General features: G+C 72.8%; 56 protein-coding genes and 1 pseudogene (2 of these 57 only partly in view). 31 read left to right on the top strand and 26 right to left on the bottom strand.

What is annotated here, in order from left to right; all coding sequences use genetic code 11:
* From ACF1GV_RS19480 to ACF1GV_RS19500, 5 genes and pseudogenes are all read left to right on the top strand, one after another.
* Positions 1-172, top strand: a pseudogene (locus ACF1GV_RS19480) (LacI family DNA-binding transcriptional regulator); it begins 873 nt to the left of the window's first position.
* 98 nt (positions 173-270) lie between these two features.
* Entirely contained in the window at positions 271-777 is a 507-nt protein-coding gene (locus ACF1GV_RS19485; protein ID WP_391682256.1) for a DUF4232 domain-containing protein, read from the top strand.
* Between the two features lie 60 nt (positions 778-837).
* Positions 838-1,701, top strand: coding sequence for a helix-turn-helix domain-containing protein (locus ACF1GV_RS19490; protein WP_391682259.1), 864 nt, complete (start codon positions 838-840; stop codon positions 1,699-1,701).
* A gap of 43 nt (positions 1,702-1,744) precedes the next feature.
* The gene (locus ACF1GV_RS19495) at positions 1,745-2,200 is read left to right on the top strand and encodes a VOC family protein (protein ID WP_391682262.1); all 456 of its coding nucleotides are present in this window, start codon (positions 1,745-1,747) and stop codon (positions 2,198-2,200) included.
* A 104-nt stretch (positions 2,201-2,304) separates the two neighbouring features.
* Positions 2,305-3,045, top strand: a complete 741-nt coding sequence (locus tag ACF1GV_RS19500; protein WP_391682264.1) for a maleylpyruvate isomerase family mycothiol-dependent enzyme — start codon at positions 2,305-2,307, stop codon at positions 3,043-3,045.
* A gap of 30 nt (positions 3,046-3,075) precedes the next feature.
* Here the strand turns inward: ACF1GV_RS19500 and ACF1GV_RS19505 are convergent, their stop codons facing one another.
* Complete coding sequence (locus ACF1GV_RS19505) at positions 3,076-3,471, bottom strand: MarR family winged helix-turn-helix transcriptional regulator (protein WP_391682952.1); 396 nt, start codon at positions 3,469-3,471, stop codon at positions 3,076-3,078.
* Positions 3,472-3,557: 86 nt separating this feature from the next.
* Here ACF1GV_RS19505 and ACF1GV_RS19510 point away from each other — a divergent pair, with 86 nt between their 5' ends.
* Together ACF1GV_RS19510 and ACF1GV_RS19515 are read left to right on the top strand one after the other, a co-directional pair.
* Positions 3,558-5,048 carry an MFS transporter gene (locus ACF1GV_RS19510; RefSeq protein WP_391682266.1) on the top strand — a complete coding sequence of 497 codons (1,491 nt, stop codon included), beginning with the start codon at positions 3,558-3,560 and terminating at the stop codon, positions 5,046-5,048.
* Between the two features lie 70 nt (positions 5,049-5,118).
* Entirely contained in the window at positions 5,119-5,412 is a 294-nt protein-coding gene (locus ACF1GV_RS19515) for a DUF6332 family protein (RefSeq protein ID WP_363265433.1), read from the top strand.
* Here ACF1GV_RS19515 and ACF1GV_RS19520 read toward each other — a convergent pair.
* Both ACF1GV_RS19520 and ACF1GV_RS19525 read right to left on the bottom strand, forming a co-directional pair.
* Positions 5,373-6,038: a response regulator gene (locus ACF1GV_RS19520; RefSeq protein ID WP_391682269.1), complete on the bottom strand. Its 666-nt coding sequence runs from the start codon at positions 6,036-6,038 to the stop codon at positions 5,373-5,375. The genes ACF1GV_RS19515 and ACF1GV_RS19520 overlap by 40 nt on opposite strands.
* A complete protein-coding gene (locus ACF1GV_RS19525; RefSeq protein WP_391682271.1) occupies positions 6,035-7,258 on the bottom strand; it encodes a sensor histidine kinase in 1,224 nt (407 codons plus the stop codon). The genes ACF1GV_RS19520 and ACF1GV_RS19525 overlap by 4 nt, the downstream gene beginning before the upstream one ends.
* A gap of 150 nt (positions 7,259-7,408) precedes the next feature.
* On the opposite strand from ACF1GV_RS19525, the gene ACF1GV_RS19530 reads away from it, so the two are divergent.
* Entirely contained in the window at positions 7,409-7,867 is a 459-nt protein-coding gene (locus ACF1GV_RS19530) for an SRPBCC family protein (protein ID WP_391682274.1), read from the top strand.
* Positions 7,867-8,196, top strand: coding sequence for a TfoX/Sxy family protein (locus ACF1GV_RS19535; RefSeq protein ID WP_391682276.1), 330 nt, complete (start codon positions 7,867-7,869; stop codon positions 8,194-8,196). Before ACF1GV_RS19530 ends, ACF1GV_RS19535 begins: the two co-directional genes overlap by 1 nt.
* A 40-nt stretch (positions 8,197-8,236) precedes the next feature.
* Here the strand turns inward: ACF1GV_RS19535 and ACF1GV_RS19540 are convergent, their stop codons facing one another.
* Both ACF1GV_RS19540 and ACF1GV_RS19545 read right to left on the bottom strand, forming a co-directional pair.
* On the bottom strand, positions 8,237-8,584 hold the full coding sequence (locus tag ACF1GV_RS19540) for a DUF1330 domain-containing protein (RefSeq protein WP_391682278.1): 348 nt from the start codon (positions 8,582-8,584) through the stop codon (positions 8,237-8,239).
* Positions 8,585-8,657: 73 nt separating this feature from the next.
* Entirely contained in the window at positions 8,658-9,356 is a 699-nt protein-coding gene (locus ACF1GV_RS19545) for a TetR/AcrR family transcriptional regulator (RefSeq protein ID WP_391682281.1), read from the bottom strand.
* A gap of 131 nt (positions 9,357-9,487) precedes the next feature.
* Between ACF1GV_RS19545 and ACF1GV_RS19550 the strand changes: the two genes are divergently transcribed.
* Positions 9,488-9,937 (top strand): nitroreductase family deazaflavin-dependent oxidoreductase, encoded by a 450-nt coding sequence (locus ACF1GV_RS19550; protein ID WP_391682284.1) that lies wholly within the window; start codon positions 9,488-9,490, stop codon positions 9,935-9,937.
* A gap of 56 nt (positions 9,938-9,993) precedes the next feature.
* Here the strand turns inward: ACF1GV_RS19550 and ACF1GV_RS19555 are convergent, their stop codons facing one another.
* On the bottom strand, positions 9,994-11,229 hold the full coding sequence (locus ACF1GV_RS19555; protein ID WP_391682286.1) for a geranylgeranyl reductase family protein: 1,236 nt from the start codon (positions 11,227-11,229) through the stop codon (positions 9,994-9,996).
* Between the two features lie 133 nt (positions 11,230-11,362).
* Here ACF1GV_RS19555 and ACF1GV_RS19560 point away from each other — a divergent pair, with 133 nt between their 5' ends.
* Both ACF1GV_RS19560 and ACF1GV_RS19565 read left to right on the top strand, forming a co-directional pair.
* A complete protein-coding gene (locus ACF1GV_RS19560) occupies positions 11,363-12,718 on the top strand; it encodes a dipeptidase (protein WP_391682288.1) in 1,356 nt (451 codons plus the stop codon).
* A 102-nt stretch (positions 12,719-12,820) separates the two neighbouring features.
* Positions 12,821-13,234 carry a hypothetical protein gene (locus ACF1GV_RS19565; RefSeq protein ID WP_391682291.1) on the top strand — a complete coding sequence of 138 codons (414 nt, stop codon included), beginning with the start codon at positions 12,821-12,823 and terminating at the stop codon, positions 13,232-13,234.
* Here the strand turns inward: ACF1GV_RS19565 and ACF1GV_RS19570 are convergent.
* Together ACF1GV_RS19570 and ACF1GV_RS19575 are read right to left on the bottom strand one after the other, a co-directional pair.
* Entirely contained in the window at positions 13,153-14,196 is a 1,044-nt protein-coding gene (locus tag ACF1GV_RS19570) for an NUDIX domain-containing protein (protein WP_363265443.1), read from the bottom strand. The two genes, ACF1GV_RS19565 and ACF1GV_RS19570, sit on opposite strands and share 82 nt — an antisense overlap.
* Before the next feature lie 154 nt (positions 14,197-14,350).
* Positions 14,351-14,545, bottom strand: a complete 195-nt coding sequence (locus ACF1GV_RS19575; RefSeq protein ID WP_391682294.1) for a hypothetical protein — start codon at positions 14,543-14,545, stop codon at positions 14,351-14,353.
* 145 nt (positions 14,546-14,690) lie between these two features.
* Between ACF1GV_RS19575 and ACF1GV_RS19580 the strand changes: the two genes are divergently transcribed.
* Together ACF1GV_RS19580 and ACF1GV_RS19585 are read left to right on the top strand one after the other, a co-directional pair.
* A complete protein-coding gene (locus ACF1GV_RS19580) occupies positions 14,691-15,341 on the top strand; it encodes a hypothetical protein (protein ID WP_391682296.1) in 651 nt (216 codons plus the stop codon).
* Between the two features lie 130 nt (positions 15,342-15,471).
* Positions 15,472-17,490 carry an NPCBM/NEW2 domain-containing protein gene (locus tag ACF1GV_RS19585; protein WP_391682298.1) on the top strand — a complete coding sequence of 673 codons (2,019 nt, stop codon included), beginning with the start codon at positions 15,472-15,474 and terminating at the stop codon, positions 17,488-17,490.
* Between the two features lie 87 nt (positions 17,491-17,577).
* On the opposite strand, the gene ACF1GV_RS19590 is transcribed toward ACF1GV_RS19585, so the two are convergent.
* Positions 17,578-18,531: an ROK family protein gene (locus ACF1GV_RS19590; RefSeq protein ID WP_391682301.1), complete on the bottom strand. Its 954-nt coding sequence runs from the start codon at positions 18,529-18,531 to the stop codon at positions 17,578-17,580.
* A 203-nt stretch (positions 18,532-18,734) separates the two neighbouring features.
* Here ACF1GV_RS19590 and ACF1GV_RS19595 point away from each other — a divergent pair, with 203 nt between their 5' ends.
* Together ACF1GV_RS19595 and ACF1GV_RS19600 are read left to right on the top strand one after the other, a co-directional pair.
* Positions 18,735-19,850 (top strand): LacI family DNA-binding transcriptional regulator, encoded by a 1,116-nt coding sequence (locus ACF1GV_RS19595; protein ID WP_391682304.1) that lies wholly within the window; start codon positions 18,735-18,737, stop codon positions 19,848-19,850.
* A 32-nt stretch (positions 19,851-19,882) separates the two neighbouring features.
* On the top strand, positions 19,883-20,662 hold the full coding sequence (locus ACF1GV_RS19600) for a hypothetical protein (protein ID WP_391682306.1): 780 nt from the start codon (positions 19,883-19,885) through the stop codon (positions 20,660-20,662).
* Between the two features lie 346 nt (positions 20,663-21,008).
* Here the strand turns inward: ACF1GV_RS19600 and ACF1GV_RS19605 are convergent, their stop codons facing one another.
* The 5 genes from ACF1GV_RS19605 to ACF1GV_RS19625 all read right to left on the bottom strand — a co-directional run bounded on the left by ACF1GV_RS19605 (position 21,009) and on the right by ACF1GV_RS19625 (position 25,657).
* Complete coding sequence (locus tag ACF1GV_RS19605; RefSeq protein ID WP_391682309.1) at positions 21,009-22,304, bottom strand: DUF6986 family protein; 1,296 nt, start codon at positions 22,302-22,304, stop codon at positions 21,009-21,011.
* Positions 22,305-22,474: 170 nt separating this feature from the next.
* Positions 22,475-23,437 carry an electron transfer flavoprotein subunit alpha/FixB family protein gene (locus ACF1GV_RS19610; protein ID WP_391682311.1) on the bottom strand — a complete coding sequence of 321 codons (963 nt, stop codon included), beginning with the start codon at positions 23,435-23,437 and terminating at the stop codon, positions 22,475-22,477.
* An 82-nt stretch (positions 23,438-23,519) separates the two neighbouring features.
* Complete coding sequence (locus ACF1GV_RS19615; RefSeq protein ID WP_391682314.1) at positions 23,520-24,308, bottom strand: electron transfer flavoprotein subunit beta/FixA family protein; 789 nt, start codon at positions 24,306-24,308, stop codon at positions 23,520-23,522.
* 220 nt (positions 24,309-24,528) lie between these two features.
* Positions 24,529-25,038, bottom strand: a complete 510-nt coding sequence (locus tag ACF1GV_RS19620) for a flavin reductase family protein (protein ID WP_391682317.1) — start codon at positions 25,036-25,038, stop codon at positions 24,529-24,531.
* 205 nt (positions 25,039-25,243) lie between these two features.
* Positions 25,244-25,657 (bottom strand): TlpA family protein disulfide reductase, encoded by a 414-nt coding sequence (locus ACF1GV_RS19625; RefSeq protein ID WP_391682319.1) that lies wholly within the window; start codon positions 25,655-25,657, stop codon positions 25,244-25,246.
* A 76-nt stretch (positions 25,658-25,733) separates the two neighbouring features.
* Between ACF1GV_RS19625 and ACF1GV_RS19630 the strand changes: the two genes are divergently transcribed.
* Both ACF1GV_RS19630 and ACF1GV_RS19635 read left to right on the top strand, forming a co-directional pair.
* On the top strand, positions 25,734-26,147 hold the full coding sequence (locus tag ACF1GV_RS19630; RefSeq protein ID WP_391682321.1) for a DUF4395 domain-containing protein: 414 nt from the start codon (positions 25,734-25,736) through the stop codon (positions 26,145-26,147).
* A gap of 210 nt (positions 26,148-26,357) precedes the next feature.
* Positions 26,358-27,086 (top strand): lysophospholipid acyltransferase family protein, encoded by a 729-nt coding sequence (locus tag ACF1GV_RS19635; RefSeq protein ID WP_391682324.1) that lies wholly within the window; start codon positions 26,358-26,360, stop codon positions 27,084-27,086.
* A 22-nt stretch (positions 27,087-27,108) separates the two neighbouring features.
* Here the strand turns inward: ACF1GV_RS19635 and ACF1GV_RS19640 are convergent, their stop codons facing one another.
* From ACF1GV_RS19640 to ACF1GV_RS19655, 4 genes are all read right to left on the bottom strand, one after another.
* Positions 27,109-27,681, bottom strand: a complete 573-nt coding sequence (locus ACF1GV_RS19640) for a transglutaminase domain-containing protein (protein WP_391682326.1) — start codon at positions 27,679-27,681, stop codon at positions 27,109-27,111.
* Positions 27,682-27,759: 78 nt separating this feature from the next.
* Complete coding sequence (locus ACF1GV_RS19645) at positions 27,760-28,830, bottom strand: threonine aldolase family protein (RefSeq protein ID WP_391682329.1); 1,071 nt, start codon at positions 28,828-28,830, stop codon at positions 27,760-27,762.
* Positions 28,827-29,582 carry an SDR family NAD(P)-dependent oxidoreductase gene (locus ACF1GV_RS19650; RefSeq protein WP_391682954.1) on the bottom strand — a complete coding sequence of 252 codons (756 nt, stop codon included), beginning with the start codon at positions 29,580-29,582 and terminating at the stop codon, positions 28,827-28,829. Before ACF1GV_RS19650 ends, ACF1GV_RS19645 begins: the two co-directional genes overlap by 4 nt.
* A gap of 38 nt (positions 29,583-29,620) precedes the next feature.
* The gene (locus ACF1GV_RS19655; RefSeq protein WP_391682332.1) at positions 29,621-31,018 is read right to left on the bottom strand and encodes a DUF6421 family protein; all 1,398 of its coding nucleotides are present in this window, start codon (positions 31,016-31,018) and stop codon (positions 29,621-29,623) included.
* Positions 31,019-31,215: 197 nt separating this feature from the next.
* Here ACF1GV_RS19655 and ACF1GV_RS19660 point away from each other — a divergent pair, with 197 nt between their 5' ends.
* Complete coding sequence (locus ACF1GV_RS19660; protein ID WP_391682335.1) at positions 31,216-31,899, top strand: glycerophosphodiester phosphodiesterase; 684 nt, start codon at positions 31,216-31,218, stop codon at positions 31,897-31,899.
* Between the two features lie 510 nt (positions 31,900-32,409).
* On the opposite strand, the gene ACF1GV_RS19665 is transcribed toward ACF1GV_RS19660, so the two are convergent.
* Positions 32,410-32,949, bottom strand: coding sequence for a GNAT family N-acetyltransferase (locus tag ACF1GV_RS19665; RefSeq protein WP_391682337.1), 540 nt, complete (start codon positions 32,947-32,949; stop codon positions 32,410-32,412).
* Positions 32,950-33,060: 111 nt separating this feature from the next.
* Between ACF1GV_RS19665 and ACF1GV_RS19670 the strand changes: the two genes are divergently transcribed.
* The 3 genes from ACF1GV_RS19670 to ACF1GV_RS19680 all read left to right on the top strand — a co-directional run bounded on the left by ACF1GV_RS19670 (position 33,061) and on the right by ACF1GV_RS19680 (position 37,597).
* Positions 33,061-33,453 carry a VOC family protein gene (locus ACF1GV_RS19670; RefSeq protein ID WP_391682339.1) on the top strand — a complete coding sequence of 131 codons (393 nt, stop codon included), beginning with the start codon at positions 33,061-33,063 and terminating at the stop codon, positions 33,451-33,453.
* 112 nt (positions 33,454-33,565) lie between these two features.
* Entirely contained in the window at positions 33,566-34,330 is a 765-nt protein-coding gene (locus ACF1GV_RS19675; RefSeq protein WP_391682342.1) for a VOC family protein, read from the top strand.
* 174 nt (positions 34,331-34,504) lie between these two features.
* Positions 34,505-37,597, top strand: coding sequence for an NPCBM/NEW2 domain-containing protein (locus ACF1GV_RS19680; RefSeq protein WP_391682344.1), 3,093 nt, complete (start codon positions 34,505-34,507; stop codon positions 37,595-37,597).
* 296 nt (positions 37,598-37,893) lie between these two features.
* On the opposite strand, the gene ACF1GV_RS19685 is transcribed toward ACF1GV_RS19680, so the two are convergent.
* Together ACF1GV_RS19685 and ACF1GV_RS19690 are read right to left on the bottom strand one after the other, a co-directional pair.
* Positions 37,894-38,433 (bottom strand): MarR family winged helix-turn-helix transcriptional regulator, encoded by a 540-nt coding sequence (locus tag ACF1GV_RS19685; RefSeq protein ID WP_391682346.1) that lies wholly within the window; start codon positions 38,431-38,433, stop codon positions 37,894-37,896.
* Positions 38,430-40,052 carry an FUSC family protein gene (locus ACF1GV_RS19690; RefSeq protein ID WP_391682348.1) on the bottom strand — a complete coding sequence of 541 codons (1,623 nt, stop codon included), beginning with the start codon at positions 40,050-40,052 and terminating at the stop codon, positions 38,430-38,432. The genes ACF1GV_RS19685 and ACF1GV_RS19690 overlap by 4 nt, the downstream gene beginning before the upstream one ends.
* Positions 40,053-40,200: 148 nt before the next feature.
* Here ACF1GV_RS19690 and ACF1GV_RS19695 point away from each other — a divergent pair, with 148 nt between their 5' ends.
* The 4 genes from ACF1GV_RS19695 to ACF1GV_RS19710 all read left to right on the top strand — a co-directional run bounded on the left by ACF1GV_RS19695 (position 40,201) and on the right by ACF1GV_RS19710 (position 43,194).
* Positions 40,201-40,743 carry a DUF5134 domain-containing protein gene (locus ACF1GV_RS19695; RefSeq protein WP_391682350.1) on the top strand — a complete coding sequence of 181 codons (543 nt, stop codon included), beginning with the start codon at positions 40,201-40,203 and terminating at the stop codon, positions 40,741-40,743.
* A 71-nt stretch (positions 40,744-40,814) separates the two neighbouring features.
* On the top strand, positions 40,815-41,750 hold the full coding sequence (locus tag ACF1GV_RS19700) for a M56 family metallopeptidase (RefSeq protein ID WP_391682353.1): 936 nt from the start codon (positions 40,815-40,817) through the stop codon (positions 41,748-41,750).
* Between the two features lie 49 nt (positions 41,751-41,799).
* Positions 41,800-42,471 (top strand): phosphatase PAP2 family protein, encoded by a 672-nt coding sequence (locus ACF1GV_RS19705; protein WP_391682356.1) that lies wholly within the window; start codon positions 41,800-41,802, stop codon positions 42,469-42,471.
* A gap of 33 nt (positions 42,472-42,504) precedes the next feature.
* Entirely contained in the window at positions 42,505-43,194 is a 690-nt protein-coding gene (locus ACF1GV_RS19710; protein WP_391682358.1) for an HAD family hydrolase, read from the top strand.
* Between the two features lie 24 nt (positions 43,195-43,218).
* Here ACF1GV_RS19710 and ACF1GV_RS19715 read toward each other — a convergent pair whose 3' ends face one another.
* Positions 43,219-43,467 carry a DUF2630 family protein gene (locus ACF1GV_RS19715; protein ID WP_391682361.1) on the bottom strand — a complete coding sequence of 83 codons (249 nt, stop codon included), beginning with the start codon at positions 43,465-43,467 and terminating at the stop codon, positions 43,219-43,221.
* Between the two features lie 249 nt (positions 43,468-43,716).
* On the opposite strand from ACF1GV_RS19715, the gene ACF1GV_RS19720 reads away from it, so the two are divergent.
* Entirely contained in the window at positions 43,717-44,391 is a 675-nt protein-coding gene (locus ACF1GV_RS19720; RefSeq protein WP_391682364.1) for a TetR/AcrR family transcriptional regulator, read from the top strand.
* Here the strand turns inward: ACF1GV_RS19720 and ACF1GV_RS19725 are convergent.
* Positions 44,379-45,878: an LVIVD repeat-containing protein gene (locus tag ACF1GV_RS19725; RefSeq protein WP_391682367.1), complete on the bottom strand. Its 1,500-nt coding sequence runs from the start codon at positions 45,876-45,878 to the stop codon at positions 44,379-44,381. The two genes, ACF1GV_RS19720 and ACF1GV_RS19725, sit on opposite strands and share 13 nt — an antisense overlap.
* A 120-nt stretch (positions 45,879-45,998) precedes the next feature.
* Here ACF1GV_RS19725 and ACF1GV_RS19730 point away from each other — a divergent pair, with 120 nt between their 5' ends.
* Both ACF1GV_RS19730 and ACF1GV_RS19735 read left to right on the top strand, forming a co-directional pair.
* Entirely contained in the window at positions 45,999-46,652 is a 654-nt protein-coding gene (locus ACF1GV_RS19730; protein WP_391682369.1) for a DUF305 domain-containing protein, read from the top strand.
* 166 nt (positions 46,653-46,818) lie between these two features.
* The gene (locus tag ACF1GV_RS19735) at positions 46,819-47,259 is read left to right on the top strand and encodes a VOC family protein (protein WP_391682372.1); all 441 of its coding nucleotides are present in this window, start codon (positions 46,819-46,821) and stop codon (positions 47,257-47,259) included.
* 194 nt (positions 47,260-47,453) lie between these two features.
* On the opposite strand, the gene ACF1GV_RS19740 is transcribed toward ACF1GV_RS19735, so the two are convergent.
* On the bottom strand, positions 47,454-47,948 hold the full coding sequence (locus tag ACF1GV_RS19740; RefSeq protein ID WP_391682375.1) for a DUF6214 family protein: 495 nt from the start codon (positions 47,946-47,948) through the stop codon (positions 47,454-47,456).
* A gap of 205 nt (positions 47,949-48,153) precedes the next feature.
* Between ACF1GV_RS19740 and ACF1GV_RS19745 the strand changes: the two genes are divergently transcribed.
* Entirely contained in the window at positions 48,154-49,500 is a 1,347-nt protein-coding gene (locus tag ACF1GV_RS19745; protein WP_391682378.1) for an FAD-dependent oxidoreductase, read from the top strand.
* Positions 49,501-49,565: 65 nt separating this feature from the next.
* Here ACF1GV_RS19745 and ACF1GV_RS19750 read toward each other — a convergent pair whose 3' ends face one another.
* On the bottom strand, positions 49,566-49,925 hold the full coding sequence (locus ACF1GV_RS19750) for an ArsR/SmtB family transcription factor (RefSeq protein ID WP_391682380.1): 360 nt from the start codon (positions 49,923-49,925) through the stop codon (positions 49,566-49,568).
* Between the two features lie 121 nt (positions 49,926-50,046).
* Here ACF1GV_RS19750 and ACF1GV_RS19755 point away from each other — a divergent pair, with 121 nt between their 5' ends.
* Complete coding sequence (locus ACF1GV_RS19755) at positions 50,047-51,126, top strand: NADH:flavin oxidoreductase/NADH oxidase (RefSeq protein WP_391682382.1); 1,080 nt, start codon at positions 50,047-50,049, stop codon at positions 51,124-51,126.
* 380 nt (positions 51,127-51,506) lie between these two features.
* Here ACF1GV_RS19755 and ACF1GV_RS19760 read toward each other — a convergent pair whose 3' ends face one another.
* Positions 51,507-54,264, bottom strand: the 3' portion of a protein-coding gene (locus ACF1GV_RS19760) for an HAD-IC family P-type ATPase (RefSeq protein WP_391682385.1). Its footprint extends 1,541 nt past the window's final position; 2,758 of the gene's 4,299 nt are visible here — the last part of the coding sequence; its start codon lies off the right edge, out of view — the gene reads right to left on this strand; its stop codon occupies positions 51,507-51,509.

Here is a 54,264-nt window from a genome sequence, read left to right on the forward strand (position 1 = left end):
GGTGGCCCCCGACAAACAGGGCATCGCCCGGGCCGCGGTGTCCCTGCTCGTGGAGCGCATCGACGCACCGGACACGGTGACCGCACGGGACGAGGTGGTGGGGCACCGGCTCATCGTGCGGGAGAGCACGGGCGGTCGTGACACATCGGATGCAACCTTCACCGGCTTATAGGTGTCTCAAGGAACAGAGACGCGATTTGCGGCTTTCACGGCCATCGGCCCGCATCCTTCACCGGGCCGTCGACACACATCCCACGGAGGTGTCGTGCCATGCCACTCTCCCTCTCCCTCCCCCGCAAGCTGGCCGCCGCCGGCCTCGCGGCCGCGGTCGTCGCCGGCGGAGCCGCCGCCGCTGCCGTGGCCGCGCAGCCGGCGAGCGCCGCGGTGCCCACGTGCGCCGCGAGCAACCTGTACCTCTCCATGGGGCGCCAGGACCACGGCGCCGGCCAGCTGTACTGGCCCCTACGGTTCACCAACACCGGCACCGGCTCCTGCGCGCTGCGCGGGTACCCCGGCGTGAGCGTGCTGGACGTCGCCCACCGGCAGACCGGTCCGGCGGCCACACGCACCGGGCAGTCGGTCGCCACGGTGACGCTGCGCCCGGCGCAGACGGTCAGCGCCGTGATCCACACGACCAACGGCCCGATCGGCGGCCCGTGCCGGCCCACCGGCACGTATCTGCGGGTCTATCCGCCCGGCTCGCGCCAGGCCCTCCTGGTTCCCGCGTCGCTCCGCGTCTGCTCGAACGTCTTCACCGTCACACCGATATCGCGCTGACCGCGGTCCACGGTCCGCGAGCCACAGTGCGCAGTGCGCAGTGCGCGGGACAATGTCCCCATGGCGCCCGAGACGAGCGGCCCCGTGGACGAGGCCCTGCACACGGCCCCCGCAGCCCCGCTGCGCGGCCTGGTGGGCTGGTACTCGGGCTACCGTCAGCGCGGCGTCCCGCACGGCCGGCACCTCGGGCTGCCGTCGCCGTGGCTGACCCTGATCCTCACCCTCGACGAGCCGCTCAGCATCGCCGCGCACCCCGACCCGCGGGCGCCCGGCGGTGACTACCCGACGCTGCTGGGCGGACTGCACCTGGCGCCCGCGCACATCGCCGTGCCCGGCCGCCAGTCCGGCGTCCAGGTGGCGCTCAGCCCTCTCGGGGCCCGGCTGCTGCTGGGGCTGCCGGCGGGCGAGCTGGCCGGTACGGACGTGCCCGCCGGCGACGTGCTGGGCGCCGAGGTGGCCGAGGTGCACGAACGGCTGCGCTCGGCCGCCGACTGGCCGGCCCGCTTCGCCGCCGTCGACGGCTGGCTGCTGCGCCGTCTGGCCCGGCACACGGCCCCGGCGGCCGAGGTCGCGCCCGAGGTCGTCCAGGCGTGGCGGCGGCTGCTCGCGGACGGCGGCCGGGTACGGATCGACGCGCTCGCCGCCGAGGTCGGCTGGAGCGACCGGCATCTGCGCACCCGTTTCCGCCAGGAGATCGGCCTGACGCCGAAGGCGGCGGCCCGCGTCGTCCGCTTCGACCGGGCCAGGCGCCGGCTCGCCGCCCGAGGGCACCGGCCCGGCCTCGCCGGCCTGGCCGCCGACCTGGGCTATGCGGACCAGTCGCACCTGGACCGCGAGTTCACCGCGCTGGCGTCCTGCGCCCCGAGCGTGTGGCTCGCCAGGGAGTTCCGAAACATCCAAGCCGGGCACAGCCCGCCCGCCTGATCCTGACGGTGTCACCCGATCCTCACCGAAGGGAACCACCGCCATGAGCACGAACCCGCAGACCACGACCGCCCCGGCCGGTACCTCACCGCGCCCGCCCGCGCCGCAGGTCTGGCCGACCCTGCGCGCCCGGGACGCGCGCGCCCTCATCCGCTTCCTGGTGGACGCCTTCGGCTTCCGGGAGACCGTCGTGTACGACAGCGACGGGGACGACGACCTGGTGCAGCACGCGGAGCTGGCCTGGCCGGAGGGCGGCGGCGTCATGCTGGGCTCGCTGCGTCCGGACGCGAAGCAGGACGCGTGGCGTTTCCAGCCGGGCTCGTTCGGCGCGTACGTCGTCACGGCCGACCCGGACGCGGTGTACGCGCGCGCCACGGCGGCCGGCGCCGAAATCGTCTCCGAGCCGCACGTCACCGACTACGGCTCCCGCGACTTCGCCGCCCGCGACCCCGAGGGCAACCTGTGGAACTTCGGCACGTATCCCGGCGAACCGCACTGACCCGCCCCACCACGGCCGGCAGGGCGCCGGCAGCACACCGGTGAAGCGTCCGCCGTTCGGCCGGCCCTGCCCTCGAGCCCGCTCCATCCGGCACACTCACTCCCATGCAGACAGCCGAGTTCGTTGACATCCTGCGCCGTGAGGGCGCCCTGCTGGCCGCGTCCGCCGAGGAGGCGGGGCCGGAGGCGAAGGTGCCGACCTGCCCCGACTGGCAGGTGCGGGACCTGCTGCGGCACACCGGCGCCGTACACCGCTGGGCGGCCCGCTTCGTCGCCGAGGGCATCACCGAGCCGCGGCCCATCGACACCGAGCCGGAGCTGGACGGCGGGGAGCTGCTGCGCTGGTACCGGGACAGCCACCGCAACCTGGTCGACACCCTGGCGGCCGCCCCGGCGGACGCGCCGGCCTGGACGTTCCTTCCCGTGCCCGTCGCCTCCGCGCTGACCTTCTGGGCCCGCCGGCAGGCGCACGAGACGGCGATCCACCGCTATGACGCCGAGTCCGCGCGCGGCGGCACGCCCACCCCGATCGGCACCCGCTTCGCGGCGGACGGCATCGACGAGCTGCTGCGCGGCTTCCACGCCCGGCCGAAGAGCCGCGTGCGGACCGAGGAGCCGCGGGTCCTGCGCGTGCGCGCGACGGACACGGACGACGCGGTGTGGACCGTACGGCTGTCGGCGGAGCCGCCCGTGGCCGTGCGCGGTGACTCCGGCGAGGCGGAGACCGAACTGGCCGGTGGGGCCGAGCAGTTGTACCTGGCGCTGTGGAACCGCGTCCCGGTGCCGTCCGTGACGGGTGACCCCGCACTGGCGAACCTGTGGCGGGAGAAGTCGGCGATCATCTGATCCCGGGGCCGGCGGTCGGCCGGGGTCTTCTCAGCCGTCCGCCAGCATCCTCGTCAGCACCGCGCGCTGCACCGGCCGCACCTCGCCGTGCAGCGCGCGGCCCTGGTCGGTGAGGGCGACGCGCACGCCCCGCCGGTCCTCCGCGCACAGTGCGCGGTCCACCAGGCCATCCTTCTCCAGCCGGGCGATGAGCCGGGACAGTGCGCTCTGGCTGAGGTGGACCCGGTCGGCGATCTCCTGGACGCGCCAGGCCGGGGAACCGTCCGCGGGCGTGCCCTCCGCGAGGACGTCGAGCACCTCGAAGTCGCTTGCGCACAGGCCGTGCCCGCCGAGTGCCCGGTCCAGTTCGCACTGGGTGCGGGCGTGCAGCGCGAGGATGTCCCGCCACTGGTCCACGAGCGCCTGTTCGGCCTTCTTCGCCGCCATGTCGGCACCGTAGCAGAGAAGCGATTTCATTGCACCATCATTAAATGCGCTTGCATTGAATGCACACGCATGGAAGAGTCCGGGCCATGACCTCTCCGCTCATCCCCTCGGCGTCCGCGTCCGCGACGGTGCGCTGGACCCCCCGGCTGTGGGGCACCCTGCTGGTGCTCTGCGCCGCGATGTTCCTCGACGCGCTCGACGTGTCGATGGTCGGTGTGGCCCTGCCGTCCATCGGCGCCGACCTGCACCTGTCCACTTCGACCCTGCAGTGGATCGTCAGCGGCTACATCCTCGGCTACGGCGGTCTGCTCCTGCTCGGCGGACGCACCGCCGACCTGCTGGGCCGGCGTCAGGTGTTCCTGGTCGCGCTCGGCGTGTTCGCGCTCGCCTCACTGCTGGGCGGCCTCGTCGACTCCGGTCCGCTGCTGATCGCCAGCCGCTTCATCAAGGGCCTGAGCGCCGCCTTCACCGCACCCGCCGGCCTGTCGATCATCACGACCACGTTCCCCGAGGGTCCGCTGCGCAACCGCGCCCTGTCCATCTACACCACGTGCGCGGCCACCGGCTTCTCCATGGGCCTGGTGCTGTCCGGGCTGCTCACCGAGGCCAGCTGGCGCCTGACCATGCTGCTGCCCGCACCCATCGCCCTGATCGCCCTGCTGGCCGGCCTGAAGCTGCTGCCGCGCAGCGCCCGCGAGGAGAACCACAACGGCTACGACATCCCCGGCGCCGTCCTCGGCACCGCCTCGATGCTGCTGCTGGTCTTCACCGTCGTCCAGGCCCCCCAGGCCGGCTGGGCGTCGGCGCGCACCCTGCTGTCGTTCCTCGCCGTGGCGGTCCTGCTGACCGCGTTCGTCCTGGTCGAGCGGCGCTCGGCGGGTCCGCTGGTGCGGCTCGGGGTGCTGCGCTCCGGCAACCAGGTGCGCGCCCAGCTCGGCGCGGTGGCCTTCTTCGGCTCCTACGTCGGCTTCCAGTTCCTGACCACGCTCTACATGCAGTCCCTGCTCGGCTGGTCCGCGCTGCACACCGCGCTGGCCTTCCTGCCGGCCGGCGCGCTGGTGGCGGTGTCCTCGACCAAGGTCGGCTCGATCGTCGACCGGTTCGGCACGCGGCGGCTCATCCCGGCGGGCTTCGCGCTGATGGCCGCCGGCTACGCCCTGTTCCTGAACGTCGACCTGGACCCGGTGTACGCGGCGGCGATCCTGCCGTCGATGCTGCTGATCGGCGCCGCGTGCGCGCTGGTCTTCCCCTCGCTCAACATCCAGGCCACCAACGGCGTCGAGGACCACGAGCAGGGCATGGTCTCCGGGCTGCTGAACACCTCGGTGCAGGTGGGCGGGGCGATCTTCCTGGCCGTGGTGACGGCCGTGGTCACCGCGAACGCCCCGGCCCACGCCACCCCGCAGGCCGTCCTGGACAGCTACCGGCCCGGGTTCGTGGTGGCGACGGGCATCGCCCTCGCCGGACTCCTGATCAGCCTGACCGGCGTGGGTAAGCGGCGCCCGCAGCACTCGGTCGTGGTCGCACGGTCCACCGTGACGGAGGCGAAGACGGACCGCGTCCCGGTCCGTGACTGAGGGGACTTCGCCTCCAAGGGTGCCCGGCGGGTTGCTTGCCCGCCGGGCACCCGGCTGTTTGACTCGCCGTGTGGAGTACTACGGGGGACGGCGTACCAGGGCCGAGCAGGACGCGGCGACGGTGGAGATCGGGTACGCGCTGTGCAGCGCGGCGTTCGCGGCGGCCGTCGTTTTCGGGGCGATCGCCGGTCCGGCGCTGCTGTTCGACCTGCCGAGGACGGCCGAGCTGCTGCTGGTCAAGGCCGGGGAGATCGTCGCGCCGGTGCTGTTCTTCGCGCGCGTCGTCAGCGTGCTGCTGCGGTTCCGGCATCCCGGCGGCCGGTCTCAGCCCAGCCAGCCCGGCCGGACCAACCCCGACTCATAGGCCTGCACGACGAGTTGGGCCCGGTCGCGGGCGCCCAGCTTCACCATCGTGCGGCTGACATGGGTCTTCGCGGTGAGCGGGCTGACCACCAGGCGCCGGGCGATCTCCTCGTTGGACAGGCCGAGCCCGACCAGGGCGAGCACCTCCCGCTCCCGCTCGGTGAGCCGGGACAGTGTCTTCACGGCCGCCGGTGCCTTGGACCGGGCGGCGAACTCGGCGATCAGCCGCCGCGTCACCCCCGGTGACAACAGCGCGTCACCGGCCACCACCGCCCGTACCGCGCGCAGGAGTTCCTCCGGCTCGGTGTCCTTGACCAGGAAGCCGGAGGCGCCCGCGCGCAACGCCTCGAAGACGTACTCGTCGAGTTCGAAGGTGGTCAGCATGACCACCTTCACCTCCGCAAGCCGCTCGTCGTCCGTGATGCGGCGGGTGGCGGCCAGGCCGTCCAGCAGGGGCATGCGGATGTCCATCAGTACGACATCCGGCCGCAGTTCGGCGACCGCGCGCACCGCCTGCTCGCCGTCGGCGGCCTCCCCGGCCACCTCGATGTCCGGCTGGGCGTCGAGCAACGCCCGGAACCCCGCGCGGACCAGCGACTGGTCGTCGGCGAGCAGTACCCGGATCACCGGTCCTCCTTGCTGTTCAAGGGCAGTTCGGCCAGCACCCGCCAGCCGCCGTCGGGGCGCGGACCCGCCTCGATCGTGCCACCCAGCGCGGCCGCCCGCTCCCGCATTCCGGCCAGCCCGTTGCCGCTGCCGCCCGCGTCCGCGCCGGACGCCGGTCCGTCGTCGTCGATCCGCAGCCGCAGCGCACGTCCGCTGTGGTCCAGCCGCACGCGCGCGTGCCGCGACTGCGAGTGCCGTACGACGTTGGTGAGGGCCTCCTGGACGATGCGGAACGCGGCGAGATCGGCGCCCGGGGCGAGCGGCGGGGCCGTGCCCTCGACGTCGACGGCGAGGCCGGCGCTCGCCGCCTGCTCCACCAGTTCCGGCAGCCGGTCCAGGCCCGGCGAGGGAGATCGCGGCGCGGCGCCGGGTGCGCGCAGGGTGTCGAGGACCTGGCGCACCTCGCCGAGCGCCTCCTTGCTCTTGGCCTTGATGGTGGTGAGGGCCTGGCGGGCCTGCTCCGGGTCGGAGTCCAGCAGGGCCAGGCCGACACCGGCCTGCACATTGATCACGGAGACGCTGTGCGCGAGGACGTCGTGCAGTTCGCGGGCTATGCGCAGCCGCTCCTCGTCGGCGCGCCGCTTCGCGGCCTGCGCCCGCTCGGCGCGCTCGCGCGCCCACTGCTCGCGTCGGGCCCGGGCCAGCTCGGCGACGGCGGCGATCGCCACCACCCAGGTGGCGACGACGAGTTCCTGCCCCCAGGGTGCGGCCGTGTCCCCGGACGGCGGCAGCCAGCGGTAGAGCCAGTGCGCGATCACCACATGACCGGCCCACAGCATCCCGACGGCCGACCAGGCGGCCCACCGGCGCCCGGCCAGGATCGCGTTGAAGCAGGCCACGGCGACGGTGAGGAACACCGGGCCGTACGGATAACCGGCCCCCAGGTAGACCATGGTGGCCGCGGACGTGCCGAAGACGACCGCCGCCGGGTACCGCTTGCGCCACAGCAGCAGCCCGGCTGCGACGACGAGCAGGACGCGCGCGAACGTGTCGAGCGGGGCCCGTGCGCCGTGCTGCTGGTGCGCGGCGAAGTGCGAGCCGGCCAGCACGACGGCCGTGACGATCAGAGTCGACGGCCAGGGCCAGTGCGCGCGGTGGTCCGTCTCGTCCCTCCGGCCCGCCCACGGCGGCCCCTGGCGCCACCACTGCGGCGGGCCGCCGCGCACACGCTCTCGCTCCATGCCGTCACGCTAGACGCCCCGCGCGCCGCGAGGCGTCAGCCGGGCGAGGTGATCACACGTACTCCCCGGGAAGTACGCCGCCGGACAGCGCGCGAGGTGCGGGGCGGTCATCCTGGTAGCGGGGCCGGCGCGCGGTGAGGCGGGTGCAGGATGACGATCGACGTGACGGTGCGGCGCACGATCCCTGTGCCGGCCGAGGAGGTGGCCGCGTACGCCATGGACTGGCGCAACGACAGCCGCTGGACTCAGGGCATCCGGCGGGCCGAGCTGACCCGGCCGGCGGACACGGGCGGCTTCGGAACGGGCGCCGAGGTCACGCGCACGGCGTACTTCCTGAGGCGGCGCATCGACTATGTGCTGCGCGTGGCCGCGTACGAGCCGCCCCGGTTGCTGGACATGGTCTCCGTGGCCGGGCCCATGCCGATGCACGTGACGTACACCTTCGCGCCCGACCCGCGCGGCACGCTGGCTGCCATCCGCGTGCGCGGCGGTCCGGGCGGTCTCTTCCGTCCGGCGGCGCCCCTGCTGGCCCGGCAGGTCCGCTCCTCCCTCACCAGGGACCTGCGGGACCTCGAACGGCGGCTGACCGAGCGGGACGGAGGCGTGTGATGGCGTACGACGAAGGGCTCGCCGAGCGGGTCCGGGCTCTGCTGCACGGTGCGCCGGAGCTCGCCGAGAAGCGCATGTTCGGCGGGCTCGCCTTCCTGCTGGGCGGCAACATGGCGGTCGCGGTGACCGGGGACGACCTGCTGGTGCGGGTGGCGCCGGACGGCACCGAGGCCGCGCTGGCCCGGCCGGGGGCGCGCGTTTTCGACATGTCCGGCCGTCCCATGCGCGGCTGGGTGGTGGTGGCCGGCCCCTCCGTGGCCGAGGACGACGCGCTCACCATGTGGGTCACCGAGGGGCGCATCTTCGCGGCGGGCCTGCCGCCGAAGTGAGGGCTTCGCCGACGGGCAGGCGGGAGCGGTCCGGCCGGCACTACCCCGCCGCCATCGCCTCCCGCATCGCCCGAGCCGTCGCCGTTGGGTCGTAGGCCTCGGGGACGCCCGGGACGAAGATGATGTCGCCCTCGATGTGGCGGGAGCGCAGGGGGGCGATCTCCCGGTAGGCGGGCGAGTCCCACCAGGACCGGGCCTCGTCCAGGCCGGGGAAGGCGATCACCACCACGTGCCCCGGCCAGCTGCCTTCCTTCACCTCGTGCTGTGCCGCGTGGACGAGGAAGCGCCCGCCGTACGGCGCGAACGTGGCGCCGATGCGCTCGATGTACTCGGCGATCTCCAGGTGCGGCGCGGCCTCCCGTAGATGGCCGATCACGTAGGCGGTCATGGGGTCCTCCGATCTCCTCGGGCTGCTGACACCCACGATCGTGGCAGCAGCCCGCCCCGGGGTCGATGACCTCTCAGGTAAGCGGCAGGCCGACGCCCTCCGCCAGCCGGAGCGCCGCGTGCCGGAAGAACTCCTCGCGGCCCTCCACCACCCGGTTGAACTGGCCGAACAGCTCGAAGTTCACCAGTCCGAACAGCTGCGCCCAGGCCGCCACCAGGGCGGTCACCGTCTCCGGGGGGAGGTCGGGGGCGAGGTCGGCGGCCATCCGGGCGGCCTCGTCCCGCAGGGCTGCCGGCACAGGGGGCTCGGTCAGCACGCCCGCGCGGTGGGCGTCGCCGACGATTGCGAAGCACAGGCGGCCGACGCGGGCGGCGGGCGGCACGGTCGTCATCGGCGCGCTGTAGCCCGGCACGGGTGAGCCGTAGATGAGGGCGTACTCGTGCGGATGCGCCAGCGCCCAGTGGCGTACGGCCTCGCAGACCTCCGTCCAGCGCCGGGCGGGCGGGGCGTCGGCGACCGCCGCGGCGGCGGACTCCGCGGCCTCGCCGAGGGAGTCGTAGGCGTCGATGATGAGCGCGGTCAGCAGGTCGTCGCGGCTGGGGAAGTAGCGGTAGAGGGCGGAGGAGACCATGCCGAGGGCCCGGGCGACCGCTCGCAGCGAGAGCTTGGCGGCCCCCTCCTCGGCCAGCTGTCTGCGCGCCTCGTCCTTGATGGCGGCGGTGATCTCGATCCTGGCCCGGGCCCGGGCGCCCCGCGCGATGTCCCTGCTCATGGCAACCAGTCTGCCATGAGGAGAGAGCAGCGCACACGAATGTGAGCGCCGCTCTTGCTTTGGATCGCCGAACACGCGAGACTGACGGCGAGCGAGAGCACCGCTCTCGGTTTTGGCCCCTGGAGGCAGCCATGTCCGCACACGTCCGCAAGCCCGGCTGGTTCACCGTCAACGTCCTCAACCGCGCCGTCGCGTGGCTGACGCGCCGCGGCGTCAGCGTCTGGGGCTCGCGGGTGCTCGCCGTCCGCGGCCGCAAGAGCGGGCAGTGGCGCACCACCCCGGTCAATCTGCTGACCATCGCCGGCGCGCAGTACCTCGTCGCCCCACGCGGGCACGTGCAGTGGACGCACAACATGCGTGCGGCCGGCGGGGGCGAACTGCGGCTCGGCAAGCAGGTGGACGAGTTCACCGCGACCGAGGTCGCCGACGACGACAAGGCACCGATCCTGCGCGCCTACCTCAAGCGCTGGAAGGCCGAGGTCGGCGTCTTCTTCAACGGGGTGGGCCCGGACTCCCCCGAGTCCGAGCTGCGCCGGATCGCCCCCGACCACCCCGTCTTCCGCGTGACCGTCAGGAAGTGACGGCCATCATCGTCAGGACGACCGCCGTCACCGTCAGGAACTGACCGCCACCCCCGTCAGGCGCCGGCCTCGCCCTGCGCGGCCCGGCGTCGGTCCAGTGCGCTCAGCGCACGCTGGGCGGCCGGGCGAGTGCGGACCATCTCGCCCAGGGACGTCGAGCCGCGGGTGATGTCCGTGAACGCCCGCCAGGCCGGGCGCAGGCCGGTCAGGGCCGCGTGGAAGAGGCCGGGGCGCCGCTCGAAGGCGGACAGAAGCCGCTTGCCCACGGCCATCTCGACGCCCAGCCCGGCCTTGACGGCGAACGCGTAGTTCAGGGCCTGACGCCGGGTGTCCACCGCGTCGTGCGCCTCGGCGATCCGCACCGCCCACTCCCCCGCGAGCCGGCCCGAGCGCAGCGCGAACGAGATGCCCTCACGGGTCCACGGCTCCAGCAGTCCGGCCGCGTCCCCGCACACCAGCACCCGCCCGCGCGAGAGCGGCGAGTCGGCGGCGCGGCAGCGGGTGAGATGCCCGGAGGAGATGCTCGGCTCGAAACCGGCGAGGCCCAGCCGCCCGATGAAGTCCTCCAGATAGCGCTTGGTCGCGGCGCCCTCGCCGCGCGCCGAGATCACCCCGACCGTCAGCGTGTCGCCCTTCGGGAACACCCAGCCGTAACTGCCGGGCAGCGGACCCCAGTCGATCAGCACCCGGCCCTTCCAGTCCTCGGCGACGGTGTCCGGCACCGGGATCTCCGCCTCCAGGCCCAGGTCGACCTGGTCGACCTTGACGCCCACATGTGCCCCTATCCGGCCGGCGCTGCCGTCGGCGCCGACCACCGCGCGCGCCAGCAGCGTCTCGCCGCCCTGGAGAACGACGGCGACCGTGCGCCGGTCGGGGACGGCCGCGCCGTGCTGCTCGACCCGCTGCACGGTGGCACCGGTGCGCAGCTCGGCGCCCGCCTTCTGCGCGTGCTCGACGAGCTGCTGGTCGAACTCGGGCCGGTTGATCAGCCCGAACAGCATCTGCCGGGAGCGCCGGGTGCGGGTGAAACGACCCCCCAGCGAGAACGTCACCGCGTGCACACGGTCCTTCAGCGGCAGCTCGAAACCGGGCGGCAGCGCGTCGCGCGAGGGGCCGATGATGCCACCGCCGCAGGTCTTGTAACGCGGCAGTTCCGCCTTCTCCAGCAGGAGCACCCGCCGCCCCGCGACCGCGGCGGCGTAGGCGGCCGAGGCCCCCGCGGGTCCCGCGCCCACCACGACGACGTCCCACACCTGCCGCCCGTCGTCCGCCGAAGAGTTCTCGCTGCTCACGATGGTCTACCGCTCCCGATCACGCCGCTGCCGCTGCTGCCACAGGCATCCTACGGCGGAGATCGGCAGGGCCCGCTGTGGGAGGATCGGCAGCACTCACCTGTACAACGTCGCACCCACGAGGAGCGTGCCCATGTCGTCGCATCCGGTCGCCGAGACCGTCGCCGCGCTGATGCCCCGGGCCAAGGCGGAACTCGCCGAGCTGGTGGCCTTCAAGTCGGTGGCGGACTTCGCGCAGTTCCCGAAGAGCGAGAGCGAGCAGGCCGCCCGCTGGGTCGCCGACGCGCTCACCGCCGAGGGCTTCACGGACGTGGCGCTGCTGGACACCCCGGACGGCACGCAGTCGGTGTACGGCTACCTGCCCGGCCCCGAGGGCGCGAAGACCGTGCTGCTGTACGCGCACTACGACGTGCAGCCCCCGCTGGACGAGGCCGGCTGGGCCACCCCGCCCTTCGAGCTGTCCGAGCGCGACGGCCGCTGGTACGGCCGCGGCACCGCCGACTGCAAGGGCGGCGTCATCATGCATCTGCTGGCGCTGCGCGCGCTGAAGGCGAACGGCGGCATACCCGTCCACATCAAGGTGATCGCCGAGGGCTCCGAGGAGCAGGGCACGGGCGGCCTGGAGCGCTACGCCGAGCAGCACCCGGAGCTGCTGCGGGCGGACTCGGTCGTCATCGGCGACGCCGGCAACTTCCGCGTCGGCCTGCCGACGGTCACCACCACCCTGCGCGGCATGATCCTGCTTCGCGTCCAGGTCGACACGCTGGCGGGCAATCTGCACTCCGGCCAGTTCGGCGGCGCCGCCCCGGACGCGCTGGCCGCGCTGATCCGGGTCCTGGACTCGCTGCGTGCCGAGGACGGCTCCACCACGGTCGACGGGCTGGCCGGCGACGCCGTCTGGGAGGGCCTGGAGTACGAGGAAGAGCAGTTCCGCAAGGACGCCAAGGTGCTCGACGGCGTCGAGCTGATCGGCTCGGGCACGGTCGCCGACCGCATCTGGGCCCGCCCCGCCGTCACCGTGCTCGGCATCGACTGCCCGCCGGTGGTCGGCGCCACGCCGTCCGTGCAGTCGAGCGCCCGCGCCCTGATCAACCTGCGGGTGCCGCCGGGCGTGGACACCACCGAGGCGACCAAGCTGCTCCAGGCCCACGTCGAGGCGCACACCCCGTGGGGCGCCCGGGTCGCCCTCGAGCAGGTCGGCCAGGGCCAGGCCTTCCGCGCCGACACCGCCGGCCCCGCCTACCGGGCGATGGCCGACGCGATGGCGGTGGCCTACCCGGGCCAGGAGATGAGTCACGCCGGTCAGGGCGGCTCCATCCCGCTGTGCAACACCCTCGCCGCGCTCTATCCGCAGGCGGAGATCCTGCTGATCGGACTGAGCGAGCCCGAGGCGCAGATCCACGCAGTCAACGAGAGCGTGTCACCCGAGGAGCTGGAGCGGCTGTCCGTCGCCGAGGCGCTGTTCCTGCGCAACTACGCGGCCGGCTGACCGGCTCCGCCCGCGGGCAAAGCGAGCCCGCGCGGGGCCCTTGCGTTCGCCCATGGACGTCATCGCGCTGCTCCCCCGCCGAGCGAGCCGTCCCCGCCGCCGGTGGCCCACTGGGCGTCCGGCGACGGCGTCCTGGACGTCGGGGACAGCACGCGCCTGGTGCACGCCCCCGGGCATGCGGACGGCGGCATCGCGCTGCGGCTGCCGGCCCGCAGGGTGCTGTTCACCGGGCACACGATCGCCGCGTCCCCGGTGGACGGCACGGTGATGCCGGTGCGTTCACCCTCGACCGGGAACGGGCGCCGGTGTCGCTGCTGCGGCGCCGGCCTCACGACGGAGGTGGCCTGCTTCAGCCACCGGGAGGCGGTGACCTCGGGGCCGGGTGAGGTGCTGCGGGCGGCGGCGGACGGACATGCCCGGCCCACGCGGCTGCCTCACCCCACCGGCCGGCCCGCCTCCAGATACAGCGCGGCGCCGCGTTCGCGGGCCCGCAGGGCCCAGCGCAGTCGCTCGTAGCGGACCGGCGGGAGCAGGCCGGCGGCCTCGTGTTCGGTGACGAAGCGCCAGCCGCGCAGTTCGGGCCCCGGCAGCAGCACCTGACGGGCCGCGGCGGAGTCGAGGCGGCCGCCGTCGAAGAGCAGGCGCAGACCGCCGTAGCCGGGGGGCGCGGGCCGCTCCCAGTCGACGACGAGGAGCCGGGGCACCTCGTCGAGCCGTATCCCGGTCTCCTCGGCGACCTCCCGCATGCCCGCGCGGGCCGGCGCCTCGCCGGGCTCGACCACACCGCCGGGGAACTCCCAGCCGGCCTTGTAGGTGGGGTCGACGAGCAGCACCCGGTCCTGTTCGTCGAAGAGGAGCACCCCGGCGGCCAGGGTCTCGGCGGTGGGTTCCGGTGTCTGCACGATGTCGCAGACCGGCGCGGTGTCACTGCCGACCGCCTCGGCGATCCGCACGGCGGTCTCGTACGGCGTGAGGGCACCGGTGTCGACCAGGTGCGCGTCGGCGGTGAGCCAGGAGGCGAGGGCCGCGCGGTAGGGCTCGATGTGGTCGTAGGCCCACTGCCGGACGCGTATCTCGCCGTCCGGGAGGTCCGGGGGGACCGGGCGGTGGGCTATCCGCTCGCGCAGGATCGTTTCAGCCGGAGCCAGGAGAATGTGCCGGACCGCAATCCGGCGGGCGGCGAGACCGCCGAAGATCTCGTCCCGGTACTCCTGGCGCAGCAGGGTCATGGGGACCACGAGGGTGCCGCCCAGTTCGGCGAGCATCGCGGCGGCGGTGTCGATGACGAGGCGGCGCCAGATGGGCAGGTCCTGGAAGTCGCCGACCTCGGCGAGGCGTTTGGGCGGCAGCAGGTGCTGGAGTGCTCCGCCGATGAGCTCGGGGTCGAAGAGCGTGCTGTTCGGGATCACGTCGATCAGTTCGCGCGCGGTGGTGGACTTCCCCGCTCCGAACGCACCGTTGATCCAGACGACGGTCACGGTTCCCCCTCTTCTGTTGGCCCCCTGTGGCTTGCCCGCTCCACCCTGCCACGGAAACCAGCGCCAGTTGAGGGCGCATGACGCGGCGGTGCCGCCCCTCTCGCACATTCACGCGCGGGAAGGGCGGCACCGCCTGAGACCGGCCTGCTTCTCGTCAGTCGAGTCCGCCGAGCGAGCCCTCGTCGACCTGGAAACCGTCCTGGGCGACGGTGTGGTCCAGGGTGCTGAGGGTGTCGCCCACGTTCGGGTTCGTCAGGTCCTCGGCGTCCAGACCGTGCGAGGGGGTGATCGCGGCGACGACGAACCCGGTGGCGAGGGAGGCGATGGCGAGCATGCTGCGCTTCTTCATGCCCGGCTCAACTGCGCGGACGGCCGGAAGTCACGCGCCGACTGATTTCACCTCACCTTCACGAGTGACTTACCGTGTTCCGGTTCCACGCTTACCGTTTTCACACCGCGCCTCGCCGGCGCCGTCTGCTCATTCGGGGGGAAACATGCGTATCCGCGTTCTCAGTGCCGTTCTGCTGTGTTGCGCCACCGGCTCGCTGCTCGGCTGCCAGCCGAACGACACCGCCAAGCCGCCCGCCCCGAGCTTCACCCCGCCCTCCGTCCCGGCCGTTCCCACAGCCGGCCGCACGCCGGACGACAAGCCGTCCGCCGCCGAGCGCAAGAAGGTGCCCTCGTTCGTCGGCATGGGGCTCCAGTCCGCCCAGGACACCGCCCAGGCGCAGGGCTTCTACGCGCTCACCTCGCACGACGCGCTGGGCCGCGACCGGATGCAGGTGCTCGACCGCAACTGGAAGGTGTGCAGCCAGAACGTCGCCGCCAGCACGACGGTGCCGACCGACACCACCCTCGACTTCGGCGCGGTGAAACTCGAGGAGACCTGCCCGGCCAAGGAGCAGTCGGCCCCCTCGGCGGCCGCGGGAAAGATGCCGGACTTCACGGGCAAGTCGGTGAAGGCGGCCCGGGCCGCCCTCGACTCGGGCACGTCGATCACCGTCAAGGACGCCTCGCCGCAGGAGCGTTGGGTGCTGGTGGAGAGCAACTGGCAGGTGTGCACCCAGTCCCCCGCCGCCGGCAGCGCCCTGAACGGCCACCCGGTCGCCTTCACCGCGGTGAAGTTCGGCGAGAGCTGCCCCTGACAAACCGGATCCGCAGTTCTCATCACGACCCGCCATCTTCCAACAGAGTCCGACACGTTCTACCGTGAGCGCGCAGCGATGACGAGCACATGACGTCATGTTCCCTCTTGCTGGTCGGAGGCACGTCCCCATGCGTCACACCCGCACACCGCGTCACAGAATCGTCGGAGCCCTCACCGCGGGGCTCCTGTGTACGGCCGGACTCACCGTCCCGGCCGTCGCCGTGTCCGGCGCCCCTGCGCCGGACACGCCCACTCTGGCCGACGGGCTCGCGCTCACCCCGCCGATGGGCTTCAACAACTGGAACTCCACCCACTGCCGGGCCGAGTTCAACGAGGCGATGGTCAAGGGCATCGCCGACCTCTTCGTCGCCAAGGGCCTCAAGGCCGCCGGGTACCAGTACGTCAACCTCGACGACTGCTGGGCACTCCCCCAGCGCGACGCCGACGGCAAGCTGGTACCCGACCCGGCCCGCTTCCCGGGCGGCATCGAGGCGGTCGCCGACTACGTCCACGCCAAGGGCCTCAAGCTCGGCATCTACACCAGCGCCGGCACCAAGACGTGCAGCGACATCGGCTTCCCCGGCGGACTGGGCCACGAGTACAGCGACGCCCGGCAGTTCGCCGACTGGGGCGTGGACTACCTCAAGTACGACAACTGCAACAACCAGGGCGTCGACGCCAAGCAGCGCTACACCACCATGCGCGACGCGCTCAAGGCCACCGGGCGGCCCATCGTCTTCAGCATCTGCGAGTGGGGCCAGAACAAGCCCTGGGAGTGGGCCGCCGACGTCGGGCACCTGTGGCGCACCACGGGCGACATCTCCGACAGCTGGGGCTCGATGCTGTCCATCGCCAAGCAGAACCTGCCGCTCGCGCCGTACGCCGGTCCCGGCCACTGGAACGACCCCGACATGCTGGAGGTCGGCAACGGCGGCATGACGGACACCGAGTACCGCTCGCACTTCTCCATGTGGTCGGTCATGGCGGCGCCCCTGCTCATCGGCACCGACCTGCGCAAGGCCTCGGACGCGACGTACGAGATCCTCGGCAACAAGGAGGTCATCGCCGTCGACCAGGACCCGCTGGGCAGGCAGGGAACCGTGATCTCCTCGGCCGGCGGGCGCTGGGTGATCGCCAAGCAGATGCGGGACGGCAGCCGGGCCGTCGCCCTGTTCAACGAGTCGTCCACCGCGCAGCGCATCGCCACCACCGCCCAGGCCGTCGGCCTGCCGGCCGCCGACGGTTACACCCTGCGCGACCTGTGGCGGCACACGTCGTACAACACCGCGGGGACCATCTCGGCCACGGTTCCCGCGCACGGCACGGTGCTGGTCCGCGTCGCCGCCGACGGCGGCTGGGCCGCGCAGCCGCCGGCCGTCGAGGCCGGTCTGGACGGCGGCGCGTACGTGGAGGCGGGCAAGCCCGTCACCGTGACGTCCACGGTCACCGACCTCGGCCGCACCCCGGCCCGCGCCGTCTCCGTCGCCCTGACCGGCCCCGCCGGCTGGACGGTGCAGGCCGCCTCGCCGACCACGGCGGACTCCGTGCCGACGGGACGCTCGCTGCGCACCGGCTGGACGGTCACCGCTCCCCCGGGGACGCCGACCGGGTCGTACGGCCTGACCCTGACGACGAGTTACCGCTCGCCGACCGGTGTGCGGGCCTCGAACACTCTGACCGTGACGGCGTCCGTGGTCGTCCCGCCGCCCACTGGGGTGTCCTCGCTCGGCGACCTGCCGTGGCTGTCGGCCGACAGCGGCTGGGGGCCGGTGGAGCGCAACACCAGCAACGGCGAGAGCGCGGCCGGTGACGGTCGCCCGATCACCATCGGCGGCGTGGTGTACGGCAAGGGGCTCGGCGTCCACGCACCCAGCACCGTGGCCTACTACACGGGGCGCTCCTGCGAGACGGTCAGCGCGTCCGTCGGCGTCGACGACGAGAAGGGCACGAAGGGCACGGTCGCCTTCGAGGTGCGCGCGGACGGCAGGACGGTCGCCTCGACCGGGGTGCTGACCAATGCCATGCCCGCGCAGTCCCTCACCGCGGACGTCTCCGGCGCGCAGGTGGTGGAACTGGTGGTCACCGACGGCGGCGACGGAGTCGACTCCGACCACGCCGACTGGGCGGACGCCCGGCTGACCTGCTGACCGCACCTCCCCCGGCGCCCACCCCGAGCCGAACCGGCCGGGGTGGGCGTCCGGCCGTGCGGCCCGCGCCCGCGGCGGCGGATGCGCTCAGACCCCCGCCGCCGCGGCCCCCGCCACCTCCGTGAGCGCGGCCGCGGCCGCTCCCACCAGGCCGGCGTCGGTGCCCATCTGCGCCGGGGCGACCGTCAGCCGGTGGACGAAGGACAGGGTCGCGTAGTCGGCCAGGGAGCGGCGCAGGGGGGCGAAGAGGACCTCGCCGGCCTTGCCGACGCCCCCGCCGATGACCGCGATGTCGATCTCCACCAGGGTCGCGGTGGCCGCGATGCCGGCGGCCAGCGCCTGTGCGGCCCGCTCGAAGGAGGCGACGGCCACCGGGTCCCCGGCCCGCGCGGCGGCGGCCACCGCGACGGCGGACGTGTCGCCGTCGGGGCCGGGCCGCCAGCCGTCCTCCAGGGCGCGGCGGGCGATGTTCGGACCGCTGGCGATGCGCTCGACGCAGCCGCGCGAACCGCACGGACACAGGTCGCCGTCGAGGTCCACGCTGATGTGCCCGATGTGACCGGCGTTGCCGGTGGGGCCGGGGTGCAGCCGGCCGTTCAGCACCAGGCCGCCACCCACTCCGGTGGACACCACCATGCACAGGGCGTTGGCGTACCCGCGGGCCGCGCCCTGCCAGTGTTCGGCCGCGGTGATCGCCACTCCGTCGCCGATCAGCTCCACGGGGAGACCGCCGGTCGCCGCGCGGGCCCGCTCCACGAGGGGAAAGTCCCGCCAGCCGGGGATGTTCACCGGGCTCACCGTGCCCGTCGAGGCGTCCACGGGACCCGCGCTGCCGATGCCGAGCGCCCGCGCGCGCCCCCACAGCGGCGACGCCGTCAGCTCGCCGAGCACCTCCTCGACGGCCCGCATCACGGTGTCGCCGTCCTTTCGGGCGGGCGTCGGGCGCTGGGCCCGCACCAGGATCGTGCCGCGGTCGTCGACCAGCGCGCCGGCGATCTTGGTGCCGCCTATGTCGAGCGCGGCCACGAGGTCGGTGGTCATCAGTGTCGGATCTCCCCGTTCGGCGATGGGAATCGAGCGGAACCAGAAAACATGCGGAAAGCTCCTGGCCGGCCTGCGGTGGGGGCGCGGGCCGGAGTGGGCGGTGGACAGTCTCTCCCGTGCGTGACAACGTTGTCCAGGCTCTATGCTCGACGCCACATCCTCATACAAGCCATGGACCTCCGCATCCGCTCGGCGGTTGGATGGGGCCGACGGACCCGTCGCCCCCCGTGGACCACAGGACAGGACAGCGCACCGTGCCCGAGACCGCCCGCAGCACCGCCCGCCTCACCGACCGCCTGCCCGGCAGCCGGTACGGCAACCGTCCCACCATGAAGGACGTCGCGGCCCGCGCCGGAGTAGGCCTCAAGACCGTCTCGCGGGTCGTCAACGGCGAACCCGGTGTCACCCCGGACACCGAGCGGCGCGTGCAGGAGGCCATCGAGGCACTGGGCTTCCGCCGCAACGACAGCGCGCGCGTGCTGCGCAAGGGCCGTACCGCCAGCATCGGACTGGTGCTGGAGGACCTCGCCGACCCGTTCTACGGCCCGCTCAGCCGCGCGGTGGAGGAGGTGGCCCGGGCGCACGGCGCGCTGCTGATCAACGGCTCCAGCGCCGAGGACCCGGACCGCGAGCAGGAGCTGGCCCTCGCGCTGTGCGCACGGCGGGTGGACGGCCTGGTGGTGATCCCCGCCGGGGACGACCACCGCTATCTCGAGCCGGAGATCCGGGCCGGTGTGGCGACCGTCTTCGTGGACCGGCCGGCGGGCCGCATCGACGCGGACTGCGTCCTGTCGGACAACTACGGCGGCGCCCGTGACGGCGTGGCCCATCTGATCGCGCACGGGCACCGCCGGGTCGGCTTCATCGGCGACATGCCCCGTATCCACACGGCCGCCGAGCGGCTGCGCGGCTACCGGGCCGCGATGGAGGACGCGGGCATACCCGTGGCGGACTCGTGGATGTCGCTGGGGGTCACCGACCCCGAGCGGGTACGCCGGGCCGCCGAGGACATGCTGTCCGGACCCGAGCCGGTCACCGCGATCTTCACGGGCAACAACCGGGTCTCGGTGACCGTGATCCGTGTCCTGGCGGCCCACGACCGCCCGGTCGCCCTGGTCGGCTTCGACGACGTCGAACTCGCCGACCTGCTCCAGCCGGGGCTCACGGTCGTCGCCCAGGACGCGGCGGCCCTCGGCCGCACCGCCGCCGAGCGGCTCTTCCGCCAGCTGGACGGCGAACTCGTCACCCCCGAACGCGTCGAACTGCCGACCCGGCTGATCACCCGCGGGTCCGGCGAGCTGCCTCCGGCGCAGTAGGCACGGCCGACGACCGCCTAGTCTGGGCACCGATGGTGGACTTCACCCTGGCGGCGCTCGGCCTGGCCGAGGTGCCGCGCGAGAACCCGCTGCTGTACCCCGGGGTCTGGCCGCGGGATTCAGGGCTGCTCGACGGGGACCGCCTGCTGCCACTCGACCGACTGGTGTACGACGACCGCGCCCCCGTCCTGGCCGTCGGCTCCAACGCCTGCCCCGGCCAGCTGCGGCACAAGATGGACGAGTTCGGGATCTCCTCGCCGGTGCCGATGGTGCGGGCCCGGGTGACCGGTGTCGACATCGGGGTCTCGGCACACGTCAGCCGCCTGGGCTATGTGTCGGCCTCGCCGGTCCGCTCCCCTTCCTGCGTACGGGACCTGTTCGTCGTCTGGTTCGACACCGAACAGCTCACCGTCATCGACGCGAGCGAGGGCGTGCCACTGCCGGACGGCAACTTCCGCCGGGCCTGGCTGCCCGCGCCGGACGTACGCGTCGAACTCGCGGACGGGCGGATCCTGCCGGGGGTGTACTCCTACGTCAACCGCCGCGGTGTCCTGCACAACGGCGACCGGGCACCCCGCCGCCACCCCGGGCAGCGGGCCCTGCTCACCGAGCTGCTGGCGTCCGAGCGGTGGCGGGAGCTGTTCGGGGTGACTCCGGAGGAGTTCTGCGCCCGGGCCCGGGCCGACGTGGGGCTGTGCGCGCGGGGGACGCGGCTGCTGGCCGAGGCCAGGCTGGTCACCGCCTCCGGCCTGGAGCGGTACGTAGACAATCATCCGGGCACAGGCTCGTCACTGTTCCCGCCGCTCGGGTAGCCGCCGACGGCGGGAAGGGGACGGGGTGGGGGTGGGGGTGGGGGTGGGCGCCCGCAGCGGCCGGCACCGGCACAGGGCACCCCTCGTCGGGAACGGGCGGTCGGACCGAGGACGGACACCCCCACCCCGGCCCCGACCCACAACGCACCGCAGGCGCAACAGCAACCGGCCACCGGACAGCAACGGGCCGCCGCAGGCACAAAACGGGGCGCGGGGAAGGGCGCGACCAGCCACAACGCAACCCGCGCAGGCCGCCGCAGGCAGTCGGCGACCAGCCACAACGCACCCGCACCCGAAACACGGCCCCGCGCCGCAGGCGCCCGCACCCCGAACAGCCGCCGGCAGGCTACTGCGCCGACGCCGTAAGATCCCCGCGCCGCGGCGCCGCGAAGCCCTCCAGGTCGGCCCGGGTCAGACCGGTGGCCCGGGCGACCTCGGCGACGTCGAGGGCGCCGCAGTCCAGGCCGCGCAGCAGGTACCCGCTGAGCGCCTTGGCGGTGGCCGGCTCGTCCATGACGTCACCGTCGACATGGCCGGCGTAGCGGGCGAGGCGGGCGGCGGCCTGCTCGAAGCCCTCGCGGTAGAAGGCGAAGACGGCGGCGTAGCGGGTGGGGATGTGCCCTGGGTGCATGTCCCAGCCCTGGTAGTAGGCACGGGAGAGCGCGCGGCGGGTCAGGCCGTAGTGCAGCCGCCAGGCGTCGTGGACCTTCTCGGTGGGGCCGACCGGCAGGACGTTGGTGGAGCCGTCCGAGACGCGTACGCCGGTGCCGGCGGCCGCGACCTGCATGACGGCCTTGGCGTGGTCGGCGGCCGGGTGGTCACTGGCCTGGTAGGCGGCGGAGACGCCGAGGCAGGCGCTGTAGTCGAAGGTGCCGTAGTGCAGTCCGGTGGCGCGGCCCTCGGCGGCCTGGATCATGCGCGCGACGGTCGCGGTGCCGTCGGTGGCGAGGATGGACTGGCTGGTCTCGATCTGGATCTCGAAGCCGATACGGCCGGGCTCGAGGCCGCGGGCCTTCTCGAACGCCTCCAGGAGCCGGACCATGGCGGTGACCTGCTCGGGGTAGGTCACCTTGGGCAGGGTGAGCACCAGGCCGTCCGGCAGCCCGCCGTGCTCCAGCAGGCCGGTGAGGAAGATGTCCAGGGTGCGGATGCCCCGGTCGCGGACGGCGGCCTCCATGCACTTCATCCGGATGCCCATGTACGGCGCGGCCGTGCCGGTCGCGTACGCCTCGGCGATGAGACGGGCGGCGCGGGCGGCGTCCTCGTCCTCGTCCTTGCCGTGGTAGCCGTCCTCGAAGTCGACGCGCAGGTCCTCGATGGGCTCGCGCTCCAGCTTGGCGCGTACGCGCGCGTGGACGGGCTCGGCGAGGTCGTCCGCGAGGCCGAGGACGCGGGCGAAGGAGGCGGCGTCCGGGGCGTGCTCGTCGAGCGCGGCGAGGGCCTTGTCACCCCAGGAGCGGATGGTGTCGGCGGCGAAGACGTCACCGGGTACGTAAACGGTGTGCACGGGCTGGCGGGTGCCGGGGTCGCCCGGGTAGCGGCGCTCCAGTTCGGCGTCGACCGGCGCGAGGGAGGCGCTGATCTCCTCGCTGACGGCGCCCGCGAGGCTCGTCGCCACCTTCTCCTGCTGGCCCTGACCCATCCCGCACCCTCCTGTTTTCCGCTCTATGGAATCAATAATCCGTAGAGCGAAGTTATCCGTCGATCTTCCTCCTGGTCAACACCCTGTCCACAGCATGAGCCGTCGGCCGCGACACGGCGAGGCCCCCGCGACCACGCAGGTCGCGGGGGCCTCGACGAGCCGGGCGGGGATCAGCCCTTGCGGGACTTGACCTCGTCGGTCAGCTGCGGGACGACGTCGAAGAGGTCGCCGACGATGCCGTAGTCGACCAGCTCGAAGATCGGGGCCTCGGGGTCCTTGTTGACGGCCACGATGGTCTTCGAGGTCTGCATACCGGCGCGGTGCTGGATCGCGCCGGAGATGCCGCAGGCGACGTACAGCTGCGGGGACACGCTCTTGCCGGTCTGGCCGACCTGGTTGGTGTGCGGGTACCAGCCGGCGTCGACGGCGGCACGCGAGGCGCCGACGGCCGCACCGAGCTGGTCGGCGAGACCCTCGATGAGGGAGAAGTTCTCCGCGCCGTTCACACCGCGGCCACCGGAGACCACGATCGCGGCCTCGGTGAGCTCCGGGCGGCCCGTCGACTCACGCGGCGTACGGCCGGTGATCTTGGTGCCGGTCGCCTTCTCGGAGAAGGACACGTTCAGCGCCTCGACGCCGCCGGCGGCCGGGGCGGCCTCCACGGCGGCCGAGTTCGGCTTGACCGTGATCACCGGGGTGCCCTTGATGACACGGGACTTGGTGGTGAAGGACGCGGCGAACACCGACTGGGTGGCCACCGGGCCCTCGTCGCCGGCCTCGAGGTCGACGGCGTCGGTGATGATGCCGGAGCCGATGCGCAGCGCCAGACGCGCGGCGATCTCCTTGCCCTCGGCGGAGGACGGCACCAGCACGGCTGCCGGGGAGACGGCCTCGACGGCGGCCTGCAGCGCGTCCACCTTCGGCACCACCAGGTACTCGGCGTACTCGGAGGCGTCGTGGGTGAGGACCTTCACCGCGCCGTGCTCGGCGAGCGCGGCGGCGGTGTCACCGGCGCCGTTGCCCAGCGCGACGGCGACCGGCTCGCCGATACGGCGGGCCAGCGTCAGCAGCTCCAGGGTGGGCTTGCGGACGGCGCCGTCCACGTGGTCGACGTAGACGAGAACTTCAGCCATGGGAATGCATCTCCTGCGGGGATTGCGAAGTCTGAGGGGCGGTCAGGGAGGCGGTCCCTGCTCCAGGGACGAAACGGGTCCCTTAGATGAACTTCTGGCTCGCGAGGTACTCAGCGAGCTGCTTGCCGCCCTCGCCCTCGTCCTTGACGATCGTGCCCGCGGTGCGCGCGGGGCGCTCGTTCGCGGCCTCGACCTTGGTGAACGCACCCTCCAGGCCGACCTCTTCGGCCTCGATGTCGAGGTCGGACAGGTCCCAGGACTCCACCGGCTTCTTCTTGGCCGCCATGATGCCCTTGAAGGAGGGGTAACGGGCCTCGCCGGACTGGTCGGTGACCGACACGACGGCCGGCAGGGAGGCCTCCAGGTTCTCGGAGGCGGCGTCGCCGTCGCGGCGGCCCTTGACCGTGCCGTCCTCGACCGAGACCTCGGACAGCAGGGTCACCTGCGGGACGCCGAGGCGCTCGGCGACCAGCGCCGGGACGACGCCCATGGTGCCGTCGGTCGAGGCCATGCCGGAGATCACCAGGTCGTAGCCGGCCTTCTCGATCGCCTTGGCGAGCACCAGGGAGGTGCCGATGGCGTCGGTGCCGTGCAGGTCGTCGTCCTCGACGTGGATCGCCTTGTCGGCGCCCATGGACAGCGCCTTGCGCAGCGCGTCCTTGGCGTCCTCGGGGCCGATGGTGAGAACGGTGACCTCGACGTCGTCGTCGGAGTTCTCGGCGATCTGCAGCGCCTGCTCGACGGCGTACTCGTCCAGCTCGGAGAGCAGACCGTCCACGTCGTCCCGGTCGACGGTCAGGTCATCGGCGAAGTGCCGGTCGCCAGTGGCGTCGGGCACGTACTTCACAGTGACAACGATCCTCAAGCTCACGCCGGCTCTCCTACTGCCTCGTCATTTCTCGGCTGCCTACTTGAGAGGCAGCATAGGCGCCCCAAGCGGCCGATTCCGGTACGGGGCGGTCCCCGCTCCGACCGAAATATTACTCGTCAGTACATCCAGTTCCTGCCCGCTAAGCAAGCGCTTTGAACTGTGACCTTTGCAACGCAGCGTAACCGGAACTCGACCGCTTCGCAGAGGAGCCGGAGCGTGACTAATCGCGCAGAGCAGTGAAGCGGCCCTGGTGATAAAGGAGCGGGCGGCCGGACCCCGCGGGGTCACCGAGGACGACCTCGGCGAGGACGATGCGGTGGTCGCCGGCCGGCACCCGGGCGATCACCCGGCACACCAGCCAGGCCAGGACGTCGTCCAGCACGGGAACGCCTTCGGGGCCCTCGCGCCAGGCGGTGGGGGCGCCGAAGCGGTCGGCGCCGCTGCGGGCGAAGGTGGCGGCCAGCTCCTGCTGGTGCTCGCCGAGGATGTGCACGCCGACGTGGTCGGCCTCGGATATCGCCGGCCAGCTGGAGGCACCGGTGCCGATCCCGAAGGACAGCAGCGGGGGCTCGGCGGAGACGGAGGTGAGGGAGGTGGCGGTGAAACCGACCGGCCCCGACGCGCCGCGTGCGGTGATCACGGCGACCCCCGCCGCGTGCCGCCGGAAGACGGAGCGGAGGAGGTCGGGCGAGGCGAGTCGGGGGGTGCGCAGGTCGGGCGAGGCCGTCATGGAGTTGTCCTTCAGGAGTGAGGGGCGAGGGCGCGGGGCGGCTAGTGGCCGGGACAGCGCGCGCTCGCGGTGCGGACGAGGTCGACGTGCACCCGTCCATGAAGAAGGAGTTCCGAAGGCATGAGGTCAGGCTGACGACAGGTGGCGAGCGCAGTCAAGTACGTCCCGTGGAGTGGGAGACAGCTCACCGTGACCGACTCGGGCGTCACACCGCCTCACCGAGGGCCGCGATGACGTCGGCCTTGCGGGGCTGGCCGGTGGCCCGGCGCACCACACGGCCGTCGGCGTCGAGGACCAGCACCGTCGGGGTCTTCAGGATGCCGAGCGCGCGCACCAGCTCCAGGCGGGCCTCGGCGTCGATCTCCAGGTGCGTGACGCCCGGGACCAGACCGGCGACCTCGCCGAGGATCCTCCGGGTGGCCCGGCAGGGGGCACAGAAGGCGCTGGAGAACTGCACCAGCGTGGCCCGCTCGCCCAGCTCGCCGCCGAGTTCGGTCGCCGTGAGCCGCTTGTCCTGATCGCGCACCCGCACCCGTACTCTCCCGCCCCGCCGTCGCCGCATCAGGCCGTAGGCGCTCGCCAGCGCGAGCACCACGACGCACACCACCAGTCCGGTCATCCTCTGCACCAGCGTTCATCAGACTGCAAAGATTCCCCGCCCCCGGAAGTCCACCGGTTGCGGAATCCTAGGCTCCATGGACATCGACGCGAGAGGGCCGCGGTTCGGCGCGGCCGTGACGACCGTGGTGCTGGCCGTCGTACTGATCACCGGCAACGTCTGGCTGCTGGCCTGGCAGACGCTGGCGTTCGCGCTGGGCGCCGCGGGCGGGATGCAGCGCTCGCCGTACGGCTGGGCGTTCCGGACGGCGGTGCGGCCGCGGCTCGGGCCGCCGAGGGCGTTCGAGGCTCCGCAGCCGCCGCGGTTCGCGCAGGCGGTGGGGCTGGTGTTCGCCGGTCTCGGCCTGGCCGGCTACACCCTCGGGCCGCACTGGCTGGGCATGGCCGCGACGGCGGCGGCCCTGGCGGCGGCCTTCCTGAATGCGGTGTTCGCGTACTGCCTCGGGTGCGAGATGTACCTTCTGGTACGGCGTGCGGCGGTTCGCGCATAGTAAAGGCAGCATAAAGATGCAGGTGGATCATGGGGTGACGTGACGAGGATCTCGCGGCGGACGGGCACCAGGACTGGCTCCCCGCCCGTTGTTTGGGGCACGATCTGCGACAAGCCGTGAACCTACGGCTGCGTAACTTGACTTTCGCCGGGAACCTCTTTCTCTGACATTCCCTGGCACCGGATGAAGCAGGAAGGGTCCGTCCCGCCCATGGCAGAACTCGTTTACCGCCCCGTCATCGGTCTCGCCAAAACCCTGTTCAGGGCGTGGGACCTCAAGATCGACTGCCGGGGGTCGGAGAACATTCCGCGCACGGGCGGCGCGGTGCTGGTGAGCAATCACATCAGCTACCTGGACTTCATCTTCAACGGCCTCGCGGCGCTCCCGCAGAAGCGGCTGGTGCGCTTCATGGCGAAGGAGGCGGTGTTCCGGCACCGGATCTCGGGTCCGCTGATGCGCGGGATGAAGCACATCCCGGTGGACCGCAAGCAGGGCGAGGCCGCCTACGCGCACGCGCTGGACGCGCTGCGCTCCGGCGAGGTGATCGGGGTGTTCCCGGAGGCCACCATCTCGCCGTCGTTCACCCTGAAGAGCTTCAAGTCGGGTGCCGCCCGCCTCGCCCAGGAGGCCGGTGTGCCCCTGATCCCGATGGCGGTGTGGGGGACGCAGCGGCTGTGGACCAAGGGCCACCCGCGCAACTTCAAGCGCAGCCACACCCCGATCACCATCCGGGTGGGCGAGGCCCTCGAGGCGCCGCGCGACCAGTACGCGGGCGCGATCACCCGCCGCCTGCGCGAGCGCGTGCAGGAGCTGCTGGAGGCCGCCCAGCGCGCCTACCCGGTCCGCCCCAAGGACGCGAGCGACACCTGGTGGATGCCGGCGCACCTCGGCGGTACGGCGCCGACGCCGGAGCAGGTCCGGGCGGCGGAGGCGCACTGACCGCTCACACTCCGGCCCTCCCTCACAGAGCGGCCGGACAGCTCCGCCACAGGGACGGGACGTCCGGTGCGCCCCGCAGCGCCGCGAGGATCGCCGGGTGCGGGGTGGCGTACAGCTCCGGGCAGTCCCGCTCACCCGCCCCGGTGTCGGGTACGAAGGCCGGCTGCTCCCCGTCCAGGCGGAACGCCGCCCTCTCGCCGGGTTCGCCGCCGCGCGGGTCCTGACGGTGCCAGGCGCCGTCGAAGCGGACCGCGACCAGGCCGTGCACCACCTCGAACTTCTGACGGCACAGCGCCGTCGGGATGCCCTCGGCGCGCAGCAGCGCGGCCAGGGCGTGGGCCTTGGCGCAGCAGATGCCGGTGCGCCGCTCGATCACGTCGGAGGCGCGCCAGGTCTGGCGCGGGTCACCGGTGTCCAGCGAGTGCGGAATCTCGTCGCGCACGAACTCGAAGGCCAGGCGCGCATAGTCATACGAGTGGGTAGCGCCGTCGGCCAGTCGCGAAGCCGTCTGCCGCACCACCGGGTGATGGTGGTCGATGGCCTCGTCGGCCGCCAAGTACGCGGAAAGGTCCGGGGTGTTCTGGATCAGCTCCATGCCCGCAGGGCACAGGAATGCGATCACCCGAGAGACAATGACCTTTCAGGTGACCGCATCCTTGTGCGGCAGTGGCGACTACCGCGCCATCTCTTCCTTCAGTGCGGCGAGGAACGCGTCCACGTCGTCCTCCGTGGTGTCGAAGGAGCACATCCAGCGCACCACGCCGTCGGCCTCGTCCCAGAAGTAGAAGCGGAAGCGCTTCTGCAGCCGCTCGCTCACATCGTGCGGCAGCCGGGCGAAGACGCCGTTGGCCTGGACGGGGTGGAGAATCTCCACTCCGTGCACGGACCGCACGCCCTCGGCCAGCCGCTGGGCCATCTCGTTGGCGTGCCGCGCGTTGCGCAGCCACAGGTCCTTGGCGAACAGCGCCTCCAGCTGGACCGAGACGAAGCGCATCTTGGAGGCCAGCTGCATCGACATCTTCCGCAGGTGCTTCATCTGCCGCACCGCGTCCTGGTTGATGACGACGACCGCCTCGCCGAACAGCGCGCCGTTCTTCGTCCCGCCCAGGGAGAGGATGTCCACGCCGACGGCGTTGGTGAAGGTGCGCAGAGGCACGTTCAGCGACGCCGCCGCGTTCGATATCCGGGAGCCGTCCAGGTGCACCCGCATGCCGTGGGCGTGGGCGTGCTCGCAGATCGCACGGATCTCTTCGGGCGTGTAGAGGGTGCCCAGCTCGGTGGACTGGGTGATCGAGACGACCTGCGGCATCGCGCGGTGCTCGTCCTCGAAGCCCCACGCCTGCCGGTCGATCAGCTCGGGCGTGAGCTTGCCGTCCGGAGTGGAGACGGTGAGCAGCTTCAGGCCGCCCATCCGCTCCGGCGCGCCGCCCTCGTCAACGTTGATGTGCGCACTCTCGGCGCAGATCACCGCGCCCCAGCGGTCGGTGACCGCCTGGAGCGCCACGACGTTGGCGCCGGTGCCGTTGAACACCGGGAACGCCTCGGCCGTGGCGCCGAAGTGGCTGCGCACGATCCGCTGGAGGTTGCCGGTGTAGTCGTCCTCGCCGTAGGCCACCTGGTGCCCGCCGTTGGCCAGGGCCAGGGCGGCGAGCACCTCGGGGTGGGCGCCGGCGTAGTTGTCACTGGCGAAACCGCGGACCTCGGGGTCGTGATGGCGACGCGCGTCGGTCTTGGGTGGGTTCACGGCTTCTCGGTCAGCCACAGACGGTTTCCGTTCACTTCCGCGGCGGGCTTGTCCCAGACGCTCACGATCGCCTCGGCGAGGTCCTTGACGTCCGTGAAGCCCGCGAACTTCGCATTGGGGCGGTCGGCGCGCATCGCGTCGTGCACCAACGCCTTCACCACCAGGATGACAGCCGCCGAGGTGGGCCCGTCGGCGCCCTCGGCGATCCCGGCCTTGCGGAAGTAGTCCGCCATGGCCAGCGTCCACGCCTCGGAGGCGGCCTTCGCGGCGGCGTACGCCGCGTTGCCCGCGGTCGGCTTGGTGGCACCGGAGGCGCTGATCAGGACGTAGCGGCCGCGGTTGCTGCGCTGCAGCGCCTCCGAGAAGGCGAGGGAGGTGTGCTGGACCGTACGGATGAGCAGCAGCTCCAGGAAGTCCCAGTCGTCCAGGCTGGTCTTGATGAAGGTCTCGCTGCCGCGCCAGCCGCCCACCAGGTGGACCACGCCGTCGACGCGACCGAACTCCTTCTCGGTGCGCGTGGCCCAGTCCCGGGTGGCCTCCAGGTTCAGCAGGTCGACGGTCTCGCCGGTGACGGTCGCGCCGCCCTGCGCGTAGCGGGCCGCGTCCACGGCCTCGGACAGCCGCTCCGGGTCGTTGTCGGCGCCGACGACCGTCGCACCGGCCTCGGCGAGTCGCAGCAGCGCCGCCCGGCCGGCCGGTCCGCCCGCGCCGGCAACCGCGATCACCGCACCGCTGAGAGCCCCGTTCGCCATCTTCTTCGCCTCCGTAGCAGTGTTCTGGACGCGGTCGCTCACGCGGCGATCCGCTCGGCGCCGTTCGCCGTGATGCCCTTGGTCGAGGCAATCACGTTCTTCAGTTTCTTGGACAGCGCCTCATAGAACATGCTCAGCGGAAACTCGTCCGGAAGCACGTCATCGACGAGCTTGCGCGGCGGCTGGGTCAGGTCCAGGGCGTCGGGGCCCTTGGCCCACTTGGAGCCGGGGTGCGGGGCGAGGTAGGTGGAGACCAGCTCGTAGCCGGCGAACCAGTGCACGAGCTTCGGGCGGTCGATGCCGTCGCGGTACAGCTTCTCTATCTCGGCGCACAGCTGGTTGGTGACCTGCGGGGCGCGCTCCCAGTCGATGGAGAGCTTGTTGTCCGTCCACCGCACGACGTCGTGCTTGTGCAGGTAGGCGAAGAGCAGCTGGCCGCCGAGGCCGTCGTAGTTGCGGTTGCGGTCGCCGGTGACCGGGAAGCGGAACATCCGGTCGAAGAGCACGGCGTACTGCACGTCACGGGCCTGAGGGACGCCGTCCGCCTGGAGCTTCACGGCCTCCTTGAAGGCGGTGAGGTCGCAGCGCAGCTCCTCCAGGCCGTACATCCAGAACGGCTGGCGCTGCTTGATCATGAACGGGTCGAAGGGCAGGTCGCCGTGGCTGTGGGTGCGGTCGTGGACCATGTCCCACAGCACGAAGGCCTCCTCGCAGCGCTTCTGGTCGTGGACCATCGCGGCGATGTCCTCGGGCAGCTGCAGGCCGAGCAGGTCGACGGCGGCCTCGGTCACCCGGCGGAAGCGGGCGGCCTCGCGGTCGCAGAAGATGCCACCCCAGGAGAATCGTTCCGGCGCCTGGCGCACGGCGATGGTCTCCGGGAAGAGCACCGCGGAGTTGGTGTCGTAGCCCGAGGTGAAGTCCTCGAAGGTGATGCCGCAGAACAGCGGGTTGTCGTAGCGGGTACGCTCCAGCTCGGCCAGCCAGTCGGGCCACACCATGCGCAGCACGACCGCCTCGAGGTTGCGGTCGGGGTTGCCGTTCTGCGTGTACATCGGGAAGACGACCAGGTGCTGCAGGCCGTCCCGGCGGTCGGCCGCGGGCTGGAAGGCCAGCAGCGCGTCCAGGAAGTCCGGCACCTCGAAGCCGCCCTCGGACCACCGCTGCAGATCCTTGACCAGCGCCTCGTGGTAGGCGGCGTCGTGCGGGAGCAGCGGGGTCAGCTCACGCACGGCCTCGACGACCTCGTGGACCGCACCCTCGGCCTCGGCGCGCTGCGGGGCGCCCTCGGCCGTGAAGTCGATCGAGCCGTCCGTGGACTGCCAGGGCCGGATGCGCTCCACGGCGTCCTTGAGCCGGGGCCAGGCCGGGTGCTCCACCACCCTGCTCGCCGGAGGAATCTGCTCCTCCGCACCCGCCTGCACAAGAATTTCCGTCATGTCCCATCCTCCACTGCAAGACCTCGCGTAAGAAGACCGTATACATACACGGTTTCTCTCAGCAAGGGGCGGCTCGGGAAATTATCCTGCGCGACCCCTATGGTCACCGAAGTTTTTCCCGTCCGCTGGCAGAGGAGGGGTTTCTTCCCTTTTTGCGGGGTACGGATGGCTCCGTCGCCGACGGAAGTGAGCGGACCTTGAACTTCATCACCATTGGACACCGCGGCGTCATGGGCGTCGAGCCGGAGAACACGCTGCGCTCCTTCATGGCCGCGGAGCGTGCCGGTCTCGACGCGATCGAGCTCGACCTGCACCTGAGCAAGGACGGTGCGCTCGTCGTCATGCACGACGAGCGGGTGGACAGGACGACCGACGGCAGCGGGCCGATCGCCGACAAGACGCTGGAGGAACTGCGCTCCCTGGACGCCGGTCTCGGCGAGCGGGTGCCGGTCTTCGCGGAGGTTCTGGACGCGGTGAAGGCGCCGGTGCAGGCCGAGATCAAGGACGTGCGTGCGGCGCGGGTGCTGGCCGAGGTGCTGCGGGTGCGGGACCTGGTGGAGCGGGTCGAGGTGATCTCCTTCCACGACGAGGCGATTCAGGAGGTGGCCCGGCTGGTCCCGGGCGTGCGCACGGCGCTGGTCGCCGAGCACTACGGCCCCGAGGTCGTCGAGCGGGCGGTGGCGGCCGGCGCCGCGACCGTCTGCCTGGACATCCAGCGGCTCACTCTGGAGGTCGTCGAGCGGGCCCGCGGGGCCGGGCTCAGGGTCTTCAGCTGGGTGGTGAACACGCCGCAGCACCTGCGGCTGGCCCGCGCGCTGGAACTGGACGGCGTGACCACCGACCAACCGGAGATCAAGCGCGCCGGCCGCTTCACGGCGTAGACGGCGGCACGGGTCGCCCCCGGCGGCGAAGCGACCGGGGGCCGGCCGGGCCGAAGCCGCCCCTGGGGGTCGGCGGAGCCGGTGAGCGCCGGGGACACCCCCGGTGGGTACGGGGTGGCCGAGCGGCCGGTGAGCCGGACGTCGTGGTGGTGTCGGTGCGCTCCCCGGGGTCGGCTCGGCGAATACGGCCAGGTCGGCCGAACGGGCCGGTAGCGTCAGGCCGATGGGTGCCGTGGTGGCCGAACTGGCCAGTGCCAGGGTGATGCAGCCACTGGCTCCGGGTCGGCCGGGCGGCTCGGGGCCGGGGCTGCCGCGCCGGTGGGTGCCGGGGAGACGCAACCGCTGACTCCAAGGCCGCCGAGCGGCTCGGCCAGGGGCGGGCCCATCCGGTGTTGCCGGGTCGGCCGAGCGGCCGGGCCGGGCCGTCGGGCATGGGAACGCTGACCGCTCGGGCCGGTCCGGTGGGCGCGGGGGCGGTCGAGCGGCCCGGGTTCCGGGGGTCGCTGCGGGTCAGGTGAGTGGCTTGACCAGCAGTTCGAACTGGAGGTCGTCGCGCTGCGGGAGACCGAAGCGCTCGTCGCCGTACGGGAAAGGAGTCATCCGGCCGGTGCGGCGGTAGCCGCGGCGCTCGTACCAGGCGATCAGGTCGTCGCGTACGGAGATCACGGTCATGTGCATCTCCGTCACGCCCCAGATCGCGCGGGCCTGGCGCTCCGCCTCGGCTATGACGGCCTTGCCGACGCCCCCGCCCTGGAGGGTCGGGCGGACCGCGAACATACCGAAGTAGGCGTACTCACCCCGGTGCTCCAGCTGGCAGCAGGCGACCATCGCGCCGTCCTGTTCCACGGTGAGCAGCCGGCTGTCGGGCGACTTGATGACCTCCAGCACGCCCTCGGGGTCGGTGCGCTGCCCCTCGAGGATGTCCGCCTCCGTGGTCCACCCGGCCCGGCTGGCGTCTCCGCGGTAGGCCGACTCGATCAGCTCGACCAGGGCGTCGACGTCCGCGTCGGTGGCGTCGCGGAACGTCAGGGCGGTGGCGGGGGACTCCATGGGACGCTTCTCCCTCTGTCTCGGGGCTGTGGCGGGGCCGTCTGCGACGGGTCCGGCCGGTCTGGCGGGTCGGCCGGGTCGAGGGTAACCCTGCCACTAGGCTGCGGATGTATGGTGCACGTTCTCAGCAGCCGGACGCTTCTGCGCCCCACCGACCCCGAGCGCTCCCGCGCCTTCTACGGCGACCGGCTGGGCCTCGCCGTCTACCGTGAGTTCGGCACGGGCCCGGACCGCGGCACCGTCTACTTCCTCGGCGGCGGCTTCCTCGAACTCTCCGGCCGCTCCGACACCCCGTCCTCCCCCGCCGTACGCCTCTGGCTCCAGGTCCCCGACGCGGCGGCGGCGCACGAGGAGTTGCGGGGCAAGGGCGTGCCGATCGTGCGGCCACCGGTACGGGAGCCATGGGGGCTGATCGAGATGTGGATCGAGGACCCCGACGGCGTCCCGATCGTGCTGGTCGAGGTCCCGGCGGACCATCCGCTGCGCTACCGGCCCGGGATCTGAGCCCCGGACGCGGAGTCGTTCGGCACCGTGGCGCCTCCCTCCGCGTGCGGTGGCCGCCGTACCCGGGCCCGGCTAGCGTGCTGCGGGGGAGCTCGTGCTGGGAAGGAACGCCATGAAGCTCGACCGACCGGTGACCGGCGGGCCCTGCTGGACCGAGCTCGGAACCCCTGACCTGGAGGCGGCCAAGCGCTTCTACGCCGCCGTGTTCAACTGGCGGCCCGAGACGGATCCGCGCTCCGAGGCCGGTGGCTACACGGTCGCGCACCTCGGCGACGCGGCCGTGGCCGCGCTGTCGCCCCTGTACCAGGAATCGCAGCCGGTGGCCTGGAACGTGTCGTTCGCGGTGGAGGACGCCGACGCGGCGGCACAACAGGTGCGGGCGGCCGGCGGCACGGTGCTGCTCGGGCCGATGGACGTGCTCGACGCCGGCCGTTTCACGGTGGCCACCGATCCGACCGGCGCGCTCTTCCAGCTGTGGCAGGCACGCGCCTTCCCCGGTGCCGGGCTGTTCAACGCCCCGGGGTCGCTCGGGTGGGTGGAGCTGATGACCCGTGAGCCGAAGCAGGCAGAGGCCTTCTACACCACCGTGTTCGGCTGGACGGTCAACGCCTTGGAGCGCTACACGCAGTGGGGCGTCGCCGGGGACGACTTCGGCGGCATGACGGTGATGGACGACAAGTTCCCGCCCGAGGTGCCGCCGCACTGGCTGCCCTACTTCGCGGTGACGGACGTCGACATCACGGCGGCCGACGCGGCCGGGGCGGGCGGCACCGTCCTGATGGAACCCACCTCGGTGCCCGACGGCCCGCGCATCGCCGTCCTGCGCGATCCCCAAGGGGCCATGTTCGGCGTGTATCTGGCGGCCCGGGAAGGCTGACGCCGCCACACCTCAACGGTTTCTTCACCACCGCACGCCCTCTGTTCAAGGGGGCGTGCGGTGCGCTATACCTGCTGCGCTTGATTGATTCTGCTCGATGCGGCCCGATATCAAGCAGATTACGTCATTCGACGGCTGTCGATGCCGGGTCGCGCAGGATGTGAAGGGACCGATATGACCGCTCCATCCAGCAGATCCCGATCGCGGCGCCGCAGGCGCGGCGCGGCCGGTCTGGCCGCCGCGGCTCTGTGCGCGGCGCTCGCCGTCGCCGGCGCGCCCGCCCCGCCCGCGGCCGCCTCCGTCCCGGCCGCCGAGGCCGCCGCGTCGGGCGGCCTCGGGGACGTCACCGGCTTTTCGGCGTCCGGGGCCGTGTACACGTTCACCGCGGGGGCGGCCAAGGCCCGGGTGAGCTTCGTGTCCGGTGACACCTTCCGCATCGAGGCCGCACCCGACGGCACGTTCACCGATCCGGTCGGGTCCGACATCGTGCTGCCGCAGGGGGCCGCGCCGGCCACCCGGTGGGCCGATCGCGGGGACCGCTACGAACTGTCCACCGACCAGGTCACGTTGCGGGTGTACAAGGCTCCGTTGCGGTTCGCCCTGTACCGCGCCGACGGCACCCGGCTGTGGGAGGAGACCCGCGGCATCAGCTGGGACGGCACCTCCACCACGCAGACGCTGGCGCGGGGCGCGGACGAGCAGTTCTACGGCACCGGTGAGCAGAACGGCAGCGGGAACACCTCGCACCGCGGCAAGACCCTCAAGGTCGGCGTCGACTACAACTGGAACGAGGGCGGGCACCCCAACTCGGTGCCGTTCTACCTGTCGTCGGCGGGCTACGGCGTCTACCGCAACACATACGCGCCCGGGACCTACGCCTTCACCGATCCGGTGACCACCACCGAGCAGGAGAAGCGGTTCGACGCGTACTACGTCGCCGGGGCGAGCGCCAAGGACGTCATCGGCAAGTACACCGAGCTCACCGGGCGTCCGATGCTCCCGCCGATCTACGGGCTGGAGATCGGCGACTCCGACTGCTACCTGCACAACGCCAACCGCGGCGAACGGCACACCCTCGACGCGCTGAAGGTCGCCGACGGCTACGTCGAGAACGACATGCCGCTGGGCTGGATGCTGGTCAACGACGGCTACGGCTGCGGGTACGAGGACCTCGCCGAGACGGCGAAGGGACTGGGCGACCGCAGCATGCGGATGGGGTTGTGGACCGAGGACGGGCTGGACAAGCTCGCCGACCAGGTCAAGGCCGGGCAGCGGGTCGCCAAACTGGACGTGGCCTGGGTCGGCGACGGCTACAAGTTCGCGCTGGACGGCTGCAAGGCCGCGTACCGCGGGATCGAGGACAACAGCGACGCCCGCGGGTTCACCTGGGCGCCGGAGAGCTGGTCCGGTGCGCAGCGGTGCGGCGTGCAGTGGAGCGGGGACCAGTCCGGGAGCTGGGACTACATCCGCTGGCAGATCCCGACGTACGCGGGCGCCACGATGTCCGGGCTCGCGTACACCACCGGTGACGTGGACGGGATCTTCGGGGGCAGCGCCAAGACGTACGCCCGGGACCTGCAGTGGAAGGCGTTCCTGCCGGCCGTGATGACGATGGACGGGTGGGCGTCCTCGGACAAGCAGCCGTTCCGGTACGGGGAGCCGTACACGAGCATCAACCGGAAGTATCTGAAGCTGAAGGAGTCACTGCTGCCGTACATGTACACCTACGCGGCACAGGCGAACCGGACCGGGGTCGGGGCCGTGCGGCCGCTGGCGCTGGAGTACCCGGACGACCCGGTGGCCGCGTCCGACGCGGCGAAGTACGAGTTCCTCAGCGGTGAGGACTTCCTGGTCGCGCCCGTGTACCGGGACGCGGCGGTGCGGGACGGCATCTACCTGCCGAAGGGCAGGTGGGTCGACTACTGGTCGGGGCGGGTCTACCAGGGCCCGACGACCGTGAACGGGTATCAGGCGCCGCTCGACACGCTGCCGTTGTTCGTCAAGGCGGGAGCTGCTGTGCCGATGTGGCCCGGGATCAGGTCGTACCAGGACCGGACGGCGTCTTCGCCGCTGGCCTGGGACGTGTATCCGCAGGGCCGGTCCTCGTTCACCCTGTACGAGGACGACGGGGTGACCCGGCAGCACCGGGCAGGACGGTACGCCGAGCAGAAGGTGGTCGTGACCGCCCCCGACAGCGGCGCCGGTGCGGTGCGTGTCGACGTCGGCGCGAGCGCGGGTTCCTTCGCGGGCAAGCAGAGCGCGCGGCCGTACCGGTTCACCGTGCACACCGGGTCCGCACCGGCGCAGGTGCGGCTGGACGGGCGTGCACTGCCCCGGCAGGCGTCCAGGGCCGCGTTCGAGGCCGCTGCGGAGGGGTGGTGGTACGACGCCGGGGACCGGAGCGGCGTGGTCCAGGTGAAGACCCGGGCGGTCAGTACGGCGCGGGCGTTCCGGGTGGACCTGGATGCGGCCAGCGCGGTGGGCGGGCGCGTGCCCGGTGCCGTGGGCACGCTGGACGTGGTGGCCGACGCGGAGATGAGCGCGGGTGTGCCCGGGAAAGTCACGGTGGACTTCACCGCCGGGCGGGCGGGCGCGGAGGACGCCGCGGTGACCCTGAGCGCGCCGGAGGGCTGGACCGTGTCGCCCGCGCGGGCGCCGGGCAGCCTCGACGCCGGTGAGCGGGCGCGCGCCGAGTTCACGGTGACGCCGCCGGCCGATGCCGCCGTGGGCGAGGCCGTGCTCGGCGCGACGGCGCGGTACCGGGCCGCCGGGGAGCAGCGGGTGACCGTGCAGCGGGCCGCGGTGCGCACCATGCCGAGGCCGCCGGCCGGGGATGCGTGGGCGAGCGATCTGTCCTGGCTGAGCGCCTCCAATGGCTGGGGCCCGGCCGAACGCGACCGGAGCAACGGCGAGTCGGGGGCGGCCGACGGGCATACGCTCACCCTGAACGGCAGCAGCTATGCCAAGGGCATCGGTGCCCATGCCGACTCCGACATCGAGTTCTGGCTGGGCGGCGCGTGCTCCGCGTTCACGGCGACGGTGGGCGTGGATGACGAGATCAACGGGTACGGCGGGGTGTCGTTCTCCGTCGTCGCGGACGGGAAGACGCTGTGGTCGTCGCCGACCGTGTCCGGAAAGTCGGATCCGGTGGAGGTGCGTGTGCCGGTGAGTGGGGCGCGGCATGTGCATCTGGTGGTGACGGACACGGATGGGTCGAAGTCCGGGGACCATGGGGACTGGGCCGGGGCCGCGTTTCGCTGCGCGTGAGGGGGTTGGTGTTCGGGTGCGGGTGCGTTGTGGTTGCTCGCGCCGTTCCCCGCGCCCCTCTTGTGCCTGCGGCGGCCCGTGGCTGTCCGGTGGCCGGTTGCGGTAGCGCCTGCGGTTCGTTGTGAGTCGGGGCCGGGGCGGGGGGGTGCCCGTCCTCGGTCCGGCCGCCCGTCCCCGACGACGGCACCCTGTGCCGGTGCCGGCCGCTGCGGGCGGACACCCCCCATCCCGTCCCCTTCCCGCCGTACATGGGTGCCGGCCGTCATCTGGCTGAGCCGGCCGGCCCCAGCACCGGGTCATGTTCGGAGGGACTCCAGGCGGCCCTCCAGGCGGCCGAGCAAGTCGCCCAGGAGGGACGCCAGTTCGCTCTGGTGGGTGTCGTCCAGTGCGGACAGCACCGCCGTCTCGTACGCCAGCTGCTCCGGCAGGATCGTGTCGACCAGGTCACGGCCGGCGGCCGTGAGGCGGACGTGGGAGACGCGGCGGTCGCGGGTGTCGGTGCGGCGGTCGACCAGGCCGCGCTCGGTGAGCTGCTTCAGCCGCTTGGTGACGGCCGCGCCGGAGGAGAAGGTCTCGCGAGCCACCTCGCTCGGCGTCAGCTCGTGCCCGGTACGGCGCAGCGCACCGAGCAGGTCGAACTCGGCGCGGCTCAGCCCGGCCCGGCGCAGCGGCGCGTCCTCCGCCTGCTGCAGGAGCGCGGCGCAGCGGTTGACCCGGCCGATGATCTCCATCGGACCGGTGTCGAGGTCGGGGTGGACCGCCTGCCACTGCCGGACGACGGCTGCGACGGTGTCGCCCCTCCCACCGGCTGCGCCCGTTCCCTTGGTCCCCGTCATGGCCGTACGTCCTCCGCTCTCGCGTTGTCGTCCCGGTCCAGGGTCAGTCCCTGGCGTCGTACCGTCGCCGCGAGCGTACGGTGTCCCGCCTGTTCGGCGAGCACGACCCGGTCGTGCGGCAGGGCGCGCTGCCACCACTCGCCGGAGGCGGCCTCGGCGGTGGCGCGCAGGTCGACCAGCGCGACGGCGAGTGCGCGGCGGGCCGCTTCCAGGGCGGCAGGGGTGGTGTGGGGTTCGGTGAGGAGGCGAGCGGTGCGTTCGCGGGCCCGCTCGGCGGTGGTGAGGGCGTGTTCCAGGCGGTCGCCGGAGCGGCGGTTGGTGACGGCCACGGCGGCCACGAAGCCGACCAGGGCGCCGACCAGCGTGTCGACCGTGCGCTCGGTGATCAGTTCGGCGGAGTCCTGGAAGCGGGTGAACTCGGTGATCAGCAGTGCCATCGGGGTCACACAGATGGTGCCGAGCCAGTAGTTGCGGCCGATCAGCGCCTCCGCGCCGAAGTTGAAGGCCAGGCAGAGCAGGACGAGCGCCGCCTGGTGGAGGTGGGCCAGCGGGACGACCGCCGCGAAGACGAGGACGCCGATGACGTTGCCGACCACGCGCTGTACGGCCCGGCTCCAGGTGAGCGTGAGGTTGGCCTGGTAGAGGCTGGCCGCGGTGACCAGGGCCCAGTAGGGGCGGCCGACGCCGAGCGCGAGGGAGGCGTAGCCGGCCAGGGCGCAGCCGACGAAGGTGCGCACGGCGAGGGGGGCCAGGTGGTGGTGGCGCGGGGTGCGGGTGGTCCTCTCCGCTTCCACGCCGAGGAGTTCCTCCGCCTCGCCCGGCAGGTCGTCCACGCGTGGCAGGGGGCCGTTGCCGCGCAGGTCGCGGGCCCAGGCGCGCAGCCGCCCCCGGTCGCTGTCGGCGGGGGCCGCCAGGGCGACCTCGGCGCGGACGAGGAGGCGTTCCAGGCCGCGTCGGGTGCGGTCGGAGCGCAGCCCCGCGGTGAGCAGGGTCTGCCAGGCGGCCTGGACGGCGGCGGCCGCGGCGCCGCGGGTGTGCGCGTCGCCGGTGGCGGCGTGGGCGGCGGCGGTCAGGGCCTGCGCGGTGGCGCGCCGCTCCGGGCCGTGCGGGCGGACCAGGCCCGGCGCCATGCCGACCAGCCACGCCCAGGCGCCCGCCGCGAGGGTCATACCGAGGTGAGCGGGGATCTGCGCGAGGGTCTGGGGGACGAAGAGGGAGGCGGAGGTGATGAAGGTGAGGACGACGTTGCCGGGCGGGCCGAGGCGGGTGGCGTCGCACACGGCCTTCTGTACGGCGGCGAGCAGCGCCCCGACGGTGACCAGGACGAGCGCGCTCGTGGTGAGCGACGCCGCGATCAGCGCGACGGCGAGGCCGCCGGTCATGCCGAGGACGACCCAGGCCAGCGTGCGGGCCCGGGCGGCGTAGGGGCGGTTGTGGGCGTACAGGGCGCACAGGGATCCGGCCATCGTGTACATCGCCAGGTCGAGGCGACCGAGCGCCAGCAGGATCAGGTTCGGCGGCGCCACCGAGACGACGACGCTCAGCGCGGGCTTGAACCAGATCGGAGAGGGTCGGCCGAGCCTCAGGGCTCCGGCGAGGGGGAGAGGACGGATGTGCATGGCATTTAGCTTAGCGGGTGTTTTACTCGTGAAGCGTTTCGGGCGCGCTCCCCGCTTGCGCGCCCCGTGTACCCCTCTGCGCTTGCGTGAGCTCCGGGTGGTCCGGGCATCGCTCTCCCTGGACCGACCGTCGAGGGGGGAGGTGCCTGTGCACGGACCGGCTTCGTCCGGCTGGCTCCTGGTCGCGCTGTGCGCGGCGACCGGCGGCTACTGCCTGCTGCGCATGCGCAGCGGGACGCGGGAGCAGCGCCGGATCGCGGGCAGTGAGGCACTGATGGGTTTCGGGATGGCCGCGATGGCGGTGCCTGCGGCGGTGTTCACGCCGCCCGGGTGGGCCTGGCCGGGCTATGCGGTGGTGTTCGGGCTGGCCGCCGTGCGTGCCCTGTGGGCGGCGCGTCGCCGCGCGCATCATCTGCACCATCTGGTGGGGGCCTCGGCCATGGTCTACATGGCCGTGGTGATGGCGGGAGCGCCGGCCCACCATCACACGGGCGGTGGCGTCCCCCTCGTGACGGGGGCCCTGCTGCTCTACTTCGCGGGGTATGTGCTGCTGTCCGGGGCGCGGCTGGTGCCGGTCACCGCGGTGGCCGGTGCTCCGCCGGTGGCGGGCTGGGGCCACCGGCCGGAGCTGGCGCGGGCGTGCCGGCTGTCGATGGGCATCGCGATGGTGGCGATGCTGCTCACGCTGTGACGCGTGGGGTGTGTCACTTTGCCCGCACCGTACGTACCGCCCAGTAGCCTCCGCCTCATAGGCTGCTGCCCATGGTGGTGCCCGCGACTCTGCTGCTGCTCGGCGCCCTGACCGCGATCGTCGCACCGCGGTTGCTCGCCCGGGCCGACTGGCCGGACCGTGAACCGGTGGTCGCCCTGTGGGTGTGGCAGTGCGTGGTGGCGGCCGTACTGCTGTGCTGCGCGCTGTCGATGCCGCTCAGCGCCGCGGCGGCCTGGCAGGCGGTGCGCGGCCATGTGTTCGCGTCGGCGCCGCGGGCCGTGGTGGAGGCGTACGCCCTGGGTGTGGGCGCTCCTTGGGCGGCGACCACCGCCGTGGCGCTGGCGCTGGGCGGGGTGTGGACGGCGGCGATGCTGGTCCGTGAGGTGACCCGGGCGCGGGCGCGGCGCCGGCTGCGCCGGATGGAGGTCCTCGTCCGCGCCCCGCGACTGCCCGGTGAGGGCGCGGGGCTCGGGCAGCTGCTCATCCTGGAAGGAGAGCGGCCGGACGCCTGGTGGCTGCCCGGCACGCCGCCCCGGCTGGTGGTCACCACGGCCGCGCTGCGCCGACTCGGGGGACGCCGGCTGGACGCCGTTGTCGCGCACGAGCAGGGGCACGCGCGCGCCCGGCACGACTGGCTGCTGCACTGCTCCTCGGCGCTGGCCGGCGGATTCCCGCAGGTGCCGGTCTTCGCCGCGTTCCGCGACGAGGTGCACCGGCTGGTCGAACTGGCCGCCGACGACACGGCCTCGCGCCGTTTCGGCCGGCTCACCACCGCGCTCGCGCTCGTCGAACTCAACGAGGGCCGCGGCGTGTTCGGCCCCTGTCCCGGCGGGGACGGGCAGGTTCCGCAGCGGGTGGACCGGCTGCTCACCGCGCCGGCCCGGCTCACCGCGGCCCGCCGGCTGGGGCTGACGGCCGCGGCCGCGCTGGTGCCGGTGATCCCGGTGCTGGTGGCGTTCGGTCCGGGGCTGCGGGCGCTGGGCTGACGCGGGCCGGGGTTGGCCTCGGGGACCGCACGTCGGCGAGGATCGCATCATGCACGCTCCGTCCGCCGCCGCCCCGTCCCGCTCCCGCGCTCCCCGCTCGGCACAGCGCTGCGCCCTTCTGCTCGCGCTGTGCTCGGGAGTGCTGACCGCGCTGGTCGCGATCAGATGGCGCCCGCTCACCGGCACCGACGGCGACATCGCGCGGACCACCCACCGCTGGGCGGTCGGTGACCCCGGTCTCACCCACGCCTTCCGCGTCCTGTCCGACTGGGTGTGGGACCCCACGACGATGCGCGTGCTGTGCGTGGCCGTCGCCGTGTGGCTGCTGTGGCGCCGCGCCGCGTGGTGGACGGCGGTCTGGCTGGTGACGGTCACGGCGCTGGCCACGGTGGTGCAGCAGGCGCTCAAGGCCGCGGTCGACCGGCCCCGGCCCGTGTGGCTCGACCCGGTCGACTCCGCGCACTACGCGGCCTTTCCGTCCGGCCACGCCATGACCGCCACGGTGGTGTGCGGCCTGCTGGTGTGGCTGGTGCGCGTGTACGGCGCCGGGCCGGCCCTGCGGCGTACGGCTCTCGGTGTCGCCGTGGTCTCCGTTGCCGGGGTGGGCGTGACCCGGGTGTGGCTCGGCGTGCACTGGCCGTCGGACGTGCTCGGCGGCTGGCTGCTGGGCGCGGTGCTGGTCGCGGGCGCGGTGGCGGCGCATCAGCGGTGGCGGCCGTGAACGGGCCGGAGGGCGGTCACTAGGATCGCCCGCATGACCGCCGTTCTCTTCGACTTCTCCGGCACGCTCTTTCGGATCGAATCCGTCGACGCGTGGCTGCGCGCCGTCCTCACGGAAGCGGGGATCACGCTCCCCGAGGATGAACTGGACGAGACCGCCCGGGCGTTGGAGGCGGCCGGTGCGCTGCCCGGCGGCCCGGAGCCGCAGCGGGTCCCCGGCCATCTCGCCGAGTTGTGGGAGACCCGCGACGAGAGCAGCGCCGGCCACCGGGCCGCGTACACCGGTCTGACGCGCCAAGTGCCGCTGCCCGATCCGGGGCTGTACGACGCGCTGTACGAGCGGCATCGCACCCCGGCCGCCTGGACGCCGTACCCGGACGCGGCCGAGGTGCTGGGCGCCCTGCGGGAGCGGGGGGTGCGGATCGGCGTGGTGAGCAACATCGGCTGGGATCTGCGTCCCGTCTTCCGCGCCCACGGCCTGGACCGGTTCGTCGACGCCTATGTGCTGTCGTACGAGCACGGCATCCGCAAGCCGGACCCGCGGCTGTTCGCCCGGGCCTGTGCCGCGCTGGACGTCGAACCGGCCGAGGCACTCATGGTCGGCGACAGCCGGCACGCGGACGGTGGCGCGGCGGCCCTGGGTTGCCGGGTGCACTTCGTGGACCACCTGCCGGCCGGCGAGCGCCCCGACGCGCTGCGGCCCGTCATGGCCCTGGTGGGGTGACCGCCGGGCCCGCGGGCCGGAGGGTCACTCCAGATAGCCCTCGACCTGCGACGGCGGACGGACTTCGGCCTCGTCCGGGTTCTCCCCGAACTCCGCCTTCGCGCGCCGCTGGCGCAGCAGGTCCCAGCACCGGTCCAGTTCCTGCTCCACCTCGCTCAGGCGCTGCCGCTCGGTGACGCCGTCGATCCGCCCGGACGCCAGGTCCGCACGCAACCGGTGCTCGTGCTCCACCATTTCCGTGATCCTGGCCAGGATCTTCCGGTCCTGTTCCATCCGCCCACGCCTCCTCGGCCGGCTCTCTCCGCCTCACTCTAAGGAGCCCTGGGCGCGCCTGCGACCGAGACCGCTCAGACACCACCGGCCGATTGCCTCAGGCGACCATCCGGGCGGAAACGGTCCGCTCTGGACGATCCCCCGCGTCGTCCAGAGCGGACGGCAACGCCGACCGGGCCCCGGACAGGGGCTGGGCCGACATGCGTTGAGTATAGTTGGCTGGCAGCCAGTCAACGCAGGAGTTACAGCATGTCCCCGCGCAGCGCCTCGGTCAATGAGGAATTGCGGCGGCGCTCCCGGGAGCGACTGCTGCAGGCGGCACTCGAGCTGGTCAGGGAGCGCGGCTACGAGGCGACGACGCTCGGCGACATCGCCGACCGCGCGGGCTCGGCCCGCGGACTGGTGTCGTACTACTTCCCCGGCAAGCGCCAGTTGGTGCAGTCCGCCGTGCACCGGCTGATGCACCGCACGCTGGAGGAGGCCCTGGAGCGCGAGCCGCGCACCGACGACGGCCGTGAGCGGATGGCGCGGGCGATCGACGCGATCCTGGGGCTGGCCCGGGACGAACCGGTGCTGATGCGCCAGCACATGGCGGGTCTGCTGCAGGCGGAGGGCTTCGTGCAGTGCCCGGAGCAGCAGCGGCTCGCGGAGCTGCTGCGTTCCGTCGTCGCCGGGTACGGTTCGCCCGACATCGAGCGCGACTACCCGATGCTGCGCTCGGTGCTCATGGGCGCCGTGTACGCGATGGTGCTCCCGAACGTGCCGATGTCGATCACGGCGATGCGCGCCGAGCTGTTCCACCGTTACGGGCTGGCCCGGGACGCGGGGAACCCGCCGGACGCCGAGGCGCCCGGCGGGCGATGCGAGCAGGATCTGTCCCGCTTCTTCGCGACCGGCGCGCGGCCGGAAGGTCAGACGAAGTAGTCGGGCTGGGTCTGGACGTTGAGTTCCCGCAGGTGGACCCGGCGCGCCGGGTCGGTGCGGCGGTCGCTGAGCTTGAGGACGTCGAAGCCCTTGGCGATGTCGTTGGAGTAGATGTAGCCGTTGTAGTAGTACGCCGACCACGCCCCGCCGACGGTGAGCGTGTCGGTGGTCAGGGGACCGCGCTCGAAGTAGGCGATCTCCTTCGGGTGCGCGGAGTCGGTGAACTCCCAGACGGAGACGCCGCCCTGGTACCAGGCCTGGACCATGATGTCGCGCCCCTTGACCGGGATCAGCGAGCCGTTGTGGGCCACGCAGTTCTCGGTGTCGGCCTGGTGGCGCGGGATCTTGTAGTAGCCGCGGAAGACGAGCTTGCGCTTCTCGCCCTTGCCGGTGATGTCGTAGATGCCGTCGGCGCCCCGGTTCGGGCCGGTCGCCGCGTTGCAGGTGGCCGCTCCGCCGCCGCCGAGCTCGTCGGTGAAGACGACCTTGTCCGCCTTCTGGTTGAAGGTCGCCGAGTGCCAGAAGGCGAAGTTGACGTTGTCCTGGACCTGGTCGATGACCTTGGGGTGCTCGGGGTCCTTGATGGAGAACAGGATGCCGTCACCCATGCAGGCGCCGGCCGCCAGGTCCTCGGAGGGCAGGACGGTGAGGTCGTGGCAGCCGGTGGTCTTGGACACGCCGGGGTTGGTGGGGGCGCCGGGGTTGCCGCCGCCGTCCGGGCCGTCGCCGGGGAAGAGCACCGGGAAGTTCACCACGGCCGCCTGCTCGGGGACGTCGCGCGGCACCTTGATGACCGAGATGCCGTCGTGCGGCGGCTGGCAGTCCGGGTAACTCGCGCTCGGCGAGTAGGAGGAGACGTAGACGTAGACGTTGTCGCGCTTCGGCACCAGCGTGTGGGTGTGCGAGCCGCAGGCGGTCTCGACGGCGGCGACGTACCGGGGGTTGCTCTTGTCGCTGATGTCGAAGACCTTCATGCCCTCCCAGGAGGACTTCTCGGTCGCCGGCTGTGTGGTGCTGTGGCAACTGCTGTCGCTGCGCGAGGAGTCGGTGGACAGGAAGAGCAGGTCGCCGGAGACGGAGACGTCGTTCTGCGAGCCGGGGCAGAGCACCTGGGCGACCGTCTTCGGCGACGCGGGGTTGCTGATGTCGAAGATGCGGAAGCCGTCGTAGTTGCCGGCGAAGGCGTAGCGGCCCTGGAAGGCGAGGTCCGAATTGGTGCCGGGCAGCGCGTCCTTGGGGATGTTGATGAGGTGCTGGACGTTGGCGGAGTGGACGATCTGGTCCTGGCCGGGTATCTCGCCCGCCGCGATCGCCTCGGCCGCCTGCGCCTGGGCGCTGCGGGAGACCTCCTTCGGCGCGGCCGGGTGGTCGCCCGGGTCAGGGGTGGCGCCGGCGGGTGCGGCGGTGAGCAGCGCGGCCAGCAGTCCGGCCGCCGCGGCGGCAACGCCCAGGTGTCTGCGTCGTGTTCGGGGATCGTGCAGGGTCACTGTGTCCTCCCTCGGCACCGTTCCGGTCGGAACGGTTCACGCTTCCCCGCAGTATCGTCTTCATCATGCCCAGATCAACAGATGGCAATGGGATCGTCATGATGACCCCGGGAGGTCGCCTTGCTCCTGCGTCGTGGATCGCGTCCGGCCCTCGCCACGGTCTCGCTGACCGCCTTCGCCCTGCTCACCCTCGGGGGCTGTGACTCCGGCACGGACGCCAAGTCCCCGGCATCGGGCGGGCCTTCGGTACTGGTGCCGGGCAAGCCGGGCGAAGCCAACCGCACCCTCTCGGCCGAGGACGCGGCACAGGAGCGGGAGGACGACGACACGCCCAACGCGGCGGACGTGTCGTACGCGCGCATGATGATCGCCCATCACGAACAGGCGCTGCGGTTGTCCGAACTCGCCGCGGATCACGCCCGGTCGGAGGAGGTCAAGCGCCTCGCGGCCCGGATCGCGGCCGCTCAGGGCCCGGAGATCGCCACCATGCGGGCCTGGCTGAAGGAGTACGGCAAGGACGAGGCAGGCGGCGGGCATACGCACGGCGGCATGCCCGGCATGGCGACCGAGGCGCAGCTGAAGCAGCTCGGAGCGGCGCGCGGCGCGGCGTTCGACGCGCTCTTCCTGTCCCTGATGATCACCCATCACCAGGGCGCCATCACCATGGCGACGGACGTCAAGGCGCAGGGCAACAACGTCCGCATCGAGGAGATGGCCGACGACGTGGTGGCGCAGCAGACGAGCGAGATCACGCGGATGCGCCAGATGCGGTGACGGCCCAGGTTGTCTCCTTGGCCGGCGTCGGTCCGGACGAGGATGCTCGCGAGATGGAGTGCGGCCACAGAACATCGACCCTTCCGGGTGTCGAGAATGCGGCACCGGCTGCGTCCCAGGGGTATCAGTAGCCGGAACGCACTGCGCGACGAAGAAGGAGCATCCCGTGGCGATTCAGCGGATGGACAACGTAGGCATCGTCGTCGACGACCTGGAGGCTGCCGTCGCCTTCTTCACCGAGCTCGGCATGGAACTGGAAGGCGAAGCGCAGATCGAGGGAATCTGTGCAGACCGGATGGTCGGCCTCGACGGGGTTCGCAGCGCCATCGCGATGATGCGCACCCCGGACGGCCACGGCAAGCTGGAGCTGACGAAGTTCCACTCCCCCGCGGCGATCACCGCCGGACCGCTCGACCCGCCGGCCAACACGCTGGGCCTGCACCGTGTCATGTTCGCCGTCGACGACATCGACGACACGATCACCCGCCTGCGCCGCCATGGCGCCGAACTCCTCGGCGAGGTGGCGCGGTACGAGAACGCCTACCGGCTGTGCAACCTCCGCGGCCCCTCGGGAATCATCGTCGCTCTGGCCGAACGGATCGGCTAGGTTCTGCCTCCTTGGGTCAGCGTCGGGTCCGGATGGATGCCCGGCGCCCCAGGTGGCTGTGTTTCGAAAGCTGGTGCATCACCTGCCTGGCCTGCGGCGACAGTGACGGCGAGGGACCGTGCGCGACCCGTCTGCGGCCAGATGGACAACGCCGTCCGCCGACCGGATCGGCCGGGCCGTCAAAGAGACACTCGCTAGTCCGCCTTGGGGCGGGCGTGGCGGGGGGTCAGGAAGCCGGCGTCACGGGCCTGGGCGATCAGGCGCAGGGACTTGCGCCGGCTGTGGCCGGTCGCGCACATCACCGCGAGGACCGGGTCGGCGCCCTCCTCCTGCGCCGCGCGGTACTCCTGGGCGACCTGCCATCGCCCCTCGATGCCGCGCGGCCAGGTGGGACGGGCCCGGCGCCCGCCGGAGCGCTCGTCCTCGCCGGCCTCCCCGCCCTCGTCGTCGATGTCGTCGGCGTCCACACCGCACGCCTCGAACAGCGGGCCCTCGATCCAGTCCGCGAGCACCGACAGGTCATCCAGGGACAGCGCGGGTTCGGCCCGGACGTCCTCGATGGACACGCACCCCCCGAACATCACGGCGAGCGCCTGTACACCGGCGCCGTCGGGGAACGCGAGGCGGACGTGGAACCACCTCGTCGCGCCGGCGTCCTCCTGCACTTCCCACGCGGGCGACACGGTCACCGCGCCGTCCGCCTCCGATCGATCGGAAAGATTAAGAAAGGATGCTTCAAGCACACACGCAACGTAACCTCATGATCACATTCCATACGAACGGACACGCGTCCGTCCGCCCGGACAGCACCCTGTCAGCGCAGCCCGCACGGTGCGATGCTGGGGCCGGGGAAGCCCTCCCCTTCCCAGGGGACCCTGACAGAGGAGTTCCGCCGTGCTCCGTGTCGCCGTCGTCGGTTCGGGCCCGAGCGGGGTCTACACCACGCAGAGCCTTCTCGAGCGAAACCCCGACGTGCGCGTGGACGTCCTGGACCGCCTGCCGTGCCCGTTCGGCCTGGTCCGCTACGGCGTCGCACCCGACCACGAGAAGATCAAGTCGCTGCAGAACACCCTCCGCCCGATCCTGGAGGAGCCCCGGGTCCGCTTCCTGGGCGGGGTCCGGATCGGCGGACCGGGCGGCGTGCCGGCCGCACGGCTGCGGGAGCTGTACCACGCGGTGGTGTACTGCGTGGGCGCCGCCGCCGACCGGCGCCTGGGCATCCCCGGCGAGGACCTGCCGGGCAGCTGGTCGGCGACGCAGTTCGTCGCCTGGTACAGCGCTCACCCGGACGCCGCCGACGACGGGTATCTGAGCGGCGCCCGGTCGGCCGTCGTCATCGGCGCGGGGAACGTGGCCGTGGACGTGACCCGGATGCTCGCCCGCGGCCCGGCGGAGCTGAGCCCGACCGACGTACCGCAGGCAGCGCTGGCCGCGCTGACCGCGAGCCGGGTCACCCGTATCCAGATGGCGGCCCGGCGCGGCCCGTCACAGGCCCGGTTCACCACCAAGGAGTTGCGCGAGCTGGGCGCGCTCCCGGACACCGACGTACGCGTGGACCCGGCGGAGCTCGCCCTGGACCCGGGGTGCGCCGATCCCTCGATGCTGCCGGCGGCGCAGCGTCGCAACGTGGAGGTGCTGGGTGCGTGGGCGGGGCGTGCGGGCACGGGCGCCCGGCGCCGGATCGGACTGCGGTTCTTCCTGCGGCCGGTCGAGCTGCTCGCGGACGGGGGCCGGGTCGGCGCGGTGCGTTTCGAGCGGACGGCGCCGGACGGGCACGGCGGGGTGCGGGGAACCGGTCGGTTCGAGCAGGTGGATGCCCAGCTGGTGCTGCGGTCGGTGGGCTACCGCGGGGTGCCGCTGGAGGGGCTGCCGTTCGACGCGGAGCGCGGCACGGTGCCGAACCTGGCCGGGCGCGTCCTGTGCGAGGGGGCCGTCGTACCGGGCGCGTACGTGGCGGGCTGGATCAAGCGGGGCCCGACGGGTGTCATCGGCACCAACCGTCCGTGCGCCCGGGAGACGGCGGACTCGCTGCTCGAGGACGCCCCCGCGCTCGGCCGTGCCGAGTTGCCCGGCGATCCGCTGGAGGCGCTGCGGGCGGCGGGGGCCGAACCGGTCGAGTGGCCGGGCTGGCTGGCGATCGAGCGGGCGGAGGCGCGGCTCGGGGCGTCGCTCGGGCGCTCGGTGGTCAAGCTGCCCGACTGGCGGTCCCTCATGGCCGCGGCGCGCGCCGCGACCCCGTGAGCCGAGTCGCCTCGGAGGGCGGGCGGGTTCAGCCGGGCCGGGCGGGCTGAGCCGGGCGGGCCGGTTCAGCCGAGCCGGGCGGCCTGGTGGGCGGCGGCGTCCATGAGGGCGTCGAGCAGACCGGGGAAGAGGTCCTCCAGGTCCTCGCGGCGCAGTCCGTTCATCTTGGCGGTGCCCTGGTAGGTCTGCTGGATCACCCCGGCCTCGCGCAGCACCCGGAAGTGGTGCGTGGTGGTCGACTTGGTAACCGGCAGGTCGAAGTGCGAACAGGACAACGCGTCGGTCGCGACGGTCAGTTCGCGCACGATGCGCAGTCGCATGGGGTCGGACAGGGCGTGCAGCACGGTCTCCAGCCGGATCTCCTCCCGCGCCGGGTGCGGGAGCTCGCGGCTGCTGACGGCGGGGGTGGCGGGGGCGGGGGTCACGGCGGGCTCCAGTTCGTCGGATGCCTCTCATTGTACGAAGGCTCTCGTAGTTTGACATCCACCGTACTACGACGTCTATCGTACGAGTCGACCACCGGTCCCGTGACGAATGGAGTCCGCCGTGAGTGCGCTCTTCGAGCCCTACACCCTGCGCGAAGTGACCATCCCCAACCGTGTGTGGATGCCGCCGATGTGCCAGTACTCGGCCGCGCCCGAGGGGCCGGAGGCCGGGGTGCCGCACGACTGGCACTTCGCGCACTACGCGGCCCGCGCGGCCGGCGGCACGGGCCTGATCATCGTCGAGGCCACCGCCGTCTCGCCGGAGGGCCGGATCTCGCCGTACGACCTCGGCCTGTGGAACGACACGCAGGTCGAGGCCTTCCGCCGCATCACCCGCTTCCTCGTCGGCCAGGGCACGGTGCCGGCGATCCAGCTCGGGCACGGCGGGCGCAAGGCCTCCACCGACCAGCCGTGGAAGGGCGGGGCGCCCGTCGGGCCGGACGCGCACGGCTGGCAGCCGGTGGCGCCGAGCGCCGTCGCCTTCGACGAACGGCACCCGGTACCCACCGAGCTGACGATCGATCAGATCCAGGAGATCGTGGGCCAGTTCGCGTTCGCCGCGCGGCGTGCCCTGGCCGCGGGCTTCGAGATCGTCGAGATCCACGGCGCCCACGGATACCTGATCAGCGAGTTCCTCTCCCCGCACTCCAACCGCCGTACCGACGCCTACGGCGGCTCCTTCGAGAACCGCACCCGTTTCCCGCTCGAGGTCGTCGACGCCGTACGGGCCGTGTGGCCGCAGGACAAGCCGCTGTTCTTCCGCATCTCCGCGACCGACTGGCTGGAGGAGGGTGGCTGGACCGGCGACGACACCGTGCGCTTCGCGCGCGAGCTGCACGCACACGGCGTCGACCTCCTCGACGTCTCCACCGGCGGCAACGCCTCAGGCGTGCGCATCCCGACCGAGCCCGGTTACCAGGTGCCGTTCGCCGCGCGGGTCAAGGCGCAGACGCCGCTGCCGGTGGCCGCCGTCGGCCTGATCACCGAGCCGGAGCAGGCGGCGAAGATCCTCGCCAACGGTGAGGCCGACGCCGTCCTCCTCGGCCGCGAACTGCTCCGCAACCCGTCCTGGGCCCGGCACGCGGCACGCCGACTGGGCGGCGAGGTCCACGTACCGGACCAGTACCACCGGTCGGTGTGACGGGGGACGGGGGACTTGGCCGGCCCGTAGCACCGGGTGGGGTGACCCCGGGCGGTGAGGCGCCCGGCAGCACCGGTCGGTGTGACGGGGGGCGGGAGACCTGGCCGGTCGCCTCGCCGGGCGGTGTGAGCGCGGGCTGTGGGACGGCCGACGGTGGCGTAGCCGGCGGGGGCGGCCGGTCCCACCGGTCCGGCCGCCCCATCCGCGTGGCGGGTGCGACCGTCCGGTCGATCGGACGGTCGCGCACCGGTGCGGCGTGACCCACCGGTCACGCTCCCGCGGCCGGCCGGCCCGCGGGCGCCGTGACGGGGTGGCCGACGTCGCACCGAGCGCCCCGGACCGCCCCGCCCCTCACCGTGTCACGCCGATGACGCCGGTCCTCACCGCGTCAGCCTCATCACCGTCTCCTCCAGGCGCGGCAGTGCTCGCTGGCCCGCGAGGGCCAGGGCGATCGCCGCGGCCACGCCGGCCCAGGCGAGCGGGCCGAGGGGGGTGCATCCGAAGACCTGGCTGGCGCCCGGCGTCTGGACCAGGAGGACCAGCGCCGCCGCCGAGCCGAGCACGGTGACGCGCACCAGCGGGCTGCCCCGGCGGTCGGCCAGCGTCTGCGCCAGCTGCGTACCGACGACCGCGCACAGCGCCATCGTCGTGGACCGGCGCGTCGTACCCGGGGTGAACCGGCCGAACAGCCAGGCCACCACCGCACCCAGACACGTCGTCAGGGCCCGGTGCCGGATCTGCTCGATCAGCGGCTCGCCCAGCATCGACGAGCCCAGCGGCCCGCTCGCCTCCTCCGTCGGGTCCTTCTCCGGGGTGACCGCGACGGCCATCGCCGGGAACAGGTCCGTGAACAGGTTCACCAGCAGCATCTGCCGCGTCGACAGCGGTGCCCGGCCTCCGAGCAGGGTGCCGACGATGCCGAAGCCCACCTCGCCGGCGTTGCCGCCGATCAGGATGGCGATGGCGTCGGCGACGCTGTGCCACAGGGCGCGGCCCTCGCCGACCGCCTCGACCAGCACCCCGAGGTCGTCGTCGGTCAGCACCAGGTCGGCGGCGTTGCGGGCGGCCGCCGAGCCGCGCGCGTTGATGCCGACCCCGATGTCGGCGGCGCGGATCGCGGCGGCGTCGTTGGCGCCGTCGCCGACCATACCGACCACCCGGCCCGCGTCCCGCAACGCCTCCACGACCTGGAGTTTCTGCTCCGGCGCGACCCGGGCCACGACACCGCAGTCACCCAGCATGCGGGCGCGTTCGGCCCGGTCGGCGGCGGCCAGTTCTTCGCCCGTGACCACGCCGGTGTCCTCAGGCCAGCCCAGTTCGACGGCGATCGCCCGTGCGGTCTGCGGGTGGTCGCCGGTCAGCATGACGGGTCGTACGCCCGCCTCGCGCAGCCCGTGCACCAGCGCGTTGGACGTGTCTCGGGCCACGTCGGCGAGTGCGACCAGGCCGGTGAACTCCAGCTCCTGCAGCGCCTCTTCGAGGGCGCCCGCGGCCGACTCGACGTCGTCCAGGCGGCGTTCGGCGACCGCCAGCACGCGCAGTCCGTCGGCGGCCAGCGCGTGGGCGGTGTCGGACGCTTCCTCGGCCCGGTCGCCGCAGGCGGGCAGGACGTTCTCCGGGGCGCCCTTGACCACCAGGACACGTCCGCCGTCCGCGGCGTGCCCCACCGCGGCGGCGTACCCGCGGGCGGCCTCGAACGGGAGCGCCTCCTCCTGCGTCCACTCGGGATCCTCCGCTGCGGCCTCCAGTACGGCCTCGTCGGTGGCGTGCACCGGCCGGTCGGACCCGCCGTTCAGCTGCGGGCAGGCACGCGCCGCCTGGATGAGGGTGCGGCTGTCCGGGGCCTCGTCGCGCTTGCGGACGGCGCCGTCGGTGTCGGTGACCCGCACCAGGCGCAGCCGGTTCTCCGTGAGGGTGCCCGTCTTGTCGAAGCAGATCGTGTCCATCCGGCCGAGGGCCTCCAGCGTGCGCGGCGCCCGCACCAGCACTCCACGCCGGCTGAGCCGGCGGGCCGCCGCGAGCTGCGCCACGGTCGCCACCAGCGGCAGCCCCTCGGGTACGGCGGCCACGGCGACCGCCACTCCCCCGCTGACCGCCTCGCGGATCGGCGTGCCGCGCAGCAGCGACAGGCCGGTCACGGCGGCACCGCCGGCCAGGGTCAGCGGCAGGGCCTTGCGGGTGAGTTCCTGCAGCCGGGCCTGGACGCCCGCGGAGGGCGGCTTCTTGGCGGCCAGGTGGACCGCCCGGGACGCCTCGGTGCGCTCACCGGTCTCGACGACGACCGCGCGGGCGTGCCCGGCCACCACGGTCGTCCCCTCGAAGACCATGCAGCGCCGCTCGGCGACCGCGGCGGCCGGGCACGCGTCGGTGACCTTGTCGACCGGCAGCGACTCGCCGGTCAGCGCGGACTCGTCGACCTCCAGTCCGTCCGCCCACAGCAGCCGGGCGTCGGCGGGGACGACATCGTCCGCCTTGAGGTCGATGACGTCGCCGGGGTGCAGCTTGGCCGCGTCGACCGTCCGCGGTTCGCGCCACTCCTCCGACGTGAGCCGTGCCTTGCGCTTGTGCTCGGCGAGCAACCCGGACAGGGCGCGTTCGGCGCGCAACCGCTGGATGCCGCCGACGAGGGCGTTCAGATCGAGCGCACCGACCACCAGCAGCGCGTCGGCGGCCGAGCCGAGGATCGCCTCGGCAGCCGAGCCGACGGTGAGGACGGGGGTGAGCGGGTCCTGGAGTTCGCCCCGCACCGCACGGGCCAGTTGCACGGTCCAGCGCACCGGCGCGAGAGCGGGGACCTTCCCGGCGCGCTTGGCGATCTGGCGCACCCGGCCGGACGTCTGGTCCCTGAGAGTGGGCCGGTCCTCCTCGCGCCTGGCCAGCCGCTCCCGTACGGCGTCGGTGTCCAGGGCGTGCCAGGCGACGCGTTCGCGGGGGCGCGGGGAGCGGGCCACTGCCACACCGAGCGCGGCCCGGGCACCGCTGAGAAGCGCGGCGGCCGCGCTCACGTCCACCGGGGCGTGCCGCAGTCCGGGCATCAGCGGGTGGCGCCGGCCACGCTGGGCCTCGCCCACCGCCACCATCAGACCCGACAGGGCGGCACCGGACCGGGCCAGCGTCTGCGACCTGCGGCCCACGTCC

The sequence above is a fragment of the Streptomyces sp. NPDC014006 genome, from assembly GCF_043088925.1.
GTDB lineage: Bacteria > Actinomycetota > Actinomycetes > Streptomycetales > Streptomycetaceae > Streptomyces.

Bases quoted from the DNA above. Each gene is read 5' to 3' on its own strand.
- ACF1GV_RS19675 (WP_391682342.1), top strand. From the start codon at position 33,566: ATGAAGCTCGACCGACCGGTGACCGGCGGGCCCTGCTGGACCGAGCTC.
- ACF1GV_RS19600 (WP_391682306.1), top strand. From the start codon at position 19,883: ATGGTGGACTTCACCCTGGCGGCGCTCGGCCTGGCCGAGGTGCCGCGC.
- ACF1GV_RS19585 (WP_391682298.1), top strand. From the start codon at position 15,472: ATGCGTCACACCCGCACACCGCGTCACAGAATCGTCGGAGCCCTCACC.
- ACF1GV_RS19620 (WP_391682317.1), bottom strand. From the start codon at position 25,038: ATGACGGCCTCGCCCGACCTGCGCACCCCCCGACTCGCCTCGCCCGAC.
- ACF1GV_RS19545 (WP_391682281.1), bottom strand. From the start codon at position 9,356: ATGAGCAGGGACATCGCGCGGGGCGCCCGGGCCCGGGCCAGGATCGAG.
- ACF1GV_RS19630 (WP_391682321.1), top strand. From the start codon at position 25,734: ATGGACATCGACGCGAGAGGGCCGCGGTTCGGCGCGGCCGTGACGACC.
- ACF1GV_RS19575 (WP_391682294.1), bottom strand. From the start codon at position 14,545: ATGAAGAAGCGCAGCATGCTCGCCATCGCCTCCCTCGCCACCGGGTTC.
- ACF1GV_RS19690 (WP_391682348.1), bottom strand. From the start codon at position 40,052: ATGCACATCCGTCCTCTCCCCCTCGCCGGAGCCCTGAGGCTCGGCCGA.
- ACF1GV_RS19650 (WP_391682954.1), bottom strand. From the start codon at position 29,582: ATGGCGAACGGGGCTCTCAGCGGTGCGGTGATCGCGGTTGCCGGCGCG.
- ACF1GV_RS19540 (WP_391682278.1), bottom strand. From the start codon at position 8,584: ATGACCGCCTACGTGATCGGCCATCTACGGGAGGCCGCGCCGCACCTG.
- ACF1GV_RS19525 (WP_391682271.1), bottom strand. From the start codon at position 7,258: ATGGAGCGAGAGCGTGTGCGCGGCGGCCCGCCGCAGTGGTGGCGCCAG.
- ACF1GV_RS19665 (WP_391682337.1), bottom strand. From the start codon at position 32,949: ATGGAGTCCCCCGCCACCGCCCTGACGTTCCGCGACGCCACCGACGCG.
- ACF1GV_RS19680 (WP_391682344.1), top strand. From the start codon at position 34,505: ATGACCGCTCCATCCAGCAGATCCCGATCGCGGCGCCGCAGGCGCGGC.
- ACF1GV_RS19605 (WP_391682309.1), bottom strand. From the start codon at position 22,304: ATGGGTCAGGGCCAGCAGGAGAAGGTGGCGACGAGCCTCGCGGGCGCC.
- ACF1GV_RS19625 (WP_391682319.1), bottom strand. From the start codon at position 25,657: ATGACCGGACTGGTGGTGTGCGTCGTGGTGCTCGCGCTGGCGAGCGCC.
- ACF1GV_RS19720 (WP_391682364.1), top strand. From the start codon at position 43,717: ATGTCCCCGCGCAGCGCCTCGGTCAATGAGGAATTGCGGCGGCGCTCC.
- ACF1GV_RS19610 (WP_391682311.1), bottom strand. From the start codon at position 23,437: ATGGCTGAAGTTCTCGTCTACGTCGACCACGTGGACGGCGCCGTCCGC.
- ACF1GV_RS19580 (WP_391682296.1), top strand. From the start codon at position 14,691: ATGCGTATCCGCGTTCTCAGTGCCGTTCTGCTGTGTTGCGCCACCGGC.
- ACF1GV_RS19655 (WP_391682332.1), bottom strand. From the start codon at position 31,018: ATGACGGAAATTCTTGTGCAGGCGGGTGCGGAGGAGCAGATTCCTCCG.
- ACF1GV_RS19490 (WP_391682259.1), top strand. From the start codon at position 838: ATGGCGCCCGAGACGAGCGGCCCCGTGGACGAGGCCCTGCACACGGCC.
- ACF1GV_RS19495 (WP_391682262.1), top strand. From the start codon at position 1,745: ATGAGCACGAACCCGCAGACCACGACCGCCCCGGCCGGTACCTCACCG.
- ACF1GV_RS19550 (WP_391682284.1), top strand. From the start codon at position 9,488: ATGTCCGCACACGTCCGCAAGCCCGGCTGGTTCACCGTCAACGTCCTC.
- ACF1GV_RS19485 (WP_391682256.1), top strand. From the start codon at position 271: ATGCCACTCTCCCTCTCCCTCCCCCGCAAGCTGGCCGCCGCCGGCCTC.
- ACF1GV_RS19700 (WP_391682353.1), top strand. From the start codon at position 40,815: ATGGTGGTGCCCGCGACTCTGCTGCTGCTCGGCGCCCTGACCGCGATC.
- ACF1GV_RS19500 (WP_391682264.1), top strand. From the start codon at position 2,305: ATGCAGACAGCCGAGTTCGTTGACATCCTGCGCCGTGAGGGCGCCCTG.
- ACF1GV_RS19510 (WP_391682266.1), top strand. From the start codon at position 3,558: ATGACCTCTCCGCTCATCCCCTCGGCGTCCGCGTCCGCGACGGTGCGC.
- ACF1GV_RS19685 (WP_391682346.1), bottom strand. From the start codon at position 38,433: ATGACGGGGACCAAGGGAACGGGCGCAGCCGGTGGGAGGGGCGACACC.
- ACF1GV_RS19590 (WP_391682301.1), bottom strand. From the start codon at position 18,531: ATGACCACCGACCTCGTGGCCGCGCTCGACATAGGCGGCACCAAGATC.
- ACF1GV_RS19715 (WP_391682361.1), bottom strand. From the start codon at position 43,467: ATGGAACAGGACCGGAAGATCCTGGCCAGGATCACGGAAATGGTGGAG.
- ACF1GV_RS19640 (WP_391682326.1), bottom strand. From the start codon at position 27,681: ATGGAGCTGATCCAGAACACCCCGGACCTTTCCGCGTACTTGGCGGCC.
- ACF1GV_RS19705 (WP_391682356.1), top strand. From the start codon at position 41,800: ATGCACGCTCCGTCCGCCGCCGCCCCGTCCCGCTCCCGCGCTCCCCGC.
- ACF1GV_RS19635 (WP_391682324.1), top strand. From the start codon at position 26,358: ATGGCAGAACTCGTTTACCGCCCCGTCATCGGTCTCGCCAAAACCCTG.
- ACF1GV_RS19710 (WP_391682358.1), top strand. From the start codon at position 42,505: ATGACCGCCGTTCTCTTCGACTTCTCCGGCACGCTCTTTCGGATCGAA.
- ACF1GV_RS19595 (WP_391682304.1), top strand. From the start codon at position 18,735: ATGGGGCCGACGGACCCGTCGCCCCCCGTGGACCACAGGACAGGACAG.
- ACF1GV_RS19530 (WP_391682274.1), top strand. From the start codon at position 7,409: ATGACGATCGACGTGACGGTGCGGCGCACGATCCCTGTGCCGGCCGAG.
- ACF1GV_RS19535 (WP_391682276.1), top strand. From the start codon at position 7,867: ATGGCGTACGACGAAGGGCTCGCCGAGCGGGTCCGGGCTCTGCTGCAC.
- ACF1GV_RS19505 (WP_391682952.1), bottom strand. From the start codon at position 3,471: ATGGCGGCGAAGAAGGCCGAACAGGCGCTCGTGGACCAGTGGCGGGAC.
- ACF1GV_RS19560 (WP_391682288.1), top strand. From the start codon at position 11,363: ATGTCGTCGCATCCGGTCGCCGAGACCGTCGCCGCGCTGATGCCCCGG.
- ACF1GV_RS19670 (WP_391682339.1), top strand. From the start codon at position 33,061: ATGGTGCACGTTCTCAGCAGCCGGACGCTTCTGCGCCCCACCGACCCC.